The organism is Larkinella humicola (assembly GCF_008727875.1).
GTDB classification, from domain to species: domain Bacteria; phylum Bacteroidota; class Bacteroidia; order Cytophagales; family Spirosomataceae; genus Larkinella; species Larkinella humicola.
The window spans coordinates 173014-229656 of record NZ_VTWS01000006.1; the positions used below are offsets into that span (position 1 = coordinate 173014).

Below are 56643 nucleotides of genomic sequence, written 5' to 3' on the forward strand. Positions count from 1 at the left end.
GGGCCGACGGTGGAAACCGCCAGTCTCATAGGAACGGTCGTAGCCGATTTTTTCCGGCAGGATCTCAAAACCGCCGGAAAAGGCAATGGCGCACACGGGTACCGGTTCAAGGTGCCGGAGAGTTTGAAAGATAACCAAACACACACGATCTGGGGCCGGGCCGAGGGCATTTACACCCTGAAATGGTCGCCCAAAACCCTGACGTGTGAAGGCACGGAAACACCCCCGCCTGCTAACATGCCCCCGGTTGCGCCCGCGATCGCTTCGCTGAGTGCGACGGTCGGGCAGTTATTTTCGACCACACTGGCCCCTTTCACCGACGCCGACAGCAACCCGCTGATCTACAGCCTGACGGGTTCGATACCGCCGGGACTGGGATTCAATGCGACCACCCGCGTTTTGAGTGGTACGCCCACAACCTCCGGAACCTTCAGCCTGACCTATTCGGCCAACGACGGAACCATCTCCACTTCGGTGGTTATCAGTGCATCGGTCGCCAGCCCTCCCGTCGTCAACACCCCGCCGGTACCACCAACCCTGGCTTCGCTGAGTGCAACGGTCGGGCAGACGTTCTCAACCACACTGGCTGCCTTTTCCGACGTCGACAGTGACCCGCTGACCTACAGCCTGACGGGTTTGGTGCCGGGTCTGGGATTCAGTGCCAGCAACCGGGTGTTGAGCGGCACACCAACCACCAGCGGAACGTTCAGTTTAACGTATGCCGCCAACGACGGAACCGGATCGGTCGCCACCTCTGTCACCGTGGTTGTCGCCAATCCACCAGCCGTAAATCAACCGCCGGTAGCGCCATTGCCCATCTCGGTTTCCGCCACGCTTGGGCAACTGTATACCACCACGCTGGCCCCGTTTACAGACCCCGAAAACGGGACATTGACGTATACCTTGTCGGGAACCGTACCGGGTCTGGGCTTCAATGCCTCCAGCCGGGTTTTGAGCGGCACGCCCACGACAGCCGGGACGTTTAGCCTGACCTATACCGCAACGGACGCTCAAAATCTGGAAGAACGCGTTGATGTGACCGTCACGGTTTCGAACACGGCGACCGCGCCTGCGCTGAGTCTGGCGGGCTACGACGGGTATTTGTCGACGGTCAACTGCGATATTTTTTCGGGGTGGGTATGGCACCGGGACAGACCGAATCTACCGCTTACGGTCGAATTTCTGGACGGTGCGACACTCGAAACCGCCAGGCTGGTGGATACGATACTGGCAGACGTGTTTCGGCAGGATCTGAAAACCGCCGGAAAAGGCAACGGAAATCATGGTTATGTTTTCACAGTTCCCCAGAGTCTGAAAGATAACCAGGCTCACAAAATCTGGGCGCGGGTAGAAGGTTCAGCCTACGTGCTGCGGCTGTCACCCAAGTCGCTGACCTGTGAAAGTACCACCACGCCCCCACCCCCAACCAACCAGGCTCCCGTAGCCCCTTCCATCGCGACGCTGTCGGCCACGGTGGGACAAGGGTTTACCACCACGCTGGCTCCCTTTAGCGATGCCGACAACAACCCGCTGACCTACAGTGTTGCAGGAACGATTCCGGGCCTCTCATTCAATGCTTCGACCCGCGTCCTGAACGGAACACCAACCCAGGCCGGTTCTTTCAGTCTGACGTATTCGGCCCATGACGGAACCGTAGCCGTTCCGATGACGGTTCGCATGACGGTCAACAATGCAACGCCTGCCAACAAAGCTCCGGTTGCGCCTTCCATTGCCTCTCTGACGGCCACAATCGGGCAGGCCTTCACCACGACGCTGGCGGCTTTCTCCGATCCCGAAAATGGGTCGTTATCCTACGCCGTAACGGGATTGCCGGCCTGGCTCGGTTTTCATACCGGCACCCGTGTCCTGAGCGGCACTCCCACGGCAACCGGCACCCATTCGCTGACCTACTCGGCGACGGACAATAAAAATGCCAAAACCAATCTGACTGTGACGTTAACCGTCAATCCGGTTCCGGTTACCGGCAATTTCGAAGGCTATCTGGATGTGGTCAACTGCTCAACAATCTCCGGCTGGATCTGGAACCGGGATCGGCCCAATGCCGTCGTCACGATTGATTTTCTGGAAGGCAGTACGGTCGCAACGGCGCAGGTTGCCGGAACGGTTTCGGCCGATATCTTCCGGCAGGATTTAAAAAATGCCGGGAAGGGAAACGGCATTCACGGCTACGCGTTTACCGTACCGCAGAACCTGAAAAACAACCAGACCCGCACCATCTGGGGTCGGGTTCAGGGCGGAAGTTACATTCTGATCTGGTCGCCCAAAACGATCAACTGCGCCCCCGGCCAACGAATTGGAGCGGGGGCCGACAGCGAGATGCTGTCGGAACTGTCTCTGACGCCCAACCCCACCACTGGACGGGTAACGGCCCGCTTCCAGTTGGCCGAAAATGAAAAAGCCCGGCTGAGTGTGACGGACTTATACGGTCGAACGTTGCACCAGCAGGACGTGTTGGGAACCGGGCGACCGCAGGAAGAAACCGTTGACCTCAGTCAGAACGCAGTCGGCATGCATTTTATTCACCTCAAAACCGATCAAAAAGCGATGAGCGGTCGGGTACTCTTACACCGGTAAGGCCCGGGAACCGGCCTGTCCAATCGACACGCCGGTTCCGGGTTCGGTATCTTCGCCATCGTCCCCTCCATCGGGTTCGAGCGTATCGGTTTCGTCTTCCTGGGGCGAATCGGCGGGGTTCATCAGCTCGGGTTTCATTTCCAGGCCAATGGCATCGCGGTGGATCTCTTCTTCGGTTTTGGGCAGTGCGGAATCCTGATTGTTCATGGGGTCAGATTGTCGTGCTTGTTCAGGAAATAACCCTACTCCGGCCGGAATGTTTGCGCGACCTTCCCCGGCAGCAAAGGGGCCATCCTCCGAAACCCGTTTCAAAAAGAATCATTGCGTAAAAACCGTGCTTCAGAAAACCTCAGCGCGTCGGCGTTCGTTATATACGTATGAAGTTATTTTTGCGCGTCCTCCGTTGGACTTTACTCATCATCGTTATCGTATGTGCCGGCTTATTAACCGCAGCCCATTGGGTCGAATCGCGGGATAGTGACGAAGAACTGGCCGAAAGTTTTCGCAACAGCCCCGTTCAGACCGTGGTACACCGGTACCATATCCGGGACCGAACCATTCGCTATCTGGAAACCGACGAGGCTGGTCAGGACACCCTGCCCGTGGTTCTTTTCGTTCATGGGGCACCGAGTTCGCTGTCTTTTTTTAAGAAATTTTTCAAAGATACAACCCTGCTCAACCGCGCCCACCTGGTAGCGGTCGACCGGCCGGGCTACGGGTATTCCGATTTTGGCCGGGTCGAAACCTCGATCGTCAAACAGGCCCAACTGCTTCAGCCGCTGATCGACCGGTACCGGAAAGCGTCATTTCTGATGCTGGTCGGGTCGTCCTATGGCGGTTCGGTGGCGGCACGGCTGGCCATGAACAACCCCGATGCCGTCGATCAGGTAGTGTTTGTATCGTCCGCACTGGGGCCGGGTCTGGAACGCACGTATCCCATTAGTCATTTCATCGACAAACCGCCTTTGCGCTGGCTCATTCCCCCGCTCCTGCTGCTGGCCAACGACGAAAAACTGGCCCACCGCCAGGCGTTGACCGAAATCCTGCCCGACTGGTCGAAAATCAAAGCCGGAGTGACGTTTCTGCACGGCCAGCGCGACGAACTGGTATACCCAACCAACGTCTCGTTTGGGCGTTCCCATCTCGTCAACGCTCAGTCTAAGGAGTTTCTGTTGCCGGAAAACCGCCACGACATCGTGTTCAACAAACGGGAGTATATGACGGAGATTATTGTCAACATTCTGACGACCTACGCCCATTCGATCAAACCGGAAAAAGGTCATCCGAAAGAGTACATGACGGCCAACCCCTGAGATGAAAAACTACCAACTCCGCCGGTTGTCGGATCAACCCATTCTGACGGCGGCCGATGTCAAACCGTCGCATCCGCAGTTTCGGGTGATGGGGGCCTTCAATCCGGCAGCCTGTCGGTTTGGCGATGAAATTCTGTTGCTGCTGCGCGTGGCCGAAGCCGTTGACCTTAAACCGGGTTTCATTCAGGTCCCAATCGTGCAGCAACAGGCGGGTCTTTTTCAACTGGTGATTAAAACCTTTCCTGAACCGGAAGGCGATTACGATCCGCGCGTCGTTCAAATCGGCGATCAGGCCTATCTGACCTCGCTGAGTCATTTGCGACTGGCCCGGAGCAAAGACGGTATTCGCTTTACGGTGGACGAGAAACCGTTTATTTTCCCGGAGCGGGCCGACGAATCGTTCGGGGTGGAAGATGCCCGGATTACGTTTCTGGACGGCCAGTATTGGATCACCTACACGGCGGTTTCGGAAAACGGTCCCGGTGTGGGATTGATTATCACGAAAGACTTCGTGACCTTCGAACGGAAAGGCATGATCATCCCGCCCCCGAACAAGGACGCCTGTCTGTTTCCCCAGAAGATCAACGGTTTTTATTATATGCTGCACCGGCCGATGGTTTCGGACATCGGAAAACCGTCGGTCTGGCTGGCGCGGTCGCCGGACGGCGTGCATTGGGGCGACCACCGGTTTTTGTTCGGAGCTGCCGGAACGCCTTGGGAACACCTCAAAATTGGGGCCGGTCCCGAACCGCTGCTCACCGACGAAGGCTGGCTGGTTTGCTACCACGGTGCCAGCGTAGACCACGCCTATTCCCTCGCCCTGGCCCTGCTCGACCGCGACGACCCCACCTGCATTCTCGACCGTTCGACCAGCCCCTTGATGGTGCCGGAGCTGGAATGGGAGAAAACCGGTTTTTTTCCGAATGTCGTTTTCACCAACGGCTGGGTCCGAATGCCCGATGGCCGGATTCTGGTGTATTACGGTGCGGCCGATTTTTGCGTGGGGGTGGCGGAACTGGTCACGGATTAACGCGTTGGCACCGGTTGCCCGCCCACTACGGACGAGCCCTTTGCCGCTTCAGCCGCCTGTTTCTTCACGACATACTGGTTGATGAAATACATCATCACAATTGTTATCGCCATCGTTACGGCTACAATATAACCCAGCATATCGTATCGCCCCAGCGAACCATCCTTGCCCTGCACCACGATCAGTCCGGCAATCAGGGAGGCAATACCGCCCGAAATTTGTTGCACCGACGAGTTAATGCCCATGTAGGCCCCGCGATCCTGCGGGTCGGGAATGCCCGAAACCAGGGCCGACGACGAAACCATCCGGGCCGAAATCCCGGCAAACAGCAGCACGTTGATGACCATGATCTGCCAGAGGGGTGTTATGCCCAGGTTGCAATAGACGATGACGACCACCATTCCCCAGATTGACGCGTACGTGAACAGGGGAAATTTGCCGATTTTGTCGCTCAGCCGTCCTGAAAACGGGCCGATGATCATGGCCGAAATGCCGGTGACCATGTAGATCAGCGGCAGGTCGGTTTGCGGAATGCCCAGGTTATGAATGGCGAAAGCACTCCCGAACGGCATGAGCATAAAACCGCCCGTGGCCAGCAGTGCGGTACTGGCAAAACCGCGCAGGTAGCTCGAACGGGAAACCGTATGCTGCAAATGCTGGAACGGATTCCGCTCCGATTTGAGTTTCAGGTGGGCCGTGATCGGCTTCATGTATACGACAATCGCCAGCCCGACCACCACACTAACGCCCACAATCAGCAGAAAAGGCGAATGCCAGCCCAGCGAATTGGCCAGATACAATCCCACCGGAATGCCCAGCACCTGACTGGCCGCAAACGCCGATTGAACGACGCCCATCACCCGACCCCGCATCTGAAAGGAAAACAGATCGGTGATGATCGCAAAGCCAATCGATCCGATGACACCCCCGAAAATCCCGGTGACGATGCGGGCCATGAGTAAGAAGTGGTAGTCCGGGGCAATGCCGCACAGGAGCGTACCCAACACAAACCCGGTGTAAAAGAACAGCAGCAGTTTTTTCCGGTCGTAGCGGTCGGCAAACCCGGCGGTCAGCAAACCGGCAATTCCGGCACTGAAGGCATAGGCCGACACCACCCAACCAAACTGGGCCGTCGTAATGTTCAATTCCATCATCAGTTGGGCACCCAGGGGCGAGAGCACCATAAAATCCAGAATCACCGTAAACTGGATGAAGGCCAGCATCGCAATGATGGCTTTTTCGTAGGTCGTAAAAGGCGTTGTTGGTTGGGCCGTAGTCATATCGTTTGATTTCAAGAGCAATTTAGTCTTCTGAGGTTAATTCAGGATTAAAACCGGGTCCGGTCTCATAATCCGTTCAGTAAGGTAAGCAATCAGGGCTGCAGGGCTTTCAGAACCAGTTCCAGTGTTTTTTCCAGCGTTTTTTCATCGAGCACAAACGTTCCCCACCCTGGCATACCGGCCTTGGATTGATGAAACTTAATCAGTTGATACAAAGGCGCATAGGCAACCGACCAATAGACTTCAAGCGGTAATTTGATCAGCTCCTTTCGCTCGATGGCATTCAGCACAAATGTCTTCATGGCGGTCGAAAATGGATTCCGGGCGTCGCCCTGAAATTTTTCGTGGAACGGCGAATGGCGCATCTGCTCCATAAAATGCATCCGCAGTGGGTATTTCAGGCAATACTGCGCGCGATTCATCCACTGCACGCGCATTCCCTCCTCGAAATGCATCCCGGGATCAAAACCGGCGAGCGTTTCGGTACTCATGGTTAGCATTTCATCGTAATAAATCTGCCGGATCAGGTCTTCCCGGTCTTTAAAATAGATGTAGATCGTGGCCGGAGAAACGCCCGCAGCCTTCGCCAGTTTCTGCATACTCAGGCCGTCGAATCCCTCCCGCACAATCATCTCGATGGCTTTTTCGCGGATGGTCCGCTCTTTTGTTTCGTCTCGTAACCGCATAATGAGAACAAAAATAAACGAACGTTCTTTTATTTAAAAACAGATTGATGTTTTTTTTCTAAACATCAAAGGAGGCTAAACGCCTGATTTCTGTCCCCATCCATCATCCCGTCCCAGAAAAAAGCCCAACGGGCTTTCATCATTAGCCCCGGATGCCATCCGGGGCAGGAAGAACACACACACGACGCCCGAACCTGAAAGGGTTCAATACGAATACCCGACCTGGATTCAACCCTTTCAGGGTTGGTGCGGTTCGTTGTGGTTCCCCGGATTGCATCCGGGACTAATGATGGCAGCCATTTGGGCTTTTTGGACTGCGTGGAATTAAGTTTTGACCGGTTTTTGCTTAATTTAGTACGTTGTTAACCCACTCGAACCATGCGTCGCTGCCCTTTTCTTTTCGTTTGTTTTATCCTTCCTTTTCAAACATTCCTGCTCGCACAATCGCCCAAACGGCCGCTCACCCACGCCGACTACGACCGCTGGCAAACCGTTCGCTCCGAAAAGCACGCGAACAATGGGCAATGGCTGAGTTATCAGATTGATCCCCAGGAGGGCGACGGGGTGCTGGAATTGATCAAAATTGGAGGTAAAGCCCCCGCTCAGGCTTCCGAAAAAAGTGCCGAGACCGTGGAGGCCAAATCCGGTCCAAACGCCCCCACAGACCGCCCAACGACTGTGTTCAACCCGCTGAGCTCAAAAAAATACACGTTTGCGCGGGGCTACCTGGCGCAATTCACGCCCGACAGCCGGTTTCTGGTGATGCGGTTAAAAGCGTCTTTCAAACTCACGCGGGAGGCCAAAAAGAAAAAAGTCAAAGCCGACCAACTTCCGAAAGACAGTTTGCTGGTGTTCAACCTTGAAACCGGCAGCCGCATCGGGTTTGCCAATGTCAAGTCATTCACCTTGCCCAAAGAAAGCGGTTCGTGGGTGGCGGTTTTGCAGGAACACCAGGAGGTGAAAGGAGCGAAAAAGGATTCAACCACTACCAAATCGGCCAGCCGGGGTCGGGCATCCGCTTCGACGAAAAAACCGAAAGGCGACGATTTGATTCTGCTGAACCTGGAAACCGGCGCCACGCAGTCGTTCCGCTACGTGACTTACGTGACGGTCTCGGATAATGGAAACACCATTTTTTATACCAAAGATGCTGTCAATGATACGCTGAAAAAAGCCGGGGTGTTTGCGTTCGATACCAAAAAGCAGAACGAGATGCTGATCGATACCAGCTCGAAACACCGGCTTTACAAAGGGCTGGCGGTCGATAAAACCGGCTCGCAACTGGCGTGGATGGCCACCGCCGACAGCGCCGAAGCCGATGTCCGGGCGTATGCGCTGTATTACAAACGCCTGGCCTCTGCCCCGGCCCCTTCATCCCGGAAAAAGAAAACCGCCGTTTCCTCCTTTTCCGAACGAACGGCGATGAACCCGGTGGTGCTGGCCGATACACTCACCAAAGCCTATCCCAAAGGCTGGAATGTAAACGAATACCGGACGCCCTCGTTTTCGGAAGATGGGAAACGGCTGTATTTCGCCACCTCGATTCTTCCCCCCAAACCCATCAAGGATTCGACGGTGCTGGATGAGGAGCGCGTGAAAGTGGACGTCTGGAGCTGGAACGACCCCACCATTCAGCCCATGCAACTCAAGCAGTTGAAGCAGGAGAAAGAACGCGGTTTTCTGGCGGTTTGCGATTTGACCACCGGCAGCATTACGCAACTGGGAAACCGGGATATGCCGAATGTCCAGATCGACCCCAAAACCGATCAGCCGTATTGGCTGGGACTGAGCAATTTACCCTACCAGATCAGCAGCATGTGGGACCCCGGCCAGACGGACCTGTATTTGATCGATGCCAAAACCGGACAGAAAAAACAGATCGCCAGCGAAGCGCGGGTGTCGTACGCCCAGTTGTCGCCGGGCGGCAAATACGCCTGGTGGTACGACGAACGGGATTCGCTCTGGCGGGCGTGGTCGATTGCGGAGGGAAAACGGATCGACCTGACGCGCGGGATTCCGGCCCGGTTTTTCGACGAAGAACACGACACACCCGATTTGCCCGGCAGTTACGGAGCCGCTGGCTGGAGCCGCGACGACCGCTATGTGCTGATCTATGACCGCTTCGACCTCTGGCGCATCGATCCGACGGGGCAGGAAAAACCGGTGAACCTGACGGCGGGTTACGGTCGTAAAAACCGCATCCGGCTGCGTCGCGCCAACCTCAATCCGGACGAAAAATTCGTTCCGCTGACGGGCGACCTCTGGCTGACGGGTTTCTGGGAAAGCAACAAAGCCACCGGAATTTTGCGGAAACCGATGGAAAAGCCGGCGGCTGAACCACTGGTGCTGGCAAAAGGCGATTACCGGTTTTCCGGTTTATCAAAAGCTAAAAACGGCCCGGCGCTGACGTTTTTGAAAGGCAATTTCCGGGAGTCGAACAACCTGTATTTGACCGACACCACCTTTGCCGAACCGCAGCCACTGACCCGCATTAATCCGCAACAGGACAGCGTCCGTTGGGGCAAGGTCGAGTTGGTGAATTGGGTGGGCAACAATGGCGTCCGGCTGGAAGGGCTGCTTTATAAACCGGACGACTTCGATCCGAAGAAGAAATACCCGATGCTGGTGTATTATTACGAACGCAACGCCGAAACCCTGAACGACTACAAAGCCCCGGCACCCAGTCGCTCAACCATCAACATGGCGTATTGTGTGTCGAACGGGTACCTGGTTTTTGTTCCTGACATTCTGTATACCACCGGCATGCCGGGCCAGAATGCCTACGATTGCATCGTGCCGGGCGTGTTGAGCCTGATCGAAAAAGGTTTCGTGGATCGTGACCGCATTGGGTTGCAGGGCCAGAGCTGGGGCGGTTATCAAACCGCTTTTCTGGTGACGCGGACGAATTTGTTCAAAGCTGCGATGGCGGGTGCGCCGGTGGTCAACATGACCAGCGCCTACGGCGGCATCCGCTGGGGAACGGGCATGAGCCGGATGTTTCAGTATGAAAAAACGCAAAGCCGCATCGGCGGAACGCTCTGGGACAAACCGATGAACTACCTCGAAAGCTCGCCCCTCTTCTACGCCAACCGCATCCAGACGCCCTTGTTGCTGATGGCGAATGATCAGGACGGCGCGGTGCCCTGGTACCAGAGCATCGAGTTTTATTCGGCACTCCGGCGACTGAGCAAACCAGCCTGGCTGCTCGTTTACAACGGCGAAGACCACAACCTCACCCAGCGACACAACGCCAAAGACCTCAGCATCCGGATGTACCAGTTTTTCGATCACTACCTGAAAGACGCCCCCGAACCCGCCTGGATGAAACAGGGCCGGTCGGCGGTGGAAAAAGAGCTGGGAAATATGAAATATTAACAACAAATCAGGAATTCCAGCCCACGGTTAAAACCGTGGGCTGGTTGTTGTCGGTATTTCGCTGATCAGACTACTACTGCTTATTGGGCAACCACTTCACCCCGAATCGACAATACTTTCGTTCCGCCCTCAGCGTTGGATTCCACGGTGACGGTTTTGTTGAACGTTCCGACCGCAGCGGCATTGAACGTCGCTTTGATCTTGCCGGCTTTTCCGGGCAAAATGGCTTCTTTCGGATACTCGACGCCCGTGCAGCCGCAGGAACCACGGGCGTTGCTGATCACCAGCGGAACACCGCCGTTGTTGGTAAAGGCAAATTCGGCCACCACCGGTTTGCTTTGCTGAATTTTGCCGAAATCGTGGGTCGTTTCGTCCCACTTAAAAACCGCCGACAGCGAGTGGGCAATCAGAACACTGGCGGCAACCAGCCACAGGCAGGACGCGATCATCAGGATGCGTTTCATGAGGTTTGTGTTTAATGGTGAAGCGTTGGTCAATCCAACGGCACAAAAGTACCTTCCTGAAAAACAGCAGGCTGTTAACGGGTAGCGAACAGTTGTTAACGAGATGTTAATGAGTTGATTTTTAGCCGCCGGTAGCCGACTTTTGGCTTTCGATTCATCCTTTTCCCAGGAAACCACGAGCGATCATGTCCAGACGCGTTTTCCGCATCCTGATTATTCTGTCGGTTATTTCGATCATCGGCATCATTACCGTACAGATCGTCTGGGTGCGCAAAGCCTATGCCCTGCGGGAACGCCAGTTTCGGCAAACCGCTTTCATTGCTTTGCAGGACGTGGCCGACCAGGTGGGCCAATTGAACGGAATCACGCAAAGCTGCACGGCAGTCACGCAGCTTTCGCCCGATTACTTCATCGTCAACACCGACTCGCCGGTTGATCCGGGCATTCTCGAACACTACATCCAGACCTCGCTGCACAACCACAACCTGATCACGGACTTCGAATACGGCATTTACAACTGCGAAAGCGACCGGATGATCTACGGCGCGTTTGTCAGCCTGAACGCCAATCCGAACACGGTTCAGGCCAGCCGGAACCTGCCCAAGTTTTCGCGCAGTCCGTACTACTTCGGCATTCACTTTCCGAGCCAGTCCAGCTTCATCGCCGGTCACCTCGACGGCTGGATTGCTTCGTCAGCTGCGGTTTTGCTGGTTGTTTTGTTTTTCGGCTATACGCTCGTGGTGGTGTTGCGGCAGCGAAAACTGACGGAGGTGCAGCGGGATTTTATCAACAACATCACCCACGAACTGCAAACACCGGTGGCCACCCTCCGCATTGCCGCCGACGTGCTGCAATCCGACGCCATCCTCGACCAGCCCGAACGCCATCGCCAGTACGTGCGGGTGGTACAGGAAGAAAGTCTGCGGCTTCAGAAACAGGTGAGCAGCGTTCTGCAACTCGCCCGCTCGGAACAAATGCAGTTTAGCATTACAGCCACGGAAATTAACCTCCATCAACTGCTGACGGAAGCCGCCGAGGTGTTTCGTCCGCACGTCAGTCTGGAGCTTTGGGCCGAAAACGCGATGATTCAAGGCGACCGGTATCACCTCGGGAACGTCATCAACAACCTGATCGACAATGCCTTGAAATACAATACTGCTACTCCCCACGTCATCCTGGAGACCCATACTGAAAGAGACCGGCTGGTGTGGTCGGTACAGGACAATGGCATTGGCATTGCCCCGGAACACCAGCCGTTCATTTTCAACCAGTTTTACCGCGTCCCGACCGGGAATGTTCACAACGTGAAAGGATTCGGATTGGGGCTGTATTACGTTTGCAAGGTCATCAAAGCCCACCGCTGGCACATTTCCCTGCAAAGTATACCCGGTTCCGGGAGTATCTTTACGGTAAAAGCCCGAACGACGAAACAAACCGCCCTGGCTCCTAAACTCCCGGCTGTACGATGAAACCGCTTTTACTGTACGTCGAAGATGACGTAAACCTGGGTTTTGTCACCAAAGACAACCTGGAACTGGCGCAATTTCAGGTGGTACACTGCACCACCGGCCTGGATGCCTGGCGTTGTTTCGAACAGCACCCGTTCGACCTGTGCATTCTGGACGTGATGTTGCCCCAAACCGACGGTTTTACGCTGGCCCGGCAGATCCGGCAGATCGACGATAAAATTCCCCTGCTGTTTCTGAGTGCGCGGACCGACAAAGACGACCGGCTACAGGGGCTTCGGCTGGGTGCCGACGACTACCTGACCAAACCGTTCAGCATAGAAGAACTGATTCTGAAAATCAACGTGTTCCTGCGCCGGAGTAAGCCCCCGGTTTCTACACGTATTGGATCGGTTCAGGCAATCGGGTCGTATCAGTTTAATGTTCAGAATCTGACACTGGAAATAGACGGCCACTTACAAACACTGACCCACCGCGAAGCCGAAGTGTTGCATTACCTGATGGCCCGACCGAACACGCTGATCCGGCGGGACGAGATTCTGAAAGCCATCTGGGGAGACAACGACTACTTTATGGGTCGCAGTCTCGATGTGTTCATCTCCCGTTTGCGGAAACGGCTCGGGGCCGATGCTGCCATTCGCATCGAAAATCTCCACGGCATCGGATTTCGGCTGCTGCTGCCCGGTTGAGAAAACCGCTCAGGGAATCCGGACCGGATTAAACTGCCTGACGGGCAGAATAATATGAAAGGCGGCTCCATCGGTTTCGGTTGCTTCAACAAAAATTTCACCGTGGTGAATCTCCACGATTTTCTTGCTGAGCGATAGACCGATCCCGGTTCCGTGGTAGTGACCGGGTTGGTTGAGCCGCTGAAAAAGAACGAAAACCTGCTGCCCGTATTTCTGCTCGAAACCAATGCCATTGTCTTTAAAAATCAATTCACAGTAGGTCGTCGACGGGTTCAAAGCCGGGTATTGGCTGACGGCCTCCCGGGCCAGAAAGTGCGACGAAATCGCCAGAACCGGAGGGGTACCCTCCCGGGAAAATTTGAGGGCATTGCTGATCAGGTTGTAAAAAAGCTGGTTCATCTGCAACGGAATCGCTTCAATGCTGGGGAGCAATTCGCTGGTGATGACAGCCTGTTTCTGTTCGATCAGCAGTTCAAAATCACTCAGCACATTTTCCAGCGTTACCCCCAGATCCGTCGGCGCAAACAGTTTTCCGTGGTTGAGGAGGTGGGAGTAATTGAGCAAATCCTGGATGAGTTTGCTCATCCGCACCGAGGCCCCGGCAATTTTGCTCAGGTAGGTTTTGGCTTCCAGGGAAAACTCATCTTCGTGTTTTTCCTGCAACCGGTTCGAGAACGTAACGATCTTGCGCAGCGGTTCCTGCAAATCGTGGCTGGCGGCATGGGCAAACTGCTGCAATTTTTCATTCGTTAGCTGCAAATCGGCCGTTCGTTCCTTGACCTTGATTTCCAGGGCTTCCGAAAACGTCTTCAGTTTTTGTTCCGCCACTTTTCGTTCGGTAATGTCTTCAATAGCAAGCAGAATCAGGGGTTCCACGGCATTTTCGTTAGCCACCTGGCGGGCATTCAGCAGCATGGTCCGCTCACCGAGAACCGGGAAGGGCAGGGTGATTTCGAAATCTTCCAGTTTGGCCCGTTGCGGGATGATTTTTTCAAGCTGTGCCTGCAACACCGGATCATCCCACTGGCGGTTTTGCAATTCATAAAACAGTTTGTCTTCCGTTTCGAGCTCCGTAAAATTAAATTTTTTGTAGAATGCCAGATTGGCGGTTTTAATGCGCAAGGCTTTATCAAGTATTACCAGCGGTTCGCGGATGGAGGTAACGATGGCTTCGGAATACAGGCGGGCAACGTTGAGTTGCTCCTGTTTGTCGAGCAGTTCCTGATTCAGGATCACCAGTTCTTCGTTGCTTGACTGCAGTTCTTCCTTCGACGTTTCCAGTTCTTCATTCAGGCTCTGCATTTCTTCACTGCTGCTCTCCAGTTCTTCGCTCGTGCTTTGCAGTTCTTCGTTGGCCGCTTCCTGGTCTTCGATAATGCTGCGCATGTCTTCGCGGGTTTGTGCCAGCTCGTTTTCCAACTGCTGAATCCGTAACTGGGCTTCGTTCGTGATCACCGCTGTCAGGTTATCGCCATTCAGAACCGGTGCGGTTTCGGTTTCCGCTTTAGTAAACAGAATCAGAAAATGGGGTTCAACGTTGTTGGTGAGCAACACAATCTCGATGGTCACCAGGTGCTGCACCCCGTGGATCCGAACCGGAATGCCGGTTTTGATCACCGCGCCCGGGCTGGTTTTGGCTTTGTGCAAGGCGTTTCGCAGTTCGAAGCCCAGGCCCTCGCGTGCCATTTTGAACAGATTGAAGGTCGGTTTGCCGGGTGGTGGTTCCAGAAACGGCGCAATGGCCCCGTGGATGTGCACCACATCCATCAGTTCATTCACGATCACACTGGCCGGGGTGTATTTGGCCAGTAGAATAGCCTCCGCCGTTTTGCGGAAGTCGGTTTGCTGGGTATCGGGTTTGGTCGTTTTTTTATCTTTTTTGACGAGGGCCTCCTCCCGGCGACCGGCGGCCACGGGCAGAAAACGGCCGGGAACCGACTTGCGGGTATATATCTTTTCGGTTCGAATAAAAGACGCGAACAAATCGGACACCACGCTGGTCGTTTCGGATTTGCCGAGCAGCAGAAAACCGTTTTTCCGGAGGGCGTAATGAAAGGTCGACAAGGCTTTTTTCTGCAAAAAGCTGTCCATGTAAATCAGCACATTACGGCAACTGATTAAATCGATTTTGGAAAACGGCGGGTCTTTCAAAAAATTCTGCACCGCAAAAACGCACAGATCCCGGATGGTTTTTATTACCTGGTAGTTGCCGCTGGTTTTCGTAAAATACGTACTGAGCTGCTCATCCGAAAGCGTATGCACTTCAGCTTTGGTGTAAATTCCCGCCCGCGCTTTTTTGATGGCTATTTCGGAGATATCAGACGCAAAAATCTGAATCTGCCGGTCGGGCGACTGATCACCCAGAAACTCGTGCAGGCAAATGGCCATCGAAAACGCTTCTTCGCCGGTGGAGCAGCCGGCAATCCAGATTCGGACAGGTTCTTCGGCCGCTTTGTTTTTAAACAAAGCCGGAAAAACCGTTTCCCGCAGGGTTTCAAACGTGTTCGGATCGCGGAAAAAAGACGTCACCGGAATGAGAAGGTCCTGAAACAACGCCTGTTGCTCGGCTTTATCACCCACCAGGATGTTCAGGTAGTCGGTCAGCTTGCCCACCTTGCCAATCGCCATTCGGCGGGCAATCCGCCGGCGAATCGTGTTCTGTTTGTAATACGTAAAATCAACGCCACTCCGCTCCTGAAGCAGAACGATCAAGGCTTTATAGGCGGTTTCGTCTTCTTTGGGAATCTCCTCCTGCGTATTGCCGATGTCACTCTCCTGGTATGCACGCGCAAATTCCCGGAGTTTTTCCGGCATTTCTTCGGGCGTCAACACGAAATCCACCACACCCGCATTCACGGCATTTTGCGGCATATCGCCGTAAGCCGCCGTTTCCTGATCCTGCGCAAACGAGACCCCGCCGTTCTCTTTAATGGCTTTCAAACCCAGCGTGCCATCGTCGCCTTTACCGGACAACACAATGCCCACTGCCAGTTCCTTGTGTACGGCAGCCAGGGAGGTAAAAAAAACGTCGATGGCCAGATTGGTTTTTATTTTATCCCGGGGCGTCAGCTTCAGCACCCCATCGAAGGCCGTCAGGATTTTATTGGCGGGTATAACGTAAATATGATTGGGCGTCAGGTGAATATCGTCCGTAATTTCCGAAACCGGAATGGCCGTGGTCCGGGAAAGAATTTCGGGCAAAATGCTTTCATGCAACGGGTCCAGATGCTGCACCAGCACGAACGCCATACCCGAATCGTCCGGAATGGCCTTGAGCAGTCGCCGGAACGCATCCAGCCCGCCCGCTGACGCACCAATGCCGACCACCGGAAAGTCCTGCGGGGTAGCAACGGGCGGGACTTCGGTCTTTTTGTCGGAGGACATTGTTTTTTTGGGGTAGCTAAAGGTACGCAAAAGGTTTACAAAACCGGGTGGATTTGTTTTTAGTTTGCCTTTGTCGTACATCTACCCGCGAAGTTGTTTACCTTGCTTGCCACTATCACCGATAACCATGAACCCTACTGTGACCTTTCTACTCGTAGACGACGATCCCGACGATTGTGATTTTTTTCGGGAAGCAGTACGGGAAGTTGATGCAACATCCGTTTGCTTCACGGCCGAAAACGGCGAAGACGCCCTGATGAAACTGCGGAAAGGACTTAAAAAACTGCCTGATTTCATTTTTCTGGATTTAAACATGCCCCGCATGGACGGCAAACGTTGCCTGGCCGAGCTGAAGAAAGATCCCAAACTGAAAGCCATTCCGGTGATTATTTATACCACCTCCTCCGCGCCGGAAGACATGGAGGAAACCCGTCTGCTGGGCGCGTCATACTTCCTGACCAAACCCTCCGACTACCAGAAGCTCCTGAAAGATCTTGTTTTTGTGATGGGCCGGGATTGGTCACAACATCCCCAAACGCTTCGTTTTTAATTTCGGACCAAGTTTTAAAATAGCGGCTTTCGGCTATATTTGCGTAATATCCAAAGCTATAACCCTTCTATTCGCAGCATGAAAAAACAGAGTTTGGTTGCCCTTGCTTCCTTGTTGACAACGGGTGTCTTCGCCCAGCAGGAACCCATTCAGTTTACCGCCAAAGGAATTGTCGTTTTGTCTGATGCCGACATGGCTGCTTCCGCCCTGGTTGACGGTAATTTGTACAAGAGTAAAACCAGTCGCGACGCGCTGACGGTTGTAAAATTCCCACTCGACCGCACTGGTCAGAACATTACCACCGCCCCCATTTCCAACTCCTCGGCGCTGTATGACAAAGCCGCTGTCGTAACGCCCAACGGACGCTTTGCGTTTGTACTGGAAGGCCGCGGCCAACTGGGCGACAGCGTATCCACGCTGAAAGGCGGTGTGAAAGAGTTGCCAGTCGCAGCCCGGATGTTTATTGTCGACCTGGCACCGGCCAAACCGACCGCCAAAGTGGTTAGCGTTGGCAACCTGCCGACGGCCATTACCATCAATCCGCAAGGCAACACCCTTGCTGTGGCTTCGGGGGATGCCGGGAAAGAAATGCGGTTGGTTGAAATCGATAATACCGGTACGCCCAAGCGGGTGATTACGGCCCCCTCCCCGGTTCCGGGTGCGCGCATCACGGATCTGGTCTGGAGCCCCGCTGGTGATTTTATTGCCTACGTGATTGAAGACACGCAGGAAGTCGGCGTGATGAAGTATTCACTCGATGCCGCCAAAAAACCAAACATCATCCCCCACGGCAAGCCGATCAAAGTAGGCGGTTTACCGGCCACCGGCAAATTCTCGCCAGACGGAAAATTCTTTATTGTATCCGACATTAAGAAGGGAGCCAACGCGCAGGGCGCCGGGAAAGGCGAATTGTTCGTGGTCCAGTTCAGCACCGAAGACACGCCGGGCGAGCACAAGGTCGTTTCGCAAACCGCTTCGGGCGAAGGTGCCGAAGCCCTGACCGTCAGCCCCGATGGCTCCATGGTGATTGTCGCCAACTCCGGGCAGTCATACCAGCCGTTCAGCAATGCGGGGGCAGGCAAAAGCTCCCTGTCGGTGTTTGCGCTCGACAAAGAAGGCAAACTGACTCTGGCGAATGAATATCCGTTCGAGGGCATCCTGCCCCAGAGCGTCGAGTTCGACAAGAGTGGCAATGCCATTGCGGTTGCGGTTTCCGAATACCTCGATTACGGCGACCGTTCAGGCGGTATTGAGTTCTGGAAAGTGACCAAAGGCGACAAACCGTCGCTGGAAAAAATGCCGGGTAAAATCAGCGTTGCCCGCGGTAGTCACACGGTACGGGTTTATTAGTTAAGAATGAAGAGTTAAGAGTTGGCTGACCCACGCTAACTCTTAACTCGTTATACCCTCTCCCAGCGGAATTGCTTTTTGACTTTCTTCTGTTTTCCGTTGCCTTTGTCTTTTTTCAGCCCTTTGCGGTCGCTGGCCATGGAGGAGGACGCTCCGGCCCCTTTGCGGTTGGAGAGCCACCAGGTCGGGCTGTGCATCGTGCCAAAAACCGTTCCTCGATACACGCGTCCGCCATGCTGGTGTTCCAGTTTTACGTGGCAACTTTTGATCGGACAGTTGGATGCCATACATCCCGTCAGGAGCCAACTACTCACTAAGCTTACCCACAATCCCTTGCTTGGTTTCATTTCGGTATCCGTATAAAGCAGAAGGGATGAAAGTAGAAAAAGTTTCGCTCTTTTTCCAGTTTCATCCCTTCTGCTTTGCGTAATCTCTTATCTTCCGAAAGCTAACTCATACCCGGCATTTACCAGATATTCGGCCACACGTGGCCGAACAACCCAATAAACTCCGTTATCTCCGCGCAAAATCCAGTGATCACTTCCCTTTACATAGCGATTATTCGCGCAATCAATTGCCTGCATTAATGTCTTAAATTCTGATTGCCGTGCTTCTTTCAACATCTCGGCAAGGCGCGGAAAAGCCACGCTCCGCCGTAACCGTAACGTAATTGTTGAATCTCGAGAGTACATACACGTAGAGTAAACAGTACAATTTTGGTTGTTTACTTGCACAAATCAGGCCAATTATTTTCCTTTTGTAACCGTTTAGTAAAATAAGACAATATTACTGAAATATTTGAATTGGCAATCTACCAAAAACTAACATTTTATTTTGATCACTTTGAGTAATTTTTCCTTTCATTGAAATATGATTATAGTACTATTTATACTCATCTCCTTGGGTGTAGAAAGACTTCCCCAGCACCCGGCCTTTGTAGCTCCCTTTCCCCACTAACAATCCGCATCAACGTTCATTGAATGCTTAACACCAGGATAATACAAAGACCTGTCTATCAATATATTAAACGACAAAAAAGCACCATAACCGACCTGTTTCAGCAACTGGTACGGCTTTTGGCTCTTCTACGGTGAACCAATGTTTTATTTTACCATGATCAAGCACAGCCATTCTTTACAATTGCGTACAATGAGAGCGGTGGCACTGGTAGTAGCCGGAAGTATTCTTGCGGCTGGTACAATGACAGGATGTAAATCAATTCGAAAAAACACGAATAATACCCAGCGAGGTGCCATCATCGGAGCCGGGGCGGGGGCAGTTGCGGGTGGCCTCATTGGCCGCAAATCAGGCAACACCGCCGTGGGTGCTATCCTGGGCGCTACCGTGGGTGGCGCAGGGGGCGCATTAATCGGTCGTCAAATGGATAAACAGGCGGAAGAACTTCGCCGGAGACTCGAAAATGCTCGCATCGAACGCGTTGGTGAGGGGATCAAAATCACGTTTGATTCCGACTTCCTGTTTGATGTGGATCAATATAATTTAAAATCTGCGAATCGGGACAACATGACCAAACTGGCCGAAACCCTGAAAAAATACAACGATACGGAAGTGTTGATTGAAGGGCATGCCGACAATACCGGTTCCGATCAGCACAACCTGAAACTGTCGGAACGGCGGGCCAAAACCGTGGCCAAGCTACTACAGTCCGAAGGGATCAAAGGCAATCGTTTGACGGAGAAAGGCTATGGCGAAAGCCAGCCGCTGGCCGACAACAGCAGTGTTTCGGGCCGTCAGCAAAACCGCCGGGTTGAAGTCGCCATCTTTGCGAACGAAAAATTACGAAAAGCCGCCGAACGCGGAACAATCGGAAATATAAACAGTTAAACCTATACGCCCGCTCCGTCAGGGAGCGGGCGTATTCTAATCACTTTTCTTTTTAACGTTATGGAAGTAGGAAACACAAACAGCGAAATTCTAGACCGGTTGAACACGCTATTGACGCGTACACGTGACGGAGAACGAGGCTACCAGGAAGCCGCTGAAAATGTAAAGGATACGGAACTGAAGAGTTTATTCTTAGCCCAGTCGCGGCAGCGGAACGAATACGCTACGGAGATCGACCGCGAAATCCGGACCCTTGGCGGAGATCCGGAAAACAGCACCAGCCTCACCGCTGATCTGCACCGCGCCTGGATCAATATCAAAACCACCTTTACCGGAAACGACGACAAAGCCGTGGTGGAAGAATGCAAACGCGGAGATGGTCAGGCTCTGGAAGACTACCAGGAAATTCTGCAAAGCACCAGCCTGGCTGCCAGCACCCGCGAGCTGCTGCTTCGTCAGAAAGAACGGATCGAATCGGCCCATGCGTCGATGGCCCGTCTGGCCAATGTTGTATAACCTTTCCAGGTGAAAGGTAAGAAGTCCCGGATCCGGTGGATTCGGGACTTTTTTTTGTATCCAGAAACATTCTAAATCCACGAATAGTTGATCAATAGGCCGGCCAGCCCTTGCCAGGATTGACTTAAAAACCGCAGAAGCACGTTAAAAACCGCAGCGGAACCTGATTCAATGGCCCCGGAAACTGAATTATTATTATGGAAACCACCAATACTGTAGAAAACCCGGATGAGATCCGCTCCAGACCGGGAAAGCCCTATCCACTGGGCGCCACATGGGATGGCGAAGGTGTTAACTTCGCTCTGTTTAGTGAACACGCAACCGGCGTTATCCTGTGTCTGTTCGACGCGGAAGACCCTACCAAAGAAACCCAGCGGATTCCGCTGACGGAACGCACCGAACAAATCTGGCACATTTACCTCGACGCCATCCAGCCCGGGCAATTGTACGGATACCGCGTAGAAGGGCCGTTTGAACCCACGCAGGGCCTCGTATTCAATCCGAATAAGCTGCTGCTGGACCCGTACGCCAAAGCCATCAGCGGGCCTATTGAAAGCAATCTCGCTCAACTGGGCTTCGATCCGGACAACCAGGACGAAGACCGGTTTTCGAAACCGCAGGAAGATGACAGCGCCCCCTACGTACCGAAGTCGGTGGTGATTGACTCCACGTTTGATTGGGAAGATGACCAGCGACCCGACATCCCGCTCAATCGCTCGGTGATGTACGAATTGCACGTCAAAGGGTTCACAAAACTGCACCCCGAACTGCCAAAGAAAATCCGGGGAACCTACGCCGGCCTGGGCCGTCCCGAAGTTACAGACTACCTGAAATCGCTGGGAATCACGACGGTGGAACTGATGCCGGTTCACCAGTTTACAGGCGAAAGCTATTGGGGTTATAACTCGATCGGTTATTTTGCCCCCCACAGTGAATATGCCTCGAAAGACAAGATCGGCCATGCCGTCAACGAGTTCAAGGAAATGGTGAAAGCCCTGCACAAGGCCGGTATCGAAGTCGTTCTGGATGTGGTTTATAACCACACTGCTGAGGGAAACCAGCACGGGCCGACGCTGTCGTTCCGGGGCATCGACAACCCGTCTTACTACTGGCTCGTGGAAGGCAATGAAACGTACTACATGGATTATACGGGTACGGGTAATACGTTGAACATGAACCATCCGCGCACGCTGCAACTCGTAATGGACAGCCTGCGCTACTGGGTAAACGAAATGCACGTCGACGGTTTCCGGTTCGACCTGGCTACGGCCCTGGCCCATAGCCTGACGGCGGCCGGTCAGTTGTCGTCATTTCTGGAAACCATTCAGCAGGACCCGGTTCTGTCGCAGGTCAAACTAATTGCCGAACCCTGGGATGTGCAGTCGTATCACGTCGGCAACTTTCCGGTCAACTGGTCGGAATGGAATGGCAAATACCGGGATTGCGTTCGCGGATTCTGGAAAGGTGACACCGGACTGGCTGGCGAACTGGCCGCGCGGGTTTTGGGAAGCCCCGATCTCTATAACGACGGTCGCCAGCCCGCCAACAGCATCAACCTGATTACGGCCCATGACGGTTATACGCTCAATGACCTGGTGAGCTACAACGACAAGCACAACGAGGCTAATGGAGAAGATAACAAGGACGGCGCCAACGATAACCTGAGCTGGAACATGGGCGTGGAAGGTCCGACCGACGACGAGGGCATTGTGCGGGCGCGTGAACAGCAAAAACGAGCCTTTTTAGCGACCCTCCTTCTGAGCCAGGGAACACCAATGCTGGTAATGGGCGACGAATGTGGCCGGACCCAACAGGGCAACAACAACGCCTATTGCCAGGATAATGAAATTAGCTGGTTCAATTGGGAATGGACCGCCGATCAACAGGCGCTGTTCGATTTTACCCGCCAGCTTACGGCCCTGCGCCGGGAACTGCCGTTGCTGCGTCGCCGGAAATTCTACCGCACGGAGGAAATTGTCTGGCTCCGCAATGACGGAAAACCGATGACCGACCAAAACTGGAACGACGGGATTACCCGCTGTCTCGGCCTGCTGCTGGACGGAACCAAGGTGGATGAACAAGACGAAAACGGCGATGCGATTGGCGAAGGCCGGTTGCTGATCCTGTTCAACGCGTTCTGGGAACCCTTATCGTTCCAACTACCGAAACCCGGCCGGAAATACAAATGGCAGGTGCTGGTCAATACCGCAACGGATGCGACTGTTCCGCAGGAAGTTACCGCCCGTGAACCCTTCGAAATCAAGGAGCGGTCGGTGGTGCTTTTGAAGTTGAAGGAATGATGAGTTGTTGAATGATGAGTGATGAACGATGAATGGGCTTCGCCGACTATCATTCATCGTTCATCGTTCATCGCTCATCATTCAACAACTCATCATTCGCTTTTAAAATGCCATTCCTTCTCTTCAATCGGTGCTTTCTGAATGCAGTCGTACAACTCGGCATCGTCTTTGTAACTAAGTTGTTGCAACTGGTAGGCTTCGATTTGCAGTGAAAATCCGGGACTCTCGAAGGGCCAGGGATCAACGCCTACGGTTTGGTCGGGCCGTTGAAAAATGTAGTAGATTCTTCCGTCGGGGCCGGGACTGATTTCCAGTCGGCGGCCATACTCCGGAATCAGACCCTGGCAGAGAATGAGCGACAGGGCGTCGCACCATTGAATAAAGGCATATGCATAATCAACCTCTTTTTTAGAGCACTTCATCTGCCGGAGCCAACTCTTCTGGTTTTGTTTCTGCTGTTCCAGAAACGCCTTCAGCTCAGCACTTTGGTCGACCAATGACTCATAGAGAAAGGTAGCGTGTTTCGATACCATCAGGGCATTCCAGCGGCTTTTTTCCAGCGCGATCTCAACCATACGCCGGGCCTGTCCCACGGCGTATTCTTCAATCCGAAAATCCATCGGTGCACCCGCTGCCGTGAGGTGATTTTTGCCTTCCCAGGGTTCCTGTCCGTCGTCGTGTTCGGTCAGTGCCACGAGTGTTTCCACCCAGCGCTCCGGTCTCTTTGCTGCATTCCAATGCATTGCAACTTTGACCGCCAGCAATCCATGCGCTTGCTGATGAATTAATTCCCAACCAAAATCAGTGTTTTTAACAATCATACCGGATTTATTTTCAGCCTGATAAGCAAAAAAATGCCGGTCTTTTCAGACCGGCATCCCGCTTTATTTAGTGGAAGATACTACCGGTTTTCAACCAGTTTGTTTTCACCTTCTTGGTAGGTGTCACCGGTCAAAGCCGCCCGCGCCATTTCAAAAAGCCGTACCATCCGGCTTGAACTGGAATCCCAGTACTCAGCGGTTTCGGTATGCACTTTCAGGAGGGACAACGACGGATCGTCCTTGCCATCCGGAAACCACGGTTTGGCCATGGGCGACCACAGTTCCTCAATTTTTGCGCGATCCTGCAATGCCTGCGCCGTTCCGCTCACGGATACATACGAGGCATCCGACACATTGGCAAAAGCAACATTGACCTGGTAGTTCTGATCAATCTGATCGGTTTTCGGGGAATGCTCTTTCGTTAGAAACCACAAATCACCGTTTTCATCCACCTGCATCACAGCCATTGGACGGCTCACCAGCTTCCCGTTTTCGTCCCGGGTGGTCAACATGCCAATTCGAATGTCGTTGATCAGTTTGCTAACCTTTTCCATCCCCGCACTCCGTTCTTCTATAGTTTCCATACTGTTGTTGATTTAACGAAGAATAAAAGCCGGTTGCGATTTAGCTTTCGCTAAAACAACCGGCCCATCACTTTTAAATATCTATAACGGTGTTGATGACCAGTCCAGGGTCTTCATCGGAACACACATTTCAGAAGGGCTGGCGCAGCTTTCGTATAACCAGTTTCTGCTTGTTTCCTGCACCGGGGATTCACAATCCGTTTTAACGCGTCTGTTACCGTTACCCACCTGAACGTATGCTGTCTCTTTCGCCACTACCATACTGCTCACAACGACCCGTTTACCGACAGAATTTCCCGATGACCGATGGCCCGGCTGGTTGAAATACCAGCACCGTTTTTGTTACCAGTTTCGTCAGTTCCCTGACCGACTAGTTATAGAGCATTTCCTGACGGCCGAGCGCAACAAACAGTGTGCGTGACGTCTCGGTTTCTGTATCGGGCCGGAGGGTCATCTCCAGAATGGTCATGCACACGCGGATGCACTGGCGGCAAGTCGTTGCGATCTGGCAGGCGCGTTCAGCGCTCATCCGTTCGCATTCCTCAGCGCACTTTTCGCATACTTCGATGCAGGTTCGGGCCAGAAGACGCGTGTTTTCGGAACCCCGGACGTATAAAACCGCCACCTGACGACAGAGATCGGAACAGTCCAAACTCAAAAAAATGCAACGATACAACTCCTCAATGTCCTGCTGACGCGACAATTCCGTGGCGTATTCGTCGCAGGCCGTAGCGCAGCCTACCAACGTGTCGTAAATGTTTTTCTTCCAGATCATAACGTTTCAATTTTCCTGGGTTAGACTCTTTGCAAAAAAGGACTGAGATAAATAAGAGTGAAAGGAATGGTGTGGAGTACGAATCGCTACTGCCTTAAGCCACCTGACGGGATTCTACAAACCGTTGGCGTGCCCAGGCGCGGGCTTCGTAAATACTGGTCGAAATCGCTTCTTTCTTGTCAGGCACTTCCTGTTCCAGAAGCGAGTTGGCAATCTCAATCGCCTTGGCGCGGACGCTGGGCGGTAGCGAGCGCATTGCTGCGGGGAAATGGGTTTGATTCCAGACCATGTTCTTTATCGCTTGTTGATGCCAGGTATATTGAGATAATTATGCCAGACTAAATGCCACACCAGATGATCAATTTCAATATTCATAATCATCTGTCTATCAACAACATTACTTGAAAATCCCTCAATAAAATACAAAATTTTGCTGGACCATTTTCGGCGGTTTGTAGAAAATGGTTTCCTCACTGTGTATGAAACTCCACAGCTAAATCCATAAAAAATGGCCTCCGAATTTCTCAGAGGCCACGAGTTACTTTTCAGTGCCGATCGATGGATTCATATCTTGGGAAAAATGAGTCGGAACGTCGTCCCCTGCCCTTCCTGGCTTTCGACCTCGATCGACCCCCGGTGGCTATTGATGATGTTTTGAGTGGTGGTTAACCCCAGCCCCATACCACCCTGTTTCCCGGTAAAAAACGGATCGAAAAGCCGCTGGCGATTAGCTTCCGAAATTCCCGAGCCGTTGTCTTCCACACAGACCATGATGGCCCGCTCATTGATGGGAATGGTTTTCACCGTCAACACTCCCGTCATTTCTTTCATGGCTTCGACGGCGTTGATCAGAATGTTGAGCAAGGCGGTTTTAAACTGTTCCTTATCGAGTGGAACCGCACAGTCGTCGGTGGTGAAATCGGTCACCAGTTTCATCCCTTTCAACTGCAGCCGGTCATGAACCAGATACAGCGTATCCCGCACGGCGTCGTTGAGGTTGTGGGATGTCAACTCCAGATCACGGGGTTTCGATGAATTGAGCATCTCGGTGATCAACTGGCCAATGCGCTCGGCATTTCGGCGAATGATGTTGATGTAGAGTGACAAGCCCGGATCTTCGGGAGGCAAATCTTCTTTGAGTTGCTCGAGGGCCAGGTGCAGGTTGGTCAGCGGATTCCGCACCTCGTGGGCAATGCTGCGGGCAATCTGGCCGGTCATGCTCAGTTTTTCGGCAATCAACAGATCACGCTGGGCTTTCTTTTGCTGGGTAACATCCCGCACGATGGCCTGATACCAATTGGTAACGCCCCCCTTGTCGGGTATGGCAACGACCGAAAGCAGGCAATCGATCCGTTTGCGGTCTTTGCTAACCAGCACAATCTCGGTATCTTTCACCTGCTCCGACTCATCAATTTGCCGGCGCAACTGCTCGTAAACGTCTGCTTTATCAAACAGTTCACTAACGTTCATTTTTCGCAGTTCTTCGTCCGCATACCCCGTCAGTTTTTCGAGGGAAGGATTGATTTCCTGAAACTCAAAGTTGCGGTCGGTAACGAAAATAGCATCGATTGAACGTTCGAACAGCGAACGATATTTATTTTCCTTTTCGGCCAGTTCTCCCACCACATTGGCCTGCCGGAGGGCATAGCGAATGCTTCGTCCAAGCAGTTGGGCATCAATCCTGCCTTTCACCAGGTAATCGGCAGCACCCAGTTTCAGGGCCGAATAATCCACTTCCAGGTCGTCTTGTCCCGTTAGCAAAATCATCGGCGTCTGGCATCCGGCTTTAAACGCTTCGTGAATCAGCTCGATGCCGGTCCGCTCGCCCAGGCGATAGTCAACCAGGTACACATCGTAGGCGTTTTGATAAATGTGATCCAGGGCTGAATTAAAATCACTGACCCAATCGAGGTGAATGTTGGCATTGTCGCGGGTAGAAACCAGCGATTTCGTCAGGACAAAATCGTCTTCATCATCCTCAACCAGCAGCACCCGGATGGGTTTTTCCGAGAGTTCATCGGGTTGAGTCATCAGGTAGGGAAACGGTGTCAATCCAGTATTTTTTTATGGTGGTTGTGATGTCGAGTAACGTACTAAAGTCAAACGGTTTGGAGATGTACGAACTTACCCCCAAATCGTAGGTGCGCAGAATATCTTCTTCGGCGGTCGAGGTCGTTAATACAACGACGGGGATTTGCCGGAATTGCTCGTTGGCTTTGATTTCACGCAGGGCCTGAATCCCGTTTTTTCGGGGCATATTCAGATCGAGCAGTATCAGGCTGGGTCGCATGGCCGATTCATACGGCGTCCGCTGGTACAGAAAATCCATGAGTTCCTCTCCATCTTCCACAAAATATAAATCCGATGTCAGGTTACATTCCCGAAACGCCTGTTCGATCAACAGGCGATCATCGGCATCGTCGTCAGCAATCAGAATGCTGGTAGTTAATTGTTTATTCGTCATTCGAGTGGATATAAAAGAAAACCATCGGGTTTTGCCTCACTAAAGACAAAAGTACGTCTGCTATCCTCGTTTAGAGGAACAAGTTTCTATTTCAGGTGTTTTGCGAAACCATTAAATCTTACTTCCTGACTTCTACAGTTTGAGTAGGATCTTCCACAGAAACTGTTTTCCGTGAACCCAAAAACCGGTCGAAGCAACCTACCGCAGCAAACACAAAAAGCCTGACTATCAACGTAATACACCTAACCACCTGTTCACTTGTACGGTTTGGCACAGAATTGTCAGGAACTGTTGCGTATAACAAACCTATTTTACTCCATGAAAAGCTCGATTGTTAGATTGCTTGTTGCCTCTGTTCTGATTAGCAGCCTACCGGTTTTAGAAGTCTCGGCCCAGACCACTCCCCGGACCGGTATCAAAGGCGGATTGAATGCCAGCACACTTTATCTGAACAACGTCGATGATCGCAACGAACGGATTGGTTTTCACGTTGGTCTTTTCACCCAGATTCCGGTGACGTCTTTCTTTGTCATTCAGCCTGAACTTCAATACACTACCAAAGGCGTTTCGGCCAACTATAACCTACTGGGTAACACCGGCAAAAATAATTTTAACCTGAATTATGTGGAACTCCCGGTTCTGGCCACGTTCAAACTGGGCAATTCCGTCGATCTGCAGGCCGGACCTTACGCATCCTATCTTGTAAGTTCGAAGGTAACGACAGACGGTGACTTCGGTTCTGATTACCGCAACATTAACCGGGATAATTTCAACACCTTCGACTATGGCATTGCCGGCGGTTTGAACATTTACTTCGGAAAAGCCCTGTTGGGATTGCGCTACGGACAGGGTCTGCAGCCGGTGGCGAAAGATGGTGCCGCCCGTTTGCTCATGGGAAAAGCGAAAAACGCCGTTGGTCAGGTTTCGCTGGGATTTGCGTTTTAATGCTCCGTTTGCCCTTACACCTCCTGAAAAAGTGTAAGGGCAAACGAACTGTCAAAGATGAATATCGTATGCTTTCAGCTTATTATACAGCGTCTTACGGTCTATGTTCAGGACTTCAGCGGCTTTGGTTTTGTTATAACCGGTTTTCTCAAGAACTTTAATGATAGCCGCCCGCTCAGCGTTTTCCGACACGGATTTGAGGTTGTTGGCGGGGGCTGCCGTGGAAACTGCCGAGCCGTTCTCCTCCATCACATAAGTCGGTGAAATAATCTCGTAGGGCAGACAATCCAGCGTAATAAAATCACCCTGCGACAGCAGAACAGCGCGCTTCACAACGTTCTGAATTTCACGCAAATTACCGTGCCAATAGTAATCCTTTAGTCGATCCTTCACCTCATCGTCGAATCCGAGAACGTTTTTCTCTAGCTGGTCGTTGGCGATTTCCAGAAAATGTTCGGCAAAGAGCAGAATGTCGGCCTTGCGATCGCGCAGGGGAGCCAGTTCAATGCGAAACTCATCCAGGCGGTGAAAAATATCTTCCCGGAAACGACCCTGTCGAACCGCTTCGCGCAAATCCTCATTGGTGGCCACCAGAATTCGGACATCGACAACGATGTCGGTATTACTGCCAATCCGGCGTATTTTTCGCTCCTGCAAAACGCGCAGGAGTTTGATCTGATTTTCATACGAGAGGTTACCAATCTCATCCAGGAACAACGTACCGCCGTTAGCGTACTCAAAGCTGCCCATCTTATCGGACATAGCCCCCGTGAAAGCGCCTTTGGTGTGTCCAAACAGTTCGCTGCCCGCCAGTTCTTTCGACAACGCCCCGCAATCAATGGCGACGAACGGTTTGCCGGCCCGTTTGCTTTTTTGATGGATGGCATTCGCAACAAACTCCTTGCCTGTTCCGGTTTCGCCGGTAATGATTACCGACATGTTGGTGGGCGCAATGAGGTCGATGTGTTTCTGAAGCATTTCGGCCGACCGGCTTTTTCCGAAGATAAACCGTTTGCCACCACTGACCATTGTGGCAGATTTGGCCGCCCGGGCCACGGGTTTTACCGGACTGGTTTCGGGCGCGTCCTCTCCATCATCTGAAAAAGACCCACTCAGCGACCGCACATCGGTCTTCTGGTTGCGTCGTTCCAGGGCACTTTTGATGGTATACAGGATTTCGTCTGGGTACAGGGGTTTGGTTACGTAGTCATACGCACCGTGTTTCACCGTTTGCACCGCCATTCGAACATCAGAATACCCGGTGATAATGATAACGGCCGTGGAGGGATCAAGGATCTTTATCCGGCGCAGCATTTCAAGGCCGTCGACATCGGGTAGCTTGAAATCGCAGATAACCAGCTCAAACGGTTCTTTTCGCAGCAAGGCCAAGCCGTCATCTCCTCGTTGAACAGAAGCCGTCTTATACCCTTGTTTTGACAAAAATCGTTCTAAAAGCAGGCATATATCCGTATTATCGTCAACGATTAAGATCCTTTCCATAGAGGGACAGTTACAGTGCCCAGTTACTTAATGAGGGGATAAAGTTAACTAAACTTGGATATATTGTAAAGCTTGTTCGATGGTCTTGCGATTAAAAGGTTTGCCGATAAAGTAATCGGCTCCCTCCTGCGAAGCACGTTTGCGTTCCGCAATTCCATCAAAAGCACTGATCATGATCACTTTCGTGTTGGTGGTGCTCGTTCGGATGTGAGACAACAATTCAAAGCCAACGCCATCGGGTAGGCTCAAATCCAGAAACACGGCATCATAAGCCTGCTGGGCCAGTCGTTGACGGCCCTCTTCCAGAAAGTTGGCACAGGTCGGCTGATAACCCATTCGCTTTAATAAACCGGAAAGCAATAGACAAATATCTGCTTCGTCATCGACGATAAGTACCCGTTTCGTATTTGTCATGTTCGATAATACCGGCTTATATTGACTCCCGGTTTGCCAGCCCCTCATGCTCTCCACAGTTTTATCACGTTTTTCATCTTACAAATGTTACGTCGGATACACTATAGATAATAATGTGCCTAAATTTGTCCATTTTATCAAATACCGCTTAATAACCCGATTTAACACAAAATTAATGCTTAAGTAATTAAAAAAAGCAAACCATTCTCCGGCAAAGCCAGAATAAGGGCGTTTCGGTTTTGCAATCAGACGTTTTTTTTCTACACTAATTTCTACACCTGTAGATTTTTCTCCACATTCCTCTTTTCATCATTTAAGACACACAAATCAACAGATAGTCATTTTCATGGGAATACTTCTATTAATCAATTAATTTTTGCATTTTTTAACGATAGTACATTTGCTTTAAAGCCTTTGGCATAAGATTTTCATATAAAGGAGACAGAAGCATCGATTACTTAACATTTTGACTCTGAACCGAACGCTATGGGAAACTTACTTTACACAGTCGCAGTAATACTAATCATTATCTGGGCTTTGGGTTTTTTTGGCATACTCGGTGCTGGCATTGCCGGCAGTAATTTAATCCACATCTTATTAGTAATAGCAATCGTTGCCATTCTTCTCCGTGTCATCCGTGGCAGGGGAGTCTGATATTCTCACATCATTTAAAAACGCCGTTGACCCTGTGGTCAATCCAACAAGACACAATTGCTTCGTACAGTACGGAAAGCAATGCGTTTAGGTTTAGGTGGTTTCATTTTAGGTTAAGTACAAGTTACGGTGGGTACGGAATCCCTGCATCAGATTTGAGTGCAGGGATTTTTTGTTATTTCCATCTCCGGCCAGGCACTTTCCTGCCGGATAAGCCAACCTGCTTCAGTTTACCTTGCCAGCCATCATCTGCCAGTCGGGGTCAACCAGCAATTGGTTTCTACAGTTTGTAGAAATTATTCCTCATTGTTCCGAAAAACCGTTGTTTTGAGCAAGCTCAAAAATAAATTAAAATCCTTCTGGTAATCAATCGTTTAGCTCTTCATTATGGGGTTAGCAATCGAGTATGGTACGAATTTTTCTATAAGTGCAGTGTTATCCGCCGTGAGCGGTAGTTTTTTCACTTAAACCGTTTGAAAGGTTATGAAACCGAACTTCAGTGGACTGGTCGTTGCGATATTGACAGGTGCAGCCTTGGGTCTTTTATTAGCACCGCGCAGTGGGAAAGATACCCGCAAAAAAATTACAAATGACTCTGATAAGTTTCTGAAAGATTTGCAGGACACCATTTCGAATGGCTTCAACAGCATCCGGAATCAATATGACGATGCGCGGGAAAACCTGTCTTCCAAATACAATGACGCGGTTGATACCGTAGCGTCTCGCACGAAGGGGGCGGTTGAACGCGTTGAACGCAATTCTAAACATTAATTAATTAATTTGCTACCTTCATACGTCGCAAACATAAATAAGGAAACACCATGAAAAGTTCAAGAGATTTTCTGTTAGGATTTATTACAGGCGTAGTAGCAGGCATTTTGACGGCGCCCAAGAGCGGGCAGGAAAGCCGCCAATGGATTCAGGACGAAGCCGACAAACGCACAAAAGATCTTCAGGATCAATGGAGTAAGGGTGTTGAGCAGGTTAAATCCCAGGTCGAGCAGGTTAAGTCACAGGTAAACCAGTGGACTGGTAAACTGCAGGACGAGAGCGAAACCAAAAAAGAGAAGTTTAACGACAACGTTGACAATCTGGCCAACAAGGCACACAGTGGCGTAGATTCTGCCAAACAATCGATCAAAATCGACTGATCGGCCCGTTGCCCTCCGGCTCAAACCGGGGCTTCAATCTCACTCAATTGATTTACTCAACGATATGATCAGTGGCGAAACGTCGGGATTACCCGGCGTTTCGCTTTTTTGTTACTCAATTTATCTGCAACTTGTGCCTGCCAAACCAACAGTAGATTTTGGCAAATGGGCAAAAAACGGCATTTCCACAAGCAGAATGGCGGTTTTTCAACAGAATCAAACTGAATTCTGCTTAGGCCAGAAAATAACTAAGTAGTTTTCTTTGATTTTTTGGAGAAATTTTAATGTCTATGCTGTAAACAACTATTATATTTGCATACTAATTGTAGAAACAACATATTAAAGATAAAGATCCGGTTTATGATCGGGTCACAAACAAAAACAGCCTAAGCCTGAACGGGCGGCTGTTTTTAAATGGTGTGGATATAGTCGGAAAGCTATTCGGGCAGTCTCGGATAGCTTTTTTGTTTTACAGGCGTCCGGGTTTTCACCTGATTTTAACCTGTCTTTAACATCGGTTTAATCTACTCCGTCTACTTTTGTTTATCAAAATTCCGCTGTAAGTCAGCTAGTTTCTTACATCAGGGAGGTTGAACATCAAAGCTGATGCAAATTAGCTTTGAATGGTGTGGATAGGATGAAAAAAGCTACCTGAAGATATATTTCGGGTAGCTTTTTTGTTTTATTGCGTTATATATGGTATTTCGACCTTGATTCATTCACATCGGGGTACGCTATTCTTGGCAAGTATGAAAATTCTGGTAGTAGAAGACGAACCTAAACTCGCTTCATTCGTGAAGAAGGGCCTGGAAGAACAGTCGTTCGAGGTTGATGTGGCGTTTGATGGACAAATCGGACGAACGATGGCTCTGAGCAATAGTTACGACGTGATTGTACTTGATGTGAACGTTCCGAAAATGAACGGCTACGATCTGGCGAAATCGCTGCGCTCCGAGAACATTAAAACACCCATTCTGATGCTGACAGCCATGGGTTCGCTCGATAACAAAGTGGCCGGTTTTGAAGCGGGGGCCGACGATTATCTGGTTAAGCCCTTCGAGTTTCGCGAACTGCTGGCCCGGCTGCGGGCATTGAGCAAACGGACGATCGACACAAGTCAGCAGTCGAACCTACTGAAAGTAGCCGATCTGGAACTGGATCTGAACGAAAAAATCGCCCGGCGGGGTGGCAAACGAATCGAACTCACCGCTAAAGAATTTGCCTTGCTGGAATACCTGATGCGCAACCGGAGCCGGGTCGTTTCCCGGATCGACATCGCCGAAAAAGTGTGGGACATTCACTTCGACACCGGTACGAACGTCATCGATGTGTATGTCAATTTCCTGCGCAAAAAAGTAGACAAAGATTTCCCGGTCAAATTGATTCATACCGTCATCGGGATGGGATACATGTTAAAAGAGGAATAGCGCTTCGCAGCCTCCTTTCACCTTACTGCCATGAACATCAGAACCCGGCTCACGGTCCTTTTTGCGCTGCTGGTTGGTTCAATCATCCTGCTGTTTTCCCTCACCATCTACTATTTGTTCGATCAGTATCGCGAGCGGGAGTTCTATGACCGTCTCCGCCAGAATGCGCTGGCAACCGCCCAATTGCTGGAGAATGTGGAGGTGAGCGGGATTACGGACAAAATGCTGCAGCAGATCGAACTGAATTACATGTCGCTCTACAAAGGACATGTAACCATCTTTTTGCCCAACAACCGGATTCTGCATTCGACCGATTCCAAACGGGAGGTGATTTCCCTTCAGTTTCTGGAACAGGTTCGGAATGGCAAGGAAATTTTCAGGCGCAACGGCATGGTGGAAACCCTCGGTGTCCGGTTTACCGACCGCCATAACCGCATCCTGGTAATCGTGGCAACGGCTATCGACCGTTACGGTTTTACCAAGATCGAATGGTTGCGGGATATTCTGGTGATTAGCTGGATCGTCAGCATGGGCATTGTTCTGCTGGCGGGGTGGTTTTTTGCCGGCGATGCCCTCAAACCCGTTTCCGACATCATCGATCAGGTTAACGACATTTCGGCTACCAACATCTACGCCCGGCTGCGCATCGGACGACCCAAGGACGAGCTGGCCAAGCTGGCGGCTACATTCAACGAAATGCTCGAACGGCTGGAGCAGGCGTTTATTCTTCAGAAAAACTTCGTTTCCCATGCCTCGCATGAACTGCTGACCCCGCTGACGGTGATGATGGGTCAGGTCGATGTAACCCTGATGCAGCCCCGCAAAGAATATGAATACAAACAGGCCCTGGAAAGTGTGCTGGAAGAAGGCAAAAAAATGAACAGCCTGGTCAACGGTCTGCTCGAACTGGCGCGGGTGAATGCCGACGCTGCCACGCTATCCTTTAAACCGGTGCGAATCGACGAGTTGCTCTGGCAGGGGCGCAGTCGGTTGCTGCAAAAGAATGAAGAATACCGGATCGATATCGAATACGAAAAACTCCCCGGCAACGAAGAAGAACTGATTGTGATGGGCGAAGAATCGCTCCTGCAAATGGCTTTTCAGAACCTGATCGAAAACGGCTGCAAGTATTCGAAAGACCGGCACATCGTGGTGACACTAAACGCAGGGGATGACGACATCAAACTGACGTTTACCGACCATGGATACGGTATTCCACCGGAAGACATTCCCCATCTGTTCGAGCCCTTTTTTCGGTCCGAAACCACCTCCGGAATCATCGGGCATGGCATCGGGCTGGCCCTCACCTACCGCATCATCACCATCCACAAGGGCCAGATCCGGGTGGAATCGGAAATCGGAAAAGGCACTTCCGTGGAAGTAACCGTACCGGTTCGCAAGGTTGTTTCAACCGAAAAACCGGTGGCTTTTGAACTGGACGAGTAAGGCCAAATACCGATTTAACCGGTTTTTAACTTGCCCTTAATTCTCTTTTAACAGCATTCCTTCACCTTTGACTTCATAGCTACAAGCCACTTGTACATGGAGTCTGCTGTTTTCATCTTTACTGCTGGTTGTAGCCTGGGCGTGTTTTTGTTCCGGGGGCAGACGAAGTATTATTTCAGCCTTTTCCTCCACATTCTCCTTATCGTTACTGCATCTTCCTGGGCTTTCCGCGCGCTGTCGGCCGGTGGGCTGATGCAATTCAATCTGCTGGAACAGGCCGGTTTTCTTTTACCCGTCAACATCGACAGTCTGTCGGCCTTTTTTTTGGGTGTCATCAGTCTGACCATGCTGACGGGCGTGCTGTTTGCTAATGGATATTTAAAGCGGTATCGCCAAACCCAATCGGATCGCCAACTGTCGTTTCACCACCTGGCGCTCCTGTGGCTCCACTTGTCCATGATTCTGGTTTGTACGCTGCGCGGAGGAGTCGCGTTTATGATTTCGTGGGAGCTGATGGCTCTGGCGGCATTTGGGCTGGTAATTTTCGAAGGCGAACGAAAAGATATCCTCAGAACCGGTTATACGTACCTGCTCCAGATTCAAATTGGGTTTGCGTTTATCCTCGTGGCCTTTCTGATTGCCGGTTCGCAAGGACATTCTTTTGGTTTCGATAGCTTCGGTGCCTACTTTGTGACCCACAAACCGTTACCGGTTTTCCTGCTGCTGTTCATCGGATTCGGCAGTTATGCGGGATTCGTTCCTTTGCATAGCTGGCTCCCTCAAACGCAGCTAACGGCTCCATCGCACGTCTCTGCCATCATGTCGGGCGTACTGATTCAACTGGGCCTGTACGGCATTCTGCGGGTGCTGACCTATATCCATACCGACCTGGTTCCCATTGCCTTCCTCATCCTTGTTTTCTCGCTCCTGTCGGGGCTGGTTGGGATCCGGAACACCTTTTTCCAACACGATGGCAAGAAATGGCTGGCCTACAGCAGCATTGCCAACACCGGAGTTATTGGCATCGGGGTCGGGGTCGGATTACTGGGAATTGCTTTTAACGTTCCCGCTCTGGCCGCACTGGGGTTTACGGGGGGTATTTTACACATCGCCAACCATGCCTTGTCCAAGTCGCTGCTGTTTTTTGGCATTGGTTCCATTTACCGGGCTACAAACACCCGGAACATCGACCAGTTGGGCGGTTTGATCCGAACCATGCCGAGAACCTCGTTTTTGTTCCTCCTCGGTGCGCTGGCCCTTTGCGGGTTGCCTCCCTTCAACGGCTTTGTGTCTGAATTTCTGATTTATCGTGGGCTTATCAAGGGCCTTTCCCTGCCTGTCGGCATTCTGAATCTGGCGATCTGGGCGGTTTTTTTGGGCCTCATCCTGATCAGCGGCTTCACGATAGTGGGTTTCACGAAAATCTTTGAAACGGCGTTCCTGGGAACTCCCCGCTCCGAATCCGCAGCACACGCTAAAGAAGTGACCGATGACCTGCTGGTGCCCCAGTTGCTGGCGAGCCTTTTCATACTGACGATCAGTATCTGGCCCACGTTTTTCCTGAGACTAACCGGCAAGGTGTCGGCTTTATACGTCACTGACCTGCATCCAATCGACGCGGCTGGCCCCACGCTGGCGTATGTCGGCAGTATTGGAGCCACACTGGTTGGAGTTACACTTTTTGTCCTGTGGGTTCGGCATAAACCGCCTAAGCCTATTCGTTTCGACTATCATCCGCCCAATTCGTTTCGTAAGCCCAAAAAAGAACACGGGTTTGGGTAACCCTCAATTATCTGTAATTTATTTAGGTTATTTCAGGCTCAGGCCGGTCGATCGACCGGCCTGACTTTTTAGTCTATGTCAGAAACCCTTCCAGAGAGGCTGGCGAATAATTGACGTTTTTCAGCGTTTTGTTGTCGGCTGTGCGATACACCAGGTATTTCCCATCGGACTCCACGTAATGGCATTCTACGCCTTTTGCCTGGTAATGGCGAACGGTTGCTTCGGCTTCTTCCACCGTCAGACAGGCTTTGCTGAGGTTCGAACGCTGGACTTCGTCAAATAAGGCTTTGAACCGGTCGCCCAGCCCGAATTCCAGAATGGCGCCAGCCAGCACATACTGCAAATCGCAGAGCGCGTCGGCTACTTCCACCAGGTCTTTTTCCAGAATGGCGACTTCCAGTTCTTTCAATTCCTCGGCCAGCAGCGCAACGCGGAGCTGACAGCGGGTTTCGGACGGAATCTGAGGGGTTTCTAAAACCGGGTGGTGAAAAGTCCGGTGAAATTCGGCAACAGCGTTTAATGAATCGGGCGTTTGCATTGACCTGGATGACAGTGATTAAAAATTATTCTTAATGAGTTTGATCGAAATCGCCAGCAAAATAATGCCGAAAACCTTCCGCAGAATATTGATTCCGCCCGGTCCCAGCCGGTTTTCAATCCAGGCTGACGACTTCAGGACGGCGTAAATCAGCACCAGATTAATCAGAATTCCGATCAGAATATTGGCCGTTGCATACTCCGCTTTCAGCGACAGAATGGTCGTCATGGTTCCGGCACCCGCAATGAGCGGAAAAGCAATCGGAACGATATGGGTGGCCCCAGCCCCGTGATCATCGGCCTTGAAGATGTTCCGGCCCAGAATCATTTCCAGCCCCAGCAAAAAGATGATCAGCGCACCCGCCACGGCAAATGACGATACATCGACGCCGAACAGCTTCAGGATAGACTCCCCCACAAACAGGAACGCCACCATGAGCAAAGCCGACGCCAGCGTCGCCTTCTCCGACTCGATCTTGCCGGTTTTCTTGCGAAGATCGATGATGACCGGCAGCGAACCGACCACATCGATGACCGAAAACAGAATGAGCGTAACGGAAATGATTTCTTTAAAATTCAGCATAGGTATCCACGCAAAAACCGTTTCAATGTATCCATTTCCCATTCCTCAATAGCCGGAAAATTAGCAATCCGGAAGGTGTTCGATTTCCAGTCGCCATACCCGTTACCGAGGGTAATCCCGGCATTTTGCGCAGCGGTTTTCACGGCCCGGATGGCTTCTTCGCTCCCCTGAACAGCAATCACCGTGTCCGACCGCTGTTCGGGATTCCCGATCAGCAATTCCCAGGCGGTTTCTTTTTCGATAAACTCGTACCAGTCTGCTGCCCGGCTGCGCAATAGGGCATCGATTTCCGAAATAGGCCCAACCTGCTGCAACACCCTCATTAACAGATAAATACCCAACCCGTTTGGCGTAAATTGCGTCTGGTATTTCGTGATGTTTTCGTGAAGGAACAACAGGCTGTTGTAATACTGACGGTCGGCGATGATCTCCGCCTGTTTGAGCGCATCGGGCGAATATATCAATACTGCCAGACCCGCCGGCAAACCCAGGCACTTCTGAACCGAGGCAAACCAGACATCGGCCAGCGACCAGTCGAACACCAAACCGCCCAGCGACGAAACCGCATCGACGGCAATCAAACCGCTGAATTCCCGCCGAAACTGCGCCAGGGTGTCCATTCGAACCTGCGTTCCATTGGACGTCTCGTTCTGCACCACGCACAACACATCGGCTTCACCCGGCAAAATCATCGGTTTGATCCGGTGGGCATATTCCATCCATTTCTTCCCGAAAGCGCCCCCGTATGGATGCAGGCTCGTGGTCACCGTCAGTGATTGGGCGACAATTTCCCAGCACTCCGTGGCCGAGGAGACGAACGCAATGTGATAGTCCGCCGGAATTGCCAGTTTTTCGTGCAGCAACCGAAGCGTTTCCTTCACAATGTCCATAAAACCGGCAGACCGGTGATTCAGGCTCACTACGCCCGACCGGATGGCTTCCTGCGCATAGTCGGCCACTTGTGGATAGACTTTTGACGGACCGGGATAAAAGGTGATCATTGCTACTCTACTGAATGACAGATCGTTATTTTTCCAGACTCAGCAAATACCGCACCGCCAGATCGTAACCCAACAACCCCAGTCCAAGAATAACACCCTTGCATTTCGCGGACAAATAGCTATGGTGCCGAAACGATTCGCGGGCGTGCACATTGGAAATGTGCACTTCGACCGCCGGGGCCGGAACCGCCGACAGCGCATCGGCCAGGGCGATGGAGGTGTGCGTATACGCCCCGGCATTGATCACGATGCCGTCGATGGTGAAGCCCAGTTCGTGAATTTTATCGATCAGTTCACCCTCGTGGTTGGATTGAAAATACCGGATTTGCACGTCGGGAAACGCCTGTTCGATGGTTTCCAGGTAGTCGACAAACGTGCGGCTGCCGTAAATTTCGGGTTCACGTTTCCCCAGCAGGTTGAGGTTAGGTCCGTTTAGAATCAGAATCTGTTTCATGGGTAAAAGAGTTGAGCCGCCGGGCGACCCTTTACAAATTACGGACGCCGATGATTGCGGTTCCGGGAATTAAGCCGTACTTCGCAATCTGTACTCCGTCGATGATACTGTGTGGCAAAGTTACATTAACGCTTTTAAAAACTACCTGAAACTGGAACGTTCGCTGGCCGAAAATTCCGTTGAAGCGTATTTGCATGATATCAGCAAATTGCACGAATTTCTGGCGTTAACCGGTGATCCGGTGGCGCCGACGCAGGTCACGGAAGACCTGATTTTCGATTTTCTGGCCTACCTGACCGACTTGGGCTTGTCGGCCCAGTCACAGGCCCGGATTCTTTCCGGGTTGAAAGCCTTCTACAAATTTCTGCTGCTGGAAAACGAGATTCAAACCGACCCGACGCAACTCATCGACGGCCCCAAACTGAGCCGAAAACTTCCTGACACCCTGAGTTTTCCCGAAATCGAAGCCCTTCTGAGTGCCATTGACCTATCTACCCCCGCAGGTACCCGCGACCGCGCCATGATCGAAGTGCTGTATAGCTCCGGGCTGCGGGTGTCCGAACTCCTGGATTTGCGGCTGACCAGTTGTTATTTCGAAGTCGGTTTTATCCGCATCAGAGGGAAAGGCAACAAGATGCGGCTGGTGCCGATTGGAAAAGACGCCATCAAATACACCACGCTCTACGTCGACCACGTTCGGAGTCAACTGGAGATTCAAAAGGGGGCCGAAGATACGGTTTTCCTGAACCTGCGGGGGAGTTCGCTGTCGCGGGTGTCGGTATTCAAAACCATCAAAAAACTGGCCCTTGCAGCCGGTATTCAAAAGGAGATCAGTCCGCACACGTTCCGGCATTCGTTCGCGACGCATCTGATCGAAGGCGGGGCCGATTTACGGGCAGTGCAGCAGATGCTCGGCCACGAATCCATCACGACCACCGAGATTTACACCCACCTCGACCGCGATTATTTGAAGCAGATCATTACGGATTTTCACCCCCGATCCTAAAAAATTCCAAAGCCTGGAAAACAAAAGTACCCGCCATCAAAAATAGCGGGTACTAATCTCGTCGGTTAACCCTAACCCAAATCACATTAGCTTTTAGTAGTTAAGAATCTCCGGTGTTTTTTTCGCCGGAGAAATACTGTTCAGGTTGTTTGAACAATACGTTAAATGACGTCATACTGCCGTATATCCGGGTAATGTATTGTTGTATGTTGACTTTTTCTTCATCATCGATCGAACTGGCGTTGACGCGTTGTTCCAATACCCGCAACCGGTCGCGCATCATCACGATTTTGTGAAAGAACGCATCAATCGGTATTTCCTTCGACGCCAGATCCGTCCGACCCGGTTTTAAAATCATCTTTCCCCCTTTCCACTTATCGCCCAGCGGCACAACTTCCGAAACATCCGCCCATTTTTGCAGAATTCGGGAAAGGGACTGCTCCACATCGAAAAGGCTCACCAGATCGCTATCCGGTTCCACCAGCTCGATGATCTCCAGTGGGGTGGTCAGCTTTACTATTTTGACGCCAGTTTCGATAAAAGTCACAACATACCCATTCGATTTTACATTAATAAGCACCCCAACACCGAATTCGGCGTGTCGCACCCGCGACCCAATTCCTAAAATAATATCCATAGAAAGTCTTTTTTGCATGGCTATACACAAACCGTGTACCAGAAAAAAATGATGGGTTATGAATGATGCACGATGAATTAAAAAGACCGATGTGCTGCAGATCGTGATAGCTCCACCCTGATTGATTCATCGTTCATCATTCATAACCCATCATTCCTCTTCGGTAGCAACACCTTACAGACGCAGGTGGATTTTGAGGTTACGGTTTTGGCTTCATCCAGGAGTTCGAAACCGTCTTTGATGCCCTGCCAAAGCGCGTCACTGTGCTTGTGGTCGTTGATGGTAACCAGGAGTAAACCGTTCGCCTTAAGGTGCGTGGCAAAGCGCTGGAGGGTCTTGAGGGGATGTTTGCTGTAATAAATCGACTCGTTGAAAACAATCATGTCGAACTGGCCGGTTGGCGCGTATTTATCCATATCGGCCACCAGATACGTACACTTTTCATCGGCCTGGGCCTGCGCATTTTTGATGGCGCTGTCGGAAATGTCGAAAGCCACAAACCGGCCATAATTCTGGGTTTGCAGCCGCTGTTGCAAAAAACCTTCCCCACACCCAATTTCCAGAATCTCCGGCTGACCGGGTTTCAGAAATTTAATGTAGCCCACAATGACACTGAACCGCGCCAGTTCGTCGAGTCCTTTCAGCCCATCCCACAAGCCTTTGTCATACTGGTAATTCCAGCGGTCGCGATCGATACGGAGTATTTTACGTTTGAAAAATGAAGTGAGGGCTTGCATACGGTTTTGGATGGGTTCGGCAAAAAAGAGAAAACTTAGGCAAAAAAGGCGGCCCTAGCGACTTGTGCTGTCCTCAACGAACAGCGTATCGGCTACATCCAGCGCGGCCGAATCCAGGGCCGTTCCGTCGAGCTCGGTGGGCAAAGCGCGTTCGAGCTGGCGTTTTTTGTTCCAGGGTGCTGTCGTTCGTCGTCCCATGTCGACAGCGATGAAAATAACAATGAGGGTAAAGATGAGGGCAGCGATAAACAGGATGCGCCGGTTTTTATTCATGATTCTTTCAATTTTTTGGGCGAAACCAGTTCCACCAGATGACCCGTCCGGCCGGAGATAGCCGCCCAGTCGAGGTCCTCAAATTCGATGATGGCAACGGCTCCCTTGCTCATCGAACCCACATCCGCGTGCGTCAGGTATTCCGCGAAATAGGAGATGTCGGGGTTGTGACCGAACAACATCACGGATTGGCAGTTTTTATCCATGCCATTTATGGCCGCAATATACGCCTTTGGCCCGCCATCGAACAATTTTGGCTCCAATACCATCCGGTCCGGGTCGAGGTGTAATTGTTCGGCCATCACTTTTCCGGTATCCCGGGCACGGTTGGCGGTGCTACTGATGAGACAATCCGGTTTTATGCCCTGCTCGGCGAGATGATGTCCGACGCGGGCGGCTGCCATAATGCCTTCCGGAACCAGATCGCGGTCGTGGTCACGCTGGAAACTCGCCCGATCTTCCGCTTTGGCGTGCCGGACGAGGTATACTGTTTTCTTCATGTGCTTAGGTTAAGCTAAGTCGTTTTTTTCCAAAACTACTAATTCTGTCGAAAAGACAATCAGTCAACTCACCGAGTCTTTGGATTGTTGCTTAACCCGCCCCTGAAAATTTCGTATCTTTGTGTTTAGCCCTTTCGCTTTCGCCCCTAAATCCCCTAAAGGGGACTCGGACGCAGCTTAATCCGGATGCTATAAGTCCGGCAGCGGCCGACCGGCCTTTAGGGGATTTAAGGGCGAAAGGGCTAAGAATTATCAGATATAAATCCAGGTTTTTTAACGCCAAATTAAGAACCATACATGGCTCGCTGCTGCGGCCATTCCGATCCATAATGAGTACGACACAGGAAATCAGCCGTCGCCGAACGTTTGCGATTATCAGTCACCCGGATGCCGGAAAGACGACATTGACCGAAAAACTGCTGCTTTTCGGGGGCGCCATCCAAACCGCTGGCGCCGTTAAGTCGAATAAAATCAAGAAGTCGGCCACCTCCGACTTTATGGAAATTGAAAAGCAACGCGGAATTTCGGTCGCCACGTCGGTGATGACGTTTGAGTATAAAGACCTCAAAATCAACATTCTCGACACACCGGGCCACAAGGATTTCGCGGAAGATACCTACCGCACACTGACAGCGGTCGATAGTGTTATCCTCGTCATCGACTGCGTGAAAGGCGTGGAAGAACAAACCGAGCGGCTGATGGAAGTGTGCCGGATGCGCGATACGCCGGTGATCATTTTCATCAATAAACTTGACCGCGAAGGCCAGGATCCGTTCGATTTGCTGGACGAACTGGAATCCAAACTCAACCTTCGCGTCCGCCCGCTGACGTGGCCGGTCAACATGGGATCGGATTTCAAAGGTGTTTACAGCCTGTATGATAAAACGATGAATTTCTTCCGCGTCAACAAAACGAAAGTGGAAGAGGATATTCTCGAAATTGACATCAATACGCCGGTTCTGGAACAAAAAGTGGGCGAACGCGATGCCGAACAACTGCGCGAAGACGCCGAACTGATCGAAGGAATTTATGATCCGTTCGACCGGCAAACCTACCTGGAAGGCAAAGTAGCCCCGGTATTTTTCGGGTCGGCAGTCAACAACTTCGGCGTCAAAGAGCTGCTCGACACGTTCTGCAGCATTTCGCCCGAACCCATCGCCCGCGCCACCGACAAACGCGTTGTGTTTCCCGATGAACCGAAATTCACCGGTTTTGTCTTTAAAATTCACGCCAACCTCGACCCGCGCCACCGCGACCGGATCGCGTTTCTACGCATCTGCTCGGGGGTTTTTGAACGGGGGAAGTTTTATCACCACACCCGCCTGGACAAAGATGTGCGATTTTCGAGCCCGTTCAGTTTCATGGCCGACAGCAAAAGCATTGTGGATGAAGGCTTCCCGGGCGACGTTGTCGGTCTGTACGACACCGGCTCGTTCAAAATCGGGGACACGCTGACTGAGGGCGAAGACATGCGCTACGTCGGCATTCCGAGTTTCTCGCCCGAGATTTTTAAGGAGCTGATCAATTCGGACCCGATGAAATCCAAGCAACTGGAAAAGGGAATTCAGCAGTTGACCGACGAGGGAGTAGCCCAGTTGTTTACGATGATGAGCGGAAACCGGAAAATTGTCGGCACCGTTGGGGAGCTTCAGTTCGATGTGATTCAGTACCGGCTCGAGCACGAATACGGGGCCAAATGCCGCTGGACGACCATGCCGGTTTCCAAAGCCTGCTGGCTGACGTCGGACGATAAGAAAAAACTGGACGAATTTATCCGCCTGAAAGGACTGGCCATTGCCTACGACAAAGACACTAACCCGGTTTTTCTGGCCGAATCCGACTGGATTCTGCGGATGAACATGCAGAACAACCCCGACATCAAGTTTCACTTTACTTCGGAATTTAAGACGGCAGTGGAAGCCTAACGTTCTCCGAATTCAAATTTCGCCTTAAAATCATGTTCCAAAATACATCCGTTACCAGTCGCTTTCTTCGTTACGTCCAAATTGATACTCAGTCCGATCCACGGTCAACGACCAATCCGTCGACTGAAAAACAGAAAGATCTGGGCCGGATTCTGGTTGAAGAACTGCACGAAATTGGTATTGCGGATGCTGAACTGGACGAGTATGGCTACGTGTATGCGACCATTCCGGCCAACACGGAGAAAACCAATGTCCCGATTTTGTGTCTTTGCGCCCATATGGATACGTCGCCCGATGTAACGGGCGAAGGCGTAAAACCGCTGACGCACCACGGCTGGGACGGCTCCGACATGGTTTTACCCGACGACCCGACGCAAATCATCCGCCTGGCCGATCACCCTGATTTACACGATCAGATTGGCAACGACATCATCACCGCCAGCGGAACGACCCTGCTCGGTGCGGACAACAAAGCCGGTGTGGCCGAAATCATGACGGCTGCGGAGTTGATTATTAATCAGCCGATTATCAAACACGGAACCATTCGCTTGCTGTTTACGCCGGATGAAGAAGTAGGGCGTGGAACGGAAAAAGTGGACATGGAAAAGCTCGGTGCGGACTTTGGCTACACCATCGACGGCGAACAGCTCGGCACGCTGGAAGATGAAACGTTTTCGGCCGATGCGGTCAAAATCGTGATTCAGGGTGTGAGCACGCACCCCGGTTTTGCGAAAGGCAAGCTCGAAAATGCGCTGAAAGTTGCCGCCGATTTGTTGGCCGCTCTGCCCAAAGATTCGCTTTCACCCGAAACCACCGAAGGACACGAAGGCTTCATTCATCCGGGCCATCTCGAAGGCAATCAGGACCAGGCGGTGGTCGAGTTCATCATCCGGGATTTTAGCGTGAGCGGTTTACACGAAAAGGAACAGTATCTTCAAAATCTTCTCAATGCTGTTCTGGCGAATTACCCCAACTCCAGCGCCACCTTTGAGGTGCGGGAACAATACCGGAACATGAAAGAGGTATTGGATCAGCACCCGGCGGTCGTCGAAAATGCCCTCGAAGCCATCCGCCGGAGCGAACTGTCGCCCGAACGGCGAAGCATCCGGGGCGGCACAGACGGTTCGCGGTTGTCGTTCATGGGTCTCCCCTGCCCCAATATCTTCGCCGGTGAACACGCGTTTCACTCCCGTCTGGAGTGGGTCTCGGTTCAGGACATGGAAAAAGCCGTCGAGGTGATTGTGAATTTGTGCCAGGTTTGGGAGGAAAAAGCAGACTAGACGCCTAACAAGTAATAGAGGGTTTCGGAAAGATTAGATGTCCTTTCGAAACCCTCTTTTTATGCTTTATAATCTGGAATCAGGCAATCGTCTTCGTCACGCCCCCGTCGACCCGAATGGCTGCGCCGTTGGTCGCCGATGCCAGCGGGCTGGACAGGTAAGCCACCATATTGGCAATTTCCTGCGTGGTCGCAAACCGCTGAATAATGGACGTCGGGCGGGCATTCTTGAAGAAATCCTTTTCCATATCTTCCACCGAAACCTGGTTCATCGTTGCCATATTTCCGATAAAATCGCCGACGCCTTCGGAGAAGGTTGGCCCCGGCAAAATGGAGTTGACGGTTACGTTCGTTCCTTTCGTCAACTCGGCCAAGCCCCGTGAAATCGCTAGCTGAGCGGTTTTGGTGGTGCCGTAGTGAATCATTTCGGTGGGAATTTGTAGTGCCGATTCACTGGAAACGAAGAGGATGCGACCCCAGTTTTTGGCCAGCATTTTCGGAAAATAATGACGGGAAAGCCGGACGCCACTCAGCACATTGACTTCGAAAAACCGCATCCAGTCCTCATCCGGAATGTCCGCGAAATCTTTCGGCTCAAAAATACCGACGTTGTTGATCAATATATCGACTTCGGGCAACTCCGCCAGCAAGGCGTTTACCTCCTCAACTTTACTAAAATCAGCCGCGATGCCCCGAAACCGGGTGCCGGGCAGTTCGTCCGATACCTGCTGAACCAGGGCAGCGACGCGCGCCCGGTTGCGACCATTGATGATCACTTCGACTCCTTCCTGCGCCAGTGTTCGGGCAACAGCCAGACCAATACCTGCCGTTGAACCCGTTACGAGGGCGGTTTTTCCGCTCAATTGCAAATCCATATCCGTCCGTTGTTTTTAAGAATACCGCTCCGTAATCGTTCTGGCCCGCTCCCGGGTTTCGGCGATCAACGGATGCACCGGTTTGGCAAGCGCTTCCAACGCTTCGGAAACCGTGTCCTTGAACAACAAATTAACCGGCAATTCGTGCCGATCCTGAGCGGTTTTTAGCACCACCACCGGTTTGGTTTGCCCCTGCGCACCGTGGAAACCATACCAGGCTTTCGCTTCCAGCCAGGCCGCATCAACGGCTTCGGCGGTGGTGTCTACCAGAAACTCCTCCGTCGGCAGATGCAGGTTTTTGCGTTCCGCCATCCGACCATCCAGATCGGCCAGTTGCTGGCGAAGGCGAATCGTGTCCTTGCCCGTCCGGATGCGTTCACGCAACGACTGGCGGATGAAATACGTGATAGCCTGCGTGACGTTCAGCCCGATCTCAGCCATTTGCTTGAAAATGAGCGAGGTCGGCGACATGCCGGGAATGGTGTTCGGATCATGCAGCAGCACTCGCCCCGGTTCGTTGGCCTGATCGGGCGTCAAAAAACCGTCGATCCGGGCGCAGACGTTCATGCCCAGGCGTGTAAACACCTCGGCGACACTCAACTGAATTTCCCGGTTGTGTTCCAGACTGGTTTCGACCGGAATCCGTTTTTTGGTCGTATTGGACTGGTATTTTGATTTAAAGTCGAAGCTGGTAACATTGTAAATTTCGGTCGGGGGCAGGGCAACCGCCGTTCCGTCGTCGTCCTGAATCACCCCACACGAAAATTCCTGACCGCTGACGAATTCCTCAAACAGCACATCGTCTTCGGAGTTCGCCGATCCGATAACCAACGTTCGATACCCCGAAGCCGCCCAGGAATCCGCTTTTTCGAGCAGGTCTTTGGGATGGTCAATAAACTCGCCGGTTTCTTCGATCACAACCGGATAACCAATGCCGGAATCCAGTTCGGTCACTTCCTGCACAAAAGTGGTTTTCTCGTCTTCCGAAAACTGCTTCCAGCTTTCCAGGTCAATTTCCTGCCGGAAGAAACACTGATCAACCGCTTTGGTGAACTGGCTCAGGTCGTTTTCCCGAACAATCACTACGCCGATCGACGAGCCCTGATGCGGAGCTTTCACCACAATGGGTAAACCCAGCAACCCCTGAAGCGACTCAAACACCCCGGCCTTATCCGCCTGATCCCAGTCGGGTCGGCTGATGACCGACGTTTTTTTCTGCTGCCCATTGACCAGCGCAATCAATTCATTTTGCAGAATCTTATTGATTCCCACCGCCGAACCCATCAGGCCCGGCCCGGTATAGGGTATTCTATACCATTCGAGCAAGCCCTGAATACCGCCGTCTTCACAGTCGGGGCCGTGCATGGCCAGAAAGGCCAGATCAAAGTGCTGGCTGAAGTGCTGCGGCTGGATACGCTGACCGATCGCACTAATTTGCTGTTCCCGTTCCTCATCGGATAAACCGGCTAACGATTCGATGTAAACGCTGAACGCGGGGTCGGTTTGCTGCGGATAAAACGCCCGGATCGAGCCTTTGCCGAGAAACTCTTCCCGAATTAAAATAAAATTACCAAGCCCATCCACAAAAACCATGACGGGCTGAAACAGCGATTTGTCAATATGGGCCAGGGCAGTCCGACCACCCGCAAACGAGACTTCCCGCTCACGCGACGGGCCACCGAAGAAGATTCCTATTTTCATTGTATATAGCTACGAACGAATGCCTGTGGGCATGGGGTGCAAAATAACAAAAAAGGCCGCTCTTCCGATGGAAGAACGGCCAAAAGTCTTAAAAGAGATCAATGGCAATCAGTATAATTTAAAACGCCGGGGTCAGGTTGACGGCTTCGACCCGCGTAATTTCCGGAACGGCTTTCAGAATGGCTTCTTCCAACCCGGCTTTGAAGGTCATGGTTGACATGGGGCAGGAGCCACAGGCGCCGACCAGTTCCAGCCGGACTACTTTATCGCTCGTCACTTCCAGCACCTTCACGTTACCCCCATCTGCTTCCAGATACGGCCGGATGCTATTCAGCGCCTTTTCGATACGATCTATTAAAATTTCGTTGTCCAGTACAGTTTCCATGCGAACAGTAAACAAAGGTGGTCAAATGACTGATGGTAAAAATACGTTTTTTCCCTCTTAAATCCAATCAAACCGGCTTATTGACGAACAATTTCAACCGGACGGGTTTTGTCAAGTGTGGCATTGCGTACCGAAATCTGTTGCGCCAGGGCTTCAGCCGCCGACCGGAAAGCCCCCGAGGTCACCGGATCATTTTCGGTCACAACGGGTTTGCCGTCATCGCCCGCTTCCCGGATGCTCTGCACCAGCGGAATCTGACCCAGCAACGGCACGTCGAACTTATCAGCCAGCAACTGCCCACCGCCTTTGCCAAAGATATAGTATTTCGAGTCAGGCAGCTCGGCGGGGGTAAAATAGGCCATGTTTTCGATGACGCCCAACACCGGCACGTTGATCTGCGGTTGCCGGAACATCGCCAGCCCCTTCGTCGCATCGGCCAGCGCCACTTTTTGAGGAGTGGTTACAATAACCGCGCCGGTCACGGGAACGGTTTGCACCAGCGTCAGGTGAATGTCGCTCGTTCCGGGCGGCAGGTCGATCAGCAGGTAGTCCAGTTCGCCCCAGTTCGTATCGGCAAAAAACTGGCGCAATGCCTGGCTCGCCATGGGCCCCCGCCAAACGATGGCGTTGTCCTTCGGTGTCAGAAAACCGATCGACATCAGCTTAACGCCAAACTGTTGAATCGGTTGCAACATGTTCTTTCCATCTACCTGCCCCACCGCCGGTTGAAGTTCTTCCGCCCCAAACATGACCGGAATCGACGGGCCAAAAATATCAGCGTCGATAATCCCGACTTTCGCACCGGATTTGTGTAAAGCCACCGCCAGATTGGCCGTGACGGTCGATTTGCCAACTCCGCCTTTCCCCGACGCAATCGCAATAATATTCTTCACACCCGGCAAAACCGGGGCGTTGAAACGCGTTGAACTCACATCCGCCGTAAGATTGACAAGTACTTCAATGTCGGGGCCAATGTAGGTATGAATGGCGTCGACACACCGTTTACGAATCAGCTCTTTCAGGGGGCAGGCGGGGGTGGTCAGCACCACCGTAAAACGCACCTGATCAACACCTAACTCAATGTCTTTCACCATATTGAGCGTAACCAAATCACGCTTCAAATCCGGTTCTTCGACGTGCCCGAGGGCATTTAAAACACTTTCTTTGGTAAGTTTATACGTTGACATAAGTACAGGTCTGTTGGGTAAACAGCGAATCAAGCGGCCTGGTTCGCGCCCGGGTCAATCGTTTTGAAGGCCCGCAACCGGCTTTCTATTTCCTGTTTCTCCCGAGTAACATCGGCTTTTTTGGAAACCGCATCCAGTTGTTGAAGCAATTTCTCCAGAAACCGCCGGTGTGATTCCGTTCCTTCGTGAAAAGGCCGGTGCGCCATCGACTTCCGCAGGGTTTGCCACTCGGTTATAAAGCTGCGAAGTTCGTCATCAAATGCGCATTCGGCAAACTTTTCAAAAATATAGGTTTCGGCTACTGCATTGGGATGTATCAGATCGGCTTCGTAAAACCGGTAATCACGCAAATCATCCAGCATGATCTCGTAAGCCGGAAAATAATGAACCTGCTCGTTCCAGACCGTCAATTCGTGGCTAACGGCCCTCAGAATGGATTTGCTGGCCTGATTGAGCGGCAAGGTGTCTTTGGTATGCCGTACCGGACTAACGGTCAGCAGGATCTGCAAACCCGGATTGGCGCGCTTCAGCTTTTTCACCAGATCGGTCAGCGTCTGCTGAACATGTTCGTAGGCATACAGGTATTTTTCAAACAGAAAACCGGGCATTTTCTGGCAGTTGGCCACCACCTTCCCGGTTTCGAGATGCCGATACACCGTAGCCGTTCCCAGCGTCAGCACAAGCCAGTCAGCAGTTCGAAGGGCTTCGCCAGTTTGGGTCAGCAAGTCTGTGAGTTTTCCCCGTAGTTCATCTTGGCTGCGGCCCCAGAAGATAGAATGAAAGTCGTAATGAAACCACAAGCCGTCGCGTTCTACATACAAATCCGGATCGGGTTCGGCACTTTGCAGGGAGGCCAGCTGGAGTTTGGCAATGGAAACCGGGTTGAACAAGGTTCCGAACGGATTGCTCCGTACAGCCACTTTGTTGTCGGTCAGCTGACGGCCCAGCACGTCAGCAAAACAGGAGCCAATGGTTACTACCCGGGCGTCGGGCCGGATCAAAGCCGGTAGTTTTTCCGGCGATAGTTCAGTACGAAAGTCCATACCATACTAACAAAAAAGCGGTTCGAAAAGCTCCGAACCGCCTTAAAAAATTCACACGATAACGTGCTGATTATCATTGATTATTCAGCCGCGATAACGTCAAACTTGATCGTTTGTTTTACGTCTTTGTGCAGGTTGACGATGGCGTTGTAGGAACCCAGAACTTTGGCTTCGTCGATCGTGATTTTCTTCCGGTCGATGTCGTATCCCTTTTCTTTCAGAGCATCGGCCACCTGCGTATTGGTAACCCGGCCGAAGATTTTACCACTTTCGCCCGCTTTTGCCAGAATCTTCAATTCCAGTTGTCCGATTGCTTCGGCAATGGCCAGCGCATCGTTTTTGGTTTTTTCGGCTTTGTGAGCGGCCTGGCGAATGTTTTCGGCCACCACTTTCTTGTTCGAATCCGTTGCCATCACGGCATATCCCTGCGGAATCAGGTAATTACGGCCATAGCCGGGTTTAACTTCAACAGTGTCGTTCTTAAAACCCAGTCCGGCGATGTCGGTTTTCAGTATGATTTGCATAATATGAATGAGTTTTCAGTTTATGGAATACGGTTTTCAGTAAACGGTTCACGGTTTTCAGACAAGCAGAACACCGTAAACTGTATACCGTAAACCGAACACCGTAAACTTATTTCAGTGAATCGCCTACGTAAGGTAATAAGGCAAGGTGACGAGCGCGTTTAACGGCCTGACCCACTTTGCGTTGGTATTTCAAGCTCGTTCCGGTGATCCGGCGGGGCAGAATTTTGCCTTGCTCGTTCAACAACTTCAGCAGGAAGTTGGGATCCTTGTAATCGATGTATTTGATACCGGATTTTTTGAAACGACAGTATTTCTTCCGGTTTTCGTTTTTGCTAACGGGTTCGTTCTGCAGACTCATGATTATTTGGCCTCCTCTCCTGCTTTTTCGGTTTGTTGTTTGCTTTTACCCAGTTGTCCTTTGCGACGACGTTCGTTGTACGCCAGTGCGTGCTTATCGAGAACCGTGGTCAGGTTGCGAATGATGCGCTCATCCCGACGGAATTCGATGTCCAGTGCTTCGGGAACCTTCGTTTCAGCCGAAAACTCAAACAGGAAATAATAACCTGTATTCTTGTGTTGGATCGGGTACGCCAGTTTGCGCAGGCCCATACTCTCTTCGTTAACAATTTCCGCACCGTTATCGGTTAAAATCTTGCGGAACTTGTCGACGGTGTCCTTTATCTGAACTTCAGATAAAACGGGAGTTAAAATGAACACCGTCTCATAGTTCTTTGTGAACTGCATGACAATTGTGTTAAATGGATAATGATTTCAAAATGAGGACGCAAAGGTAGTAAGAATGCCGGAAAAGAGAAAGGGACGAACGGTTTTTTTTATCCCGCGTCCCTTTCTCTTTTCCGGCTGATTTTCAGTCCGTTCGTTATTTTACCGTAAACTCGCCCTGCCCGATTTTAAACCCTTCCGAATAGAGTTCAATCTGGTGCGTGCCTTCTTTGAACGGGATGTTGCCCCGACCATAAATGAAAGCCACCTGCTGTCCGGTATTATCGTAGGCAATGGTTTGTTTGGCCGTATAGACCATCTCCTGCCCGCTGAAAATAAACTGCCCGGAACCGGTGGCCATGTCCGCAATCACCGACCCGCTGGGGTCCAGAATCCGGAGAAAAATCTCTTTTTCGTTCTCCTGCGCCAGTGGGTTGGTCGAAAGCCGGAACGAAATCTTTATTTTTTCAATGCGCCGGGCGCGGTATTCACCCCCATCGCTTTCTTTACCGCGCCGGTTGATGGCATTCACCGCCAGGTTCTCCGCTTTCAGGGCCGAAGCCAGGGTAACTTTTTCGGCCAGTTCCCGGTTTTTTTCAGAAATCGTCGTCACCGTGTCATTCAGGGCCTGCCGCTCGTTTTTCAAACTGGTGTTCTCTTCCGTCAGGGTCTGGTTCTGCGACGTCAGGATGCTGTTTTCTTCCTTGAGCTGGCCAATTTCCTTGTCTTTTTCATCCAGGATAGCCAGGTATTCTTTAATCTTGACCTCGTATTTTTTGATGTCGAAAGCTGCTACATTCCGCAGGTTCCGTTTGTCGGCTTCCAGTTGTTCTTTCACTTTCAACAACGAATCGACCCGGCCACCAAGCGACTGAATCTCGGAAATTTTCGCATCCAGTTGGGTGGAAATGGAATCCAGACGGGTCTTGGTCACCAGCATTTCCTGGGTTTTATCAGTCAGCGTAGTTTGCTGGCTTTTATTGGTTTGTCTCTCCTGATAATAGAAATAGAGTAGCAGCAAATTCAGGGCGGCCAGAATCCCTAAGGCCACTAATAAGTAATTTTTACGGTTATTACGTCGGTCCTGGTTATACGACTCCATCGATGAGTATTACTTAATTTGTTTCGCGTTATTTGGCGTAAAGTAAGGGTTTCCTGTACTTTTTTCAATAAAACCGCTCATTATTTTCCGGCAACAGTTCCTTAAATCAACTTCGGATGGATTCAACTTGCATCCGCTATCTTTGCCCCAAATTGAGTAATCAGACAATGACCATCGCCACGAACATTCAGCAGATTGAACAGCAATTGCCCGAACAGACCAAGCTGATCGCCGTTACCAAAACCAAGCCCGTTGCCCTGCTTCAGGAAGCCTACGACGCGGGGTGCCGGCGTTTTGGCGAAAACAAAGTGCAGGAAATGGTCGAGAAACAACCGCAGTTGCCCGCCGACATCCAGTGGCACCTCATCGGCCACCTGCAAACCAACAAGGTGAAATACATGGCGCCTTTTGTGAGCCTGATCCATTCGGTCGATAGCCTGAAAGTGCTGGAAGAAATCAACAAACAGGCCGCCCGGCACACCCGCGTCATCGACTGCCTGCTCCAGATTCACATTGCGCAGGAAGAAACCAAATTTGGCTTTGACGAAGCGGAAGCCGACGCCCTGCTGAATTCCCCGGAACTCGACCAACTGGCGAATGTCCGGATTGTGGGGCTGATGGGCATGGCGACCAACACCGACGACGACGCCCAAATCCGGCAGGAATTTCGAACGCTCAAGCAGTTCTTCGACCGGCTCAGTACCCTTCAGAAACCGAATGTGGCTTTTCAGGAGCTTTCGATGGGCATGAGCAGCGATTATTTGATCGCAATTGAAGAAGGCAGCACAATGGTACGGGTTGGAAGTGCGATATTTGGAACACGAAACTGACACAACCCCTTATCATGCCTAAATTCTTTCTGCAATCCGGTGCCATTCTGGGCTTCCTGGGCGTCGCCCTGGGTGCTTTCGGAGCCCACGCTTTCCGGGCCATGCTCGAGCTTTCGAAGCGCAGCGACACCTTTGAAACCGCCGTAAAATACCAGTTTTACCACGCGCTGGCGCTGGTTGCCATTGGAATTCTGCTGCAACTACCGGCCACTTCGGCGGTTTCGGCAAAATATTATTCGTGGGCAGGCTATGCGTATCTTTCCGGCGTTCTGATTTTCAGTGGCTCGCTGTATACCATTTGTTTCACCGGGATCACCAAATTCGGGGCCGTTGCCCCCATCGGCGGGTTGCTGATGCTGGCGGGCTGGGCGTTGCTGCTGGTCGGTGGTTTGAAAAGTTAAGTTTCGGTTTTAGTTGGTAATTCAATTGATTAAGGAGGGTTCCGAATCGATTTTAGTACCCAAACTACCCTACGTTTTGTTATCCCGTAGGGATTTAACAGCGTAGCGTCGGTAGACGTGGAGGTTCTCTCGAGCGCCCTTCGTGCCGTCAGGTACGAGACAGGTTGCCAGGATAGGTTTCGTACCTGACGGCACGAACAGGTTAGAATGGAGCGTCTTTTGCTACCGACGCCACGCTGCTGAGCCCCGAAGGGGCTAAAACCGTTCGAACTGTTAATAAAAAATGTGATTCTGAGGAACGACCCGAATCAAACATTTAACATCTGATGTGTCTATGAAAAACGTGACGATCATTACGGGACTGGCGGTGCTGCTGGCGGGCTGGTTGACGTTATCGGCTTTACGCCCGGCGACTTCCCTACCATCGGCTGTGATCATGACCGATTCGGTCAAACACGATCCCGCGACCGGTCTGGTGGTGGATGAACGACTGACGCTGGTGGTCGCCCAATGCACGGCCTGCCATTCGAGCAAACTGATTTTGCAAAACCGCTTCACCCGCGACGGCTGGAAGGAGAAAATCCGGTGGATGCAACGCACGCAGAAACTCTGGGACCTGGGCGAAACGGAGCCGGTGGTGCTGGATTATCTGGTGAAGTATTACGGCCCGGAACACAAAGCGTTCGATGGTCGCCGGAAACCGATGACGGCGGTACAGTGGTATAAATTGTAAGTTCGCAACATGAAAAAAAACGCTTATCACTATCTTTTTGGGCAGGACACCCTGTATCAGGTCGACGAACCGGAGCCGATTGTGCGGGCGCCAGTGCAACCCGAACCGCCGGTTGCTCAACCCGAAATCATAGTTGAACAAGCCGTTGCGGAACTGAAAACCGTCGTTGACTTGGAACCCAAACCGGTTCAACCGGAAATCATTCAGTCGGTACAATTGGTTGAACCGGAAATGCCGCTGGTGGCTTCGATTGAACCGGAATCTGCTCCTGTCCCCATCATCGAATCGCCGGTGCCACTGCCTGCGGCACCAAAGCCCAAAGTGTTGCTCCTGTTCGATGAAGAGCTGACGCCCGGCGAACTGATTTTCCTGGAAAACATCCTGAAAGCCATCCATCTGAGCCTCAGCGACATCGATATACTGAACCTGGCCGGCTCGGGACTGGTCGATTTTCACGCGGTTTTGGAGAACAAAACCCTGCACCACTTCATCTCCTTCGGCGTCCCCTTCAAAACCATTCACTTGAACATTCAGATGGATCGGTACCAGCCCATCCGGATTTTTGGCATTACGTTCCTGCTGGCCGACCCGCTTTCGGCCATCGAAGCCGACTCGAAATTGAAACGAAAATTGTGGGAAGTACTGAAAAAAGTATTTTTGGATTAATCCCGAAAATGACTTTTATTTAGATTGTAGTCCCGCATTTCGCTGATTCGGGGCACTGTCTTGTACTTTTCCCGTTTCTTTTTGACAGATCAGATGGTCGAATCCTCTACTGATTCCGCGTCGACGCATGCCGACGAATCAACGAGCCAGCCCGGATTACGAAAAGTAATCACCACCGCCCAATTGTGGTCGATTGCCGTGGGTATGGTCATTTCCGGCGAATACTTCGGCTGGAACTACGGCTGGGCCGTGGCCGGAACCATCGGTTTTCTGGTGGCCACCCTCGTGGTCACGGTCATGTACCTCGCCTTCATTTTTAGTTATACCGAACTCACGACTTCCATCCCGGACGCCGGTGGGCCGTTTAGCTATGCCAACCGCGCCTTCGGTTCAACGGCGGCTTTTATTGCCGGTTTTGCCACGCTCGTCGACTTTCTGATGGCCCCTCCCGCCATTGCTGCGGCTTTGGGTGCTTATGCCAATTTCCTGCACCCGGAACTGCCCGTCCTGGGCGTGGCCATGGCCACTTACGTCGTCTTTATTACCATCAACATTCTGGGCATCAAGGAATCGGCCAATTTTTCGATGATCATTACCGTCCTGGCGGTGGTGGAATTGCTGGTTTTCATGGCGCTGGTGGCTCCCTCCTACCAAACCCGGAACTTCGTTGCTCACAATGAATCCTACGGTGCAGGCGGGGTATTTGCCGCCCTCCCGTTTGCAATCTGGTTC

57 protein-coding genes (2 of these 57 cut by a window edge) are annotated in these 56643 nt (G+C 51.8%); 26 read left to right on the forward strand and 31 right to left on the reverse strand.

All coding sequences use genetic code 11. The features are described 5' to 3' along the window. A protein-coding gene (locus F0P93_RS22205; RefSeq protein ID WP_150879936.1) for a family 78 glycoside hydrolase catalytic domain crosses the window boundary here: on the forward strand, window positions 1-2595 show its 3' end. 3135 nt of this gene lie to the left of the window's left edge; the window shows 2595 of its 5730 coding nt (coding positions 3136-5730); the start codon falls outside the window, past its left edge; the stop codon is at window positions 2593-2595. Here the strand turns inward: F0P93_RS22205 and F0P93_RS22210 are convergent. Then, on the reverse strand, window positions 2584-2802 hold the full coding sequence (locus tag F0P93_RS22210) for a hypothetical protein (protein WP_150879937.1): 219 nt from the start codon (window positions 2800-2802) through the stop codon (window positions 2584-2586). The two genes, F0P93_RS22205 and F0P93_RS22210, sit on opposite strands and share 12 nt — an antisense overlap. Before the next feature lie 170 nt (window positions 2803-2972). On the opposite strand from F0P93_RS22210, the gene F0P93_RS22215 reads away from it, so the two are divergent. Both F0P93_RS22215 and F0P93_RS22220 read left to right on the forward strand, forming a co-directional pair. Beyond that, a complete protein-coding gene (locus tag F0P93_RS22215; RefSeq protein WP_150879938.1) occupies window positions 2973-3908 on the forward strand; it encodes an alpha/beta fold hydrolase in 936 nt (311 codons plus the stop codon). A gap of 1 nt (window position 3909) precedes the next feature. Then, window positions 3910-4938, forward strand: coding sequence for a glycoside hydrolase family 130 protein (locus F0P93_RS22220; RefSeq protein ID WP_150879939.1), 1029 nt, complete (start codon window positions 3910-3912; stop codon window positions 4936-4938). On the opposite strand, the gene F0P93_RS22225 is transcribed toward F0P93_RS22220, so the two are convergent. Then, entirely contained in the window at window positions 4935-6218 is a 1284-nt protein-coding gene (locus F0P93_RS22225) for an MFS transporter (protein ID WP_150879940.1), read from the reverse strand. The two genes, F0P93_RS22220 and F0P93_RS22225, sit on opposite strands and share 4 nt — an antisense overlap. A 92-nt stretch (window positions 6219-6310) precedes the next feature. Further along, the gene (locus F0P93_RS22230; protein WP_150879941.1) at window positions 6311-6904 is read right to left on the reverse strand and encodes a TetR/AcrR family transcriptional regulator; all 594 of its coding nucleotides are present in this window, start codon (window positions 6902-6904) and stop codon (window positions 6311-6313) included. Between the two features lie 378 nt (window positions 6905-7282). Here F0P93_RS22230 and F0P93_RS22235 point away from each other — a divergent pair, with 378 nt between their 5' ends. Then, window positions 7283-10279 carry a S9 family peptidase gene (locus tag F0P93_RS22235; RefSeq protein ID WP_150879942.1) on the forward strand — a complete coding sequence of 999 codons (2997 nt, stop codon included), beginning with the start codon at window positions 7283-7285 and terminating at the stop codon, window positions 10277-10279. An 80-nt stretch (window positions 10280-10359) separates the two neighbouring features. On the opposite strand, the gene F0P93_RS22240 is transcribed toward F0P93_RS22235, so the two are convergent. Beyond that, window positions 10360-10743 carry a DUF1573 domain-containing protein gene (locus tag F0P93_RS22240; protein ID WP_150879943.1) on the reverse strand — a complete coding sequence of 128 codons (384 nt, stop codon included), beginning with the start codon at window positions 10741-10743 and terminating at the stop codon, window positions 10360-10362. A 185-nt stretch (window positions 10744-10928) separates the two neighbouring features. Between F0P93_RS22240 and F0P93_RS22245 the strand changes: the two genes are divergently transcribed. Continuing rightward, a complete protein-coding gene (locus tag F0P93_RS22245; RefSeq protein WP_150879944.1) occupies window positions 10929-12212 on the forward strand; it encodes a sensor histidine kinase in 1284 nt (427 codons plus the stop codon). Next, on the forward strand, window positions 12209-12898 hold the full coding sequence (locus F0P93_RS22250) for a response regulator transcription factor (protein ID WP_150879945.1): 690 nt from the start codon (window positions 12209-12211) through the stop codon (window positions 12896-12898). The genes F0P93_RS22245 and F0P93_RS22250 overlap by 4 nt, the downstream gene beginning before the upstream one ends. 9 nt (window positions 12899-12907) lie before the next feature. Here the strand turns inward: F0P93_RS22250 and F0P93_RS22255 are convergent, their stop codons facing one another. Beyond that, on the reverse strand, window positions 12908-16282 hold the full coding sequence (locus F0P93_RS22255) for a chemotaxis protein CheB (protein ID WP_191908889.1): 3375 nt from the start codon (window positions 16280-16282) through the stop codon (window positions 12908-12910). 127 nt (window positions 16283-16409) lie between these two features. On the opposite strand from F0P93_RS22255, the gene F0P93_RS22260 reads away from it, so the two are divergent. Beyond that, window positions 16410-16832 carry a response regulator gene (locus F0P93_RS22260; RefSeq protein ID WP_150879947.1) on the forward strand — a complete coding sequence of 141 codons (423 nt, stop codon included), beginning with the start codon at window positions 16410-16412 and terminating at the stop codon, window positions 16830-16832. A gap of 78 nt (window positions 16833-16910) precedes the next feature. Continuing rightward, window positions 16911-18182 (forward strand): beta-propeller fold lactonase family protein, encoded by a 1272-nt coding sequence (locus F0P93_RS22265; RefSeq protein ID WP_150879948.1) that lies wholly within the window; start codon window positions 16911-16913, stop codon window positions 18180-18182. A gap of 50 nt (window positions 18183-18232) precedes the next feature. Here F0P93_RS22265 and F0P93_RS22270 read toward each other — a convergent pair whose 3' ends face one another. Further along, window positions 18233-18469 (reverse strand): hypothetical protein, encoded by a 237-nt coding sequence (locus F0P93_RS22270; protein WP_150879949.1) that lies wholly within the window; start codon window positions 18467-18469, stop codon window positions 18233-18235. A gap of 826 nt (window positions 18470-19295) precedes the next feature. On the opposite strand from F0P93_RS22270, the gene F0P93_RS22275 reads away from it, so the two are divergent. The 3 genes from F0P93_RS22275 to glgX all read left to right on the forward strand — a co-directional run bounded on the left by F0P93_RS22275 (window position 19296) and on the right by glgX (window position 22843). After that, on the forward strand, window positions 19296-20027 hold the full coding sequence (locus F0P93_RS22275; RefSeq protein WP_150879950.1) for a YiaD family glycine zipper/OmpA-like lipoprotein: 732 nt from the start codon (window positions 19296-19298) through the stop codon (window positions 20025-20027). A 60-nt stretch (window positions 20028-20087) separates the two neighbouring features. Continuing rightward, window positions 20088-20543, forward strand: a complete 456-nt coding sequence (locus F0P93_RS22280; RefSeq protein ID WP_150879951.1) for a ferritin-like domain-containing protein — start codon at window positions 20088-20090, stop codon at window positions 20541-20543. Between the two features lie 197 nt (window positions 20544-20740). Beyond that, on the forward strand, window positions 20741-22843 hold the full coding sequence (gene glgX / locus F0P93_RS22285; protein ID WP_150879952.1) for a glycogen debranching protein GlgX: 2103 nt from the start codon (window positions 20741-20743) through the stop codon (window positions 22841-22843). 92 nt (window positions 22844-22935) lie between these two features. Here glgX and F0P93_RS22290 read toward each other — a convergent pair whose 3' ends face one another. The 6 genes from F0P93_RS22290 to F0P93_RS22315 form a co-directional block, all read right to left on the reverse strand. Then, the gene (locus tag F0P93_RS22290) at window positions 22936-23664 is read right to left on the reverse strand and encodes a DUF3891 family protein (RefSeq protein WP_150879953.1); all 729 of its coding nucleotides are present in this window, start codon (window positions 23662-23664) and stop codon (window positions 22936-22938) included. 80 nt (window positions 23665-23744) lie between these two features. Further along, window positions 23745-24248 (reverse strand): pyridoxamine 5'-phosphate oxidase family protein, encoded by a 504-nt coding sequence (locus F0P93_RS22295; protein ID WP_150879954.1) that lies wholly within the window; start codon window positions 24246-24248, stop codon window positions 23745-23747. 370 nt (window positions 24249-24618) lie between these two features. After that, window positions 24619-25023: a four-helix bundle copper-binding protein gene (locus F0P93_RS22300; protein ID WP_138992375.1), complete on the reverse strand. Its 405-nt coding sequence runs from the start codon at window positions 25021-25023 to the stop codon at window positions 24619-24621. 94 nt (window positions 25024-25117) lie between these two features. Continuing rightward, a complete protein-coding gene (locus F0P93_RS22305) occupies window positions 25118-25279 on the reverse strand; it encodes a DUF2188 domain-containing protein (protein WP_225309601.1) in 162 nt (53 codons plus the stop codon). Window positions 25280-25587: 308 nt separating this feature from the next. Continuing rightward, the gene (locus tag F0P93_RS22310) at window positions 25588-27054 is read right to left on the reverse strand and encodes a hybrid sensor histidine kinase/response regulator (RefSeq protein WP_150879956.1); all 1467 of its coding nucleotides are present in this window, start codon (window positions 27052-27054) and stop codon (window positions 25588-25590) included. Next, window positions 27038-27487: a response regulator gene (locus F0P93_RS22315; RefSeq protein WP_150879957.1), complete on the reverse strand. Its 450-nt coding sequence runs from the start codon at window positions 27485-27487 to the stop codon at window positions 27038-27040. Before F0P93_RS22315 ends, F0P93_RS22310 begins: the two co-directional genes overlap by 17 nt. Before the next feature lie 318 nt (window positions 27488-27805). Here F0P93_RS22315 and F0P93_RS22320 point away from each other — a divergent pair, with 318 nt between their 5' ends. After that, window positions 27806-28432, forward strand: a complete 627-nt coding sequence (locus tag F0P93_RS22320) for a porin family protein (protein WP_150879958.1) — start codon at window positions 27806-27808, stop codon at window positions 28430-28432. 51 nt (window positions 28433-28483) lie between these two features. Here the strand turns inward: F0P93_RS22320 and F0P93_RS22325 are convergent, their stop codons facing one another. Together F0P93_RS22325 and F0P93_RS22330 are read right to left on the reverse strand one after the other, a co-directional pair. Continuing rightward, on the reverse strand, window positions 28484-29932 hold the full coding sequence (locus F0P93_RS22325) for a sigma-54-dependent transcriptional regulator (RefSeq protein WP_150879959.1): 1449 nt from the start codon (window positions 29930-29932) through the stop codon (window positions 28484-28486). Between the two features lie 48 nt (window positions 29933-29980). After that, entirely contained in the window at window positions 29981-30346 is a 366-nt protein-coding gene (locus F0P93_RS22330; RefSeq protein ID WP_114405021.1) for a response regulator, read from the reverse strand. A gap of 486 nt (window positions 30347-30832) precedes the next feature. Here F0P93_RS22330 and F0P93_RS22335 point away from each other — a divergent pair, with 486 nt between their 5' ends. The 6 genes from F0P93_RS22335 to F0P93_RS22360 all read left to right on the forward strand — a co-directional run bounded on the left by F0P93_RS22335 (window position 30833) and on the right by F0P93_RS22360 (window position 36806). Then, on the forward strand, window positions 30833-31000 hold the full coding sequence (locus F0P93_RS22335) for a lmo0937 family membrane protein (protein WP_150879960.1): 168 nt from the start codon (window positions 30833-30835) through the stop codon (window positions 30998-31000). A gap of 483 nt (window positions 31001-31483) precedes the next feature. Further along, on the forward strand, window positions 31484-31771 hold the full coding sequence (locus F0P93_RS22340) for a YtxH domain-containing protein (RefSeq protein WP_150879961.1): 288 nt from the start codon (window positions 31484-31486) through the stop codon (window positions 31769-31771). 50 nt (window positions 31772-31821) lie between these two features. Continuing rightward, window positions 31822-32151, forward strand: coding sequence for a YtxH domain-containing protein (locus tag F0P93_RS22345; protein WP_150879962.1), 330 nt, complete (start codon window positions 31822-31824; stop codon window positions 32149-32151). Between the two features lie 749 nt (window positions 32152-32900). Beyond that, window positions 32901-33578, forward strand: a complete 678-nt coding sequence (locus F0P93_RS22350; protein WP_150879963.1) for a response regulator — start codon at window positions 32901-32903, stop codon at window positions 33576-33578. A gap of 30 nt (window positions 33579-33608) precedes the next feature. Further along, window positions 33609-35024: a sensor histidine kinase gene (locus F0P93_RS22355; protein WP_150879964.1), complete on the forward strand. Its 1416-nt coding sequence runs from the start codon at window positions 33609-33611 to the stop codon at window positions 35022-35024. Between the two features lie 96 nt (window positions 35025-35120). Next, window positions 35121-36806 (forward strand): proton-conducting transporter transmembrane domain-containing protein, encoded by a 1686-nt coding sequence (locus F0P93_RS22360; RefSeq protein WP_150879965.1) that lies wholly within the window; start codon window positions 35121-35123, stop codon window positions 36804-36806. A gap of 73 nt (window positions 36807-36879) precedes the next feature. Here F0P93_RS22360 and F0P93_RS22365 read toward each other — a convergent pair whose 3' ends face one another. Genes F0P93_RS22365 through aroQ form a run of 4 tightly spaced genes read right to left on the reverse strand, consistent with a single transcriptional unit; the run spans window position 36880 to window position 39381 of the window. After that, the gene (locus F0P93_RS22365) at window positions 36880-37344 is read right to left on the reverse strand and encodes a pyrophosphohydrolase domain-containing protein (RefSeq protein WP_150879966.1); all 465 of its coding nucleotides are present in this window, start codon (window positions 37342-37344) and stop codon (window positions 36880-36882) included. Window positions 37345-37362: 18 nt separating this feature from the next. Then, window positions 37363-37926, reverse strand: a complete 564-nt coding sequence (locus F0P93_RS22370) for a MarC family protein (protein ID WP_150879967.1) — start codon at window positions 37924-37926, stop codon at window positions 37363-37365. Further along, on the reverse strand, window positions 37920-38927 hold the full coding sequence (locus F0P93_RS22375; RefSeq protein WP_150879968.1) for an aminotransferase class V-fold PLP-dependent enzyme: 1008 nt from the start codon (window positions 38925-38927) through the stop codon (window positions 37920-37922). The genes F0P93_RS22370 and F0P93_RS22375 overlap by 7 nt, the downstream gene beginning before the upstream one ends. 25 nt (window positions 38928-38952) lie before the next feature. Continuing rightward, window positions 38953-39381, reverse strand: a complete 429-nt coding sequence (aroQ, locus tag F0P93_RS22380; RefSeq protein ID WP_114405031.1) for a type II 3-dehydroquinate dehydratase — start codon at window positions 39379-39381, stop codon at window positions 38953-38955. A 109-nt stretch (window positions 39382-39490) separates the two neighbouring features. On the opposite strand from aroQ, the gene xerD reads away from it, so the two are divergent. Next, on the forward strand, window positions 39491-40387 hold the full coding sequence (xerD, locus tag F0P93_RS22385) for a site-specific tyrosine recombinase XerD (RefSeq protein WP_150879969.1): 897 nt from the start codon (window positions 39491-39493) through the stop codon (window positions 40385-40387). Window positions 40388-40487: 100 nt separating this feature from the next. Here xerD and F0P93_RS22390 read toward each other — a convergent pair whose 3' ends face one another. The 4 genes from F0P93_RS22390 to F0P93_RS22405 form a co-directional block, all read right to left on the reverse strand. Beyond that, the gene (locus F0P93_RS22390; RefSeq protein ID WP_150879970.1) at window positions 40488-41024 is read right to left on the reverse strand and encodes a DUF8685 domain-containing protein; all 537 of its coding nucleotides are present in this window, start codon (window positions 41022-41024) and stop codon (window positions 40488-40490) included. 140 nt (window positions 41025-41164) lie between these two features. Beyond that, window positions 41165-41761, reverse strand: a complete 597-nt coding sequence (locus F0P93_RS22395; protein ID WP_150879971.1) for a class I SAM-dependent methyltransferase — start codon at window positions 41759-41761, stop codon at window positions 41165-41167. Window positions 41762-41815: 54 nt separating this feature from the next. Beyond that, complete coding sequence (locus tag F0P93_RS22400; protein WP_150879972.1) at window positions 41816-42034, reverse strand: hypothetical protein; 219 nt, start codon at window positions 42032-42034, stop codon at window positions 41816-41818. Next, window positions 42031-42534, reverse strand: a complete 504-nt coding sequence (locus F0P93_RS22405; RefSeq protein WP_150879973.1) for a SixA phosphatase family protein — start codon at window positions 42532-42534, stop codon at window positions 42031-42033. Before F0P93_RS22405 ends, F0P93_RS22400 begins: the two co-directional genes overlap by 4 nt. Before the next feature lie 329 nt (window positions 42535-42863). Between F0P93_RS22405 and F0P93_RS22410 the strand changes: the two genes are divergently transcribed. Both F0P93_RS22410 and pepT read left to right on the forward strand, forming a co-directional pair. Next, the gene (locus tag F0P93_RS22410; RefSeq protein ID WP_150879974.1) at window positions 42864-44459 is read left to right on the forward strand and encodes a peptide chain release factor 3; all 1596 of its coding nucleotides are present in this window, start codon (window positions 42864-42866) and stop codon (window positions 44457-44459) included. A 32-nt stretch (window positions 44460-44491) separates the two neighbouring features. Beyond that, window positions 44492-45739 (forward strand): peptidase T, encoded by a 1248-nt coding sequence (pepT, locus tag F0P93_RS22415; RefSeq protein WP_150879975.1) that lies wholly within the window; start codon window positions 44492-44494, stop codon window positions 45737-45739. Window positions 45740-45818: 79 nt separating this feature from the next. Here pepT and F0P93_RS22420 read toward each other — a convergent pair whose 3' ends face one another. The 9 genes from F0P93_RS22420 to F0P93_RS22460 all read right to left on the reverse strand — a co-directional run bounded on the left by F0P93_RS22420 (window position 45819) and on the right by F0P93_RS22460 (window position 53281). Continuing rightward, a complete protein-coding gene (locus tag F0P93_RS22420; protein ID WP_150879976.1) occupies window positions 45819-46613 on the reverse strand; it encodes an SDR family NAD(P)-dependent oxidoreductase in 795 nt (264 codons plus the stop codon). A 15-nt stretch (window positions 46614-46628) separates the two neighbouring features. Further along, window positions 46629-48314: a D-alanine--D-alanine ligase family protein gene (locus tag F0P93_RS22425; protein WP_150879977.1), complete on the reverse strand. Its 1686-nt coding sequence runs from the start codon at window positions 48312-48314 to the stop codon at window positions 46629-46631. Between the two features lie 118 nt (window positions 48315-48432). Then, window positions 48433-48699 (reverse strand): NifU family protein, encoded by a 267-nt coding sequence (locus F0P93_RS22430; protein WP_150879978.1) that lies wholly within the window; start codon window positions 48697-48699, stop codon window positions 48433-48435. Between the two features lie 77 nt (window positions 48700-48776). Next, on the reverse strand, window positions 48777-49886 hold the full coding sequence (locus F0P93_RS22435; RefSeq protein ID WP_150879979.1) for an Mrp/NBP35 family ATP-binding protein: 1110 nt from the start codon (window positions 49884-49886) through the stop codon (window positions 48777-48779). 29 nt (window positions 49887-49915) lie between these two features. Further along, window positions 49916-50929 carry a GSCFA domain-containing protein gene (locus F0P93_RS22440; protein ID WP_150879980.1) on the reverse strand — a complete coding sequence of 338 codons (1014 nt, stop codon included), beginning with the start codon at window positions 50927-50929 and terminating at the stop codon, window positions 49916-49918. Between the two features lie 80 nt (window positions 50930-51009). Beyond that, the gene (rplI, locus tag F0P93_RS22445; RefSeq protein ID WP_150879981.1) at window positions 51010-51453 is read right to left on the reverse strand and encodes a 50S ribosomal protein L9; all 444 of its coding nucleotides are present in this window, start codon (window positions 51451-51453) and stop codon (window positions 51010-51012) included. A gap of 109 nt (window positions 51454-51562) precedes the next feature. Continuing rightward, complete coding sequence (gene rpsR, locus F0P93_RS22450; RefSeq protein WP_038117645.1) at window positions 51563-51814, reverse strand: 30S ribosomal protein S18; 252 nt, start codon at window positions 51812-51814, stop codon at window positions 51563-51565. 2 nt (window positions 51815-51816) lie between these two features. Beyond that, on the reverse strand, window positions 51817-52200 hold the full coding sequence (gene rpsF, locus F0P93_RS22455) for a 30S ribosomal protein S6 (RefSeq protein ID WP_114405045.1): 384 nt from the start codon (window positions 52198-52200) through the stop codon (window positions 51817-51819). Between the two features lie 136 nt (window positions 52201-52336). Next, the gene (locus tag F0P93_RS22460; RefSeq protein WP_150879982.1) at window positions 52337-53281 is read right to left on the reverse strand and encodes a DUF8428 domain-containing protein; all 945 of its coding nucleotides are present in this window, start codon (window positions 53279-53281) and stop codon (window positions 52337-52339) included. A 167-nt stretch (window positions 53282-53448) separates the two neighbouring features. On the opposite strand from F0P93_RS22460, the gene F0P93_RS22465 reads away from it, so the two are divergent. From F0P93_RS22465 to eat, 5 genes are all read left to right on the forward strand, one after another. Further along, window positions 53449-54111, forward strand: coding sequence for a YggS family pyridoxal phosphate-dependent enzyme (locus tag F0P93_RS22465; protein WP_150879983.1), 663 nt, complete (start codon window positions 53449-53451; stop codon window positions 54109-54111). Window positions 54112-54125: 14 nt separating this feature from the next. Continuing rightward, complete coding sequence (locus F0P93_RS22470; RefSeq protein ID WP_150879984.1) at window positions 54126-54512, forward strand: DUF423 domain-containing protein; 387 nt, start codon at window positions 54126-54128, stop codon at window positions 54510-54512. A gap of 334 nt (window positions 54513-54846) precedes the next feature. Beyond that, on the forward strand, window positions 54847-55245 hold the full coding sequence (locus F0P93_RS22475) for a hypothetical protein (protein ID WP_150879985.1): 399 nt from the start codon (window positions 54847-54849) through the stop codon (window positions 55243-55245). Between the two features lie 9 nt (window positions 55246-55254). After that, window positions 55255-55911: a hypothetical protein gene (locus tag F0P93_RS22480; protein WP_150879986.1), complete on the forward strand. Its 657-nt coding sequence runs from the start codon at window positions 55255-55257 to the stop codon at window positions 55909-55911. 93 nt (window positions 55912-56004) lie between these two features. Next, on the forward strand, window positions 56005-56643 hold the 5' portion of the coding sequence (gene eat / locus F0P93_RS22485) for an ethanolamine permease (RefSeq protein ID WP_150880298.1). The gene runs 708 nt beyond the window's last position; 639 of the gene's 1347 nt are visible here — the first part of the coding sequence; the start codon lies at window positions 56005-56007; its stop codon lies beyond the right edge, outside the window.

What these genes read in the sequence shown, in the direction of transcription:
- F0P93_RS22210 (WP_150879937.1), bottom strand. Translation starts at nt 2,802, where the DNA reads ATGAACAATCAGGATTCCGCACTGCCCAAAACCGAAGAAGAGATCCAC.
- F0P93_RS22215 (WP_150879938.1), top strand. Translation starts at nt 2,973, where the DNA reads ATGAAGTTATTTTTGCGCGTCCTCCGTTGGACTTTACTCATCATCGTT.
- F0P93_RS22220 (WP_150879939.1), top strand. Translation starts at nt 3,910, where the DNA reads ATGAAAAACTACCAACTCCGCCGGTTGTCGGATCAACCCATTCTGACG.
- F0P93_RS22225 (WP_150879940.1), bottom strand. Translation starts at nt 6,218, where the DNA reads ATGACTACGGCCCAACCAACAACGCCTTTTACGACCTACGAAAAAGCC.
- F0P93_RS22230 (WP_150879941.1), bottom strand. Translation starts at nt 6,904, where the DNA reads ATGCGGTTACGAGACGAAACAAAAGAGCGGACCATCCGCGAAAAAGCC.
- F0P93_RS22235 (WP_150879942.1), top strand. Translation starts at nt 7,283, where the DNA reads ATGCGTCGCTGCCCTTTTCTTTTCGTTTGTTTTATCCTTCCTTTTCAA.
- F0P93_RS22240 (WP_150879943.1), bottom strand. Translation starts at nt 10,743, where the DNA reads ATGAAACGCATCCTGATGATCGCGTCCTGCCTGTGGCTGGTTGCCGCC.
- F0P93_RS22245 (WP_150879944.1), top strand. Translation starts at nt 10,929, where the DNA reads ATGTCCAGACGCGTTTTCCGCATCCTGATTATTCTGTCGGTTATTTCG.
- F0P93_RS22250 (WP_150879945.1), top strand. Translation starts at nt 12,209, where the DNA reads ATGAAACCGCTTTTACTGTACGTCGAAGATGACGTAAACCTGGGTTTT.
- F0P93_RS22255 (WP_191908889.1), bottom strand. Translation starts at nt 16,282, where the DNA reads ATGTCCTCCGACAAAAAGACCGAAGTCCCGCCCGTTGCTACCCCGCAG.
- F0P93_RS22260 (WP_150879947.1), top strand. Translation starts at nt 16,410, where the DNA reads ATGAACCCTACTGTGACCTTTCTACTCGTAGACGACGATCCCGACGAT.
- F0P93_RS22265 (WP_150879948.1), top strand. Translation starts at nt 16,911, where the DNA reads ATGAAAAAACAGAGTTTGGTTGCCCTTGCTTCCTTGTTGACAACGGGT.
- F0P93_RS22270 (WP_150879949.1), bottom strand. Translation starts at nt 18,469, where the DNA reads ATGGCATCCAACTGTCCGATCAAAAGTTGCCACGTAAAACTGGAACAC.
- F0P93_RS22275 (WP_150879950.1), top strand. Translation starts at nt 19,296, where the DNA reads ATGATCAAGCACAGCCATTCTTTACAATTGCGTACAATGAGAGCGGTG.
- F0P93_RS22280 (WP_150879951.1), top strand. Translation starts at nt 20,088, where the DNA reads ATGGAAGTAGGAAACACAAACAGCGAAATTCTAGACCGGTTGAACACG.
- glgX (WP_150879952.1), top strand. Translation starts at nt 20,741, where the DNA reads ATGGAAACCACCAATACTGTAGAAAACCCGGATGAGATCCGCTCCAGA.
- F0P93_RS22290 (WP_150879953.1), bottom strand. Translation starts at nt 23,664, where the DNA reads ATGATTGTTAAAAACACTGATTTTGGTTGGGAATTAATTCATCAGCAA.
- F0P93_RS22295 (WP_150879954.1), bottom strand. Translation starts at nt 24,248, where the DNA reads ATGGAAACTATAGAAGAACGGAGTGCGGGGATGGAAAAGGTTAGCAAA.
- F0P93_RS22300 (WP_138992375.1), bottom strand. Translation starts at nt 25,023, where the DNA reads ATGATCTGGAAGAAAAACATTTACGACACGTTGGTAGGCTGCGCTACG.
- F0P93_RS22305 (WP_225309601.1), bottom strand. Translation starts at nt 25,279, where the DNA reads ATGCGCTCGCTACCGCCCAGCGTCCGCGCCAAGGCGATTGAGATTGCC.
- F0P93_RS22310 (WP_150879956.1), bottom strand. Translation starts at nt 27,054, where the DNA reads ATGACTCAACCCGATGAACTCTCGGAAAAACCCATCCGGGTGCTGCTG.
- F0P93_RS22315 (WP_150879957.1), bottom strand. Translation starts at nt 27,487, where the DNA reads ATGACGAATAAACAATTAACTACCAGCATTCTGATTGCTGACGACGAT.
- F0P93_RS22320 (WP_150879958.1), top strand. Translation starts at nt 27,806, where the DNA reads ATGAAAAGCTCGATTGTTAGATTGCTTGTTGCCTCTGTTCTGATTAGC.
- F0P93_RS22325 (WP_150879959.1), bottom strand. Translation starts at nt 29,932, where the DNA reads ATGGAAAGGATCTTAATCGTTGACGATAATACGGATATATGCCTGCTT.
- F0P93_RS22330 (WP_114405021.1), bottom strand. Translation starts at nt 30,346, where the DNA reads ATGACAAATACGAAACGGGTACTTATCGTCGATGACGAAGCAGATATT.
- F0P93_RS22335 (WP_150879960.1), top strand. Translation starts at nt 30,833, where the DNA reads ATGGGAAACTTACTTTACACAGTCGCAGTAATACTAATCATTATCTGG.
- F0P93_RS22340 (WP_150879961.1), top strand. Translation starts at nt 31,484, where the DNA reads ATGAAACCGAACTTCAGTGGACTGGTCGTTGCGATATTGACAGGTGCA.
- F0P93_RS22345 (WP_150879962.1), top strand. Translation starts at nt 31,822, where the DNA reads ATGAAAAGTTCAAGAGATTTTCTGTTAGGATTTATTACAGGCGTAGTA.
- F0P93_RS22350 (WP_150879963.1), top strand. Translation starts at nt 32,901, where the DNA reads ATGAAAATTCTGGTAGTAGAAGACGAACCTAAACTCGCTTCATTCGTG.
- F0P93_RS22355 (WP_150879964.1), top strand. Translation starts at nt 33,609, where the DNA reads ATGAACATCAGAACCCGGCTCACGGTCCTTTTTGCGCTGCTGGTTGGT.
- F0P93_RS22360 (WP_150879965.1), top strand. Translation starts at nt 35,121, where the DNA reads ATGGAGTCTGCTGTTTTCATCTTTACTGCTGGTTGTAGCCTGGGCGTG.
- F0P93_RS22365 (WP_150879966.1), bottom strand. Translation starts at nt 37,344, where the DNA reads ATGCAAACGCCCGATTCATTAAACGCTGTTGCCGAATTTCACCGGACT.
- F0P93_RS22370 (WP_150879967.1), bottom strand. Translation starts at nt 37,926, where the DNA reads ATGCTGAATTTTAAAGAAATCATTTCCGTTACGCTCATTCTGTTTTCG.
- F0P93_RS22375 (WP_150879968.1), bottom strand. Translation starts at nt 38,927, where the DNA reads ATGATCACCTTTTATCCCGGTCCGTCAAAAGTCTATCCACAAGTGGCC.
- aroQ (WP_114405031.1), bottom strand. Translation starts at nt 39,381, where the DNA reads ATGAAACAGATTCTGATTCTAAACGGACCTAACCTCAACCTGCTGGGG.
- F0P93_RS22390 (WP_150879970.1), bottom strand. Translation starts at nt 41,024, where the DNA reads ATGGATATTATTTTAGGAATTGGGTCGCGGGTGCGACACGCCGAATTC.
- F0P93_RS22395 (WP_150879971.1), bottom strand. Translation starts at nt 41,761, where the DNA reads ATGCAAGCCCTCACTTCATTTTTCAAACGTAAAATACTCCGTATCGAT.
- F0P93_RS22400 (WP_150879972.1), bottom strand. Translation starts at nt 42,034, where the DNA reads ATGAATAAAAACCGGCGCATCCTGTTTATCGCTGCCCTCATCTTTACC.
- F0P93_RS22405 (WP_150879973.1), bottom strand. Translation starts at nt 42,534, where the DNA reads ATGAAGAAAACAGTATACCTCGTCCGGCACGCCAAAGCGGAAGATCGG.
- F0P93_RS22410 (WP_150879974.1), top strand. Translation starts at nt 42,864, where the DNA reads ATGAGTACGACACAGGAAATCAGCCGTCGCCGAACGTTTGCGATTATC.
- pepT (WP_150879975.1), top strand. Translation starts at nt 44,492, where the DNA reads ATGTTCCAAAATACATCCGTTACCAGTCGCTTTCTTCGTTACGTCCAA.
- F0P93_RS22420 (WP_150879976.1), bottom strand. Translation starts at nt 46,613, where the DNA reads ATGGATTTGCAATTGAGCGGAAAAACCGCCCTCGTAACGGGTTCAACG.
- F0P93_RS22425 (WP_150879977.1), bottom strand. Translation starts at nt 48,314, where the DNA reads ATGAAAATAGGAATCTTCTTCGGTGGCCCGTCGCGTGAGCGGGAAGTC.
- F0P93_RS22430 (WP_150879978.1), bottom strand. Translation starts at nt 48,699, where the DNA reads ATGGAAACTGTACTGGACAACGAAATTTTAATAGATCGTATCGAAAAG.
- F0P93_RS22435 (WP_150879979.1), bottom strand. Translation starts at nt 49,886, where the DNA reads ATGTCAACGTATAAACTTACCAAAGAAAGTGTTTTAAATGCCCTCGGG.
- F0P93_RS22440 (WP_150879980.1), bottom strand. Translation starts at nt 50,929, where the DNA reads ATGGACTTTCGTACTGAACTATCGCCGGAAAAACTACCGGCTTTGATC.
- rplI (WP_150879981.1), bottom strand. Translation starts at nt 51,453, where the DNA reads ATGCAAATCATACTGAAAACCGACATCGCCGGACTGGGTTTTAAGAAC.
- rpsR (WP_038117645.1), bottom strand. Translation starts at nt 51,814, where the DNA reads ATGAGTCTGCAGAACGAACCCGTTAGCAAAAACGAAAACCGGAAGAAA.
- rpsF (WP_114405045.1), bottom strand. Translation starts at nt 52,200, where the DNA reads ATGCAGTTCACAAAGAACTATGAGACGGTGTTCATTTTAACTCCCGTT.
- F0P93_RS22460 (WP_150879982.1), bottom strand. Translation starts at nt 53,281, where the DNA reads ATGGAGTCGTATAACCAGGACCGACGTAATAACCGTAAAAATTACTTA.
- F0P93_RS22465 (WP_150879983.1), top strand. Translation starts at nt 53,449, where the DNA reads ATGACCATCGCCACGAACATTCAGCAGATTGAACAGCAATTGCCCGAA.
- F0P93_RS22470 (WP_150879984.1), top strand. Translation starts at nt 54,126, where the DNA reads ATGCCTAAATTCTTTCTGCAATCCGGTGCCATTCTGGGCTTCCTGGGC.
- F0P93_RS22475 (WP_150879985.1), top strand. Translation starts at nt 54,847, where the DNA reads ATGAAAAACGTGACGATCATTACGGGACTGGCGGTGCTGCTGGCGGGC.
- F0P93_RS22480 (WP_150879986.1), top strand. Translation starts at nt 55,255, where the DNA reads ATGAAAAAAAACGCTTATCACTATCTTTTTGGGCAGGACACCCTGTAT.